The organism is Arthrobacter sp. RAF14 (assembly GCF_052114185.1).
Lineage (GTDB): Bacteria > Actinomycetota > Actinomycetes > Actinomycetales > Micrococcaceae > Arthrobacter_E.
Window position 1 is genome coordinate 57,377 of record NZ_JBFREG010000008.1, and the last position, 46,753, is coordinate 104,129.

Consider the following 46,753-nt stretch of genomic DNA (forward strand, 5'->3'; position numbering starts at 1 on the left):
GCCGCGTAGCTCAGCGTGAGCTTCATCCGGAGTCCCAGACCACGGCGGCGGGGCGCCTGAGGGCCGGTGCCCGTGGTCCAGGACCGCGGAGTCGCCGGGGTCATGACAGCGTCCCTTCGGCGCCCACGGCCCCAGGGCCAGCGCCCTCGGCGTCGGACTCGCCGAAGCGGTATCCCACGCCGACCAGGGTGTGGATCAGCCCCGGCTCGCCGAGTTTCTTGCGCAAGGAGGAGATCGTGATCCGCACGGTGTTCGTGAAGGGATCGGCGTTCTCATCCCACGCCTTCTCCAGGAGTTCCTCGGCGCTGATCACGCCGCCGTCGGCCTGCATCAGAAGTTCCAGGACCGCGAACTGTTTCCGGGTCAGGGCCACCGGCAACCCATCCCGGCTCACCTCGCGCCGGAAGGGGTCCAGGCGCACGCCGGCACTTTCCAGGACCGGAGGACGCACCGCGCCCGGCCGCCGGAGGAGCGCCCTGAGCCGCAGCGCGAGTTCCTTGAGCATGAAGGGTTTGGGCAGGTAATCGTCCACGCCCGCCTCGAACCCGCTGACCTTGTCATCCAGACGGTCGGCCGCCGTGACCATGATGAGCCGTGCGGGGAGGCCCTCCGCGACCATCCAGCGGGCGATCTCGTCACCGCTCGGGGCGGGCACATCCCGGTCCAGCACGACGGCGTCGTAATCGTTCACGGCCAGAAGGTCCATGGCCGTCCCGCCGTCGTACGCCACATCCACCGAGAAGGCCTCCCGGCGGAGCCCCTCGGCCATGGAATCGGCCAGGTACGGCTCGTCCTCGACGATCAGGATCCGCATGCTCAGAGTCTAGCCATCACGGGCTGCAGGCCACGGCGCACGCTCAACGCTTCATCCTCGGGTCCTCGGTGGGATCCTGGTACATCAGCGGGCAGCTCCCGCTCAGGGCGGAGGCGCGGTACTCGTAGTGCCAGCGCTCGTTCGAGTAGATCTGGCACAGGCCGAAGCGGGCCCCGTTCTGGGACAACCAGCTCATGGCGTCCTCCCCCGCGATGTCCACGGCGTCACCGTTCACATGCGGCGAGGTCTCCGGGGTCGCCACCCACCGGGCGGCCTCCTCCTGCGAGTGGTACTTCCGGGTGGCGTCGGCCAGCAGCTGAGACTGGAGTTTCCGGCTGCGCCAGCCGCTGCTCACGGCCACGCTCACCCCGTCCGAACCGGCCTGGAGCGCCGCCTCCCGCAGCGCGTTGCGCAGCTCCGGACGCAGCCGGGTGATCGCAGGCTCCTCGCTGTCCAGACTGAGCGGCCGGCCGAGCGGGATCGCCCCGTCCCCGGCGTCCGGCTGTCCACCGGAGCCGACCGCGACGGCGACGCCGGACCCGCCGCCGGGGCGCGGAAGGACGGGAGCGGCGGAGCAGGCCGCCAGCAGCGCGGCGCTGAAAATCGCCAGGGCGGTGGCCCGGCGTCGTCGAACAGTGAACATGTCTGCCTCCAGAAGTCAGTGGATGGATTCCACTCAACTCCTGAGGGCATATCGCCAGTGTTAAGCGCCGGAACGCCCGGCCGGCGGTCCGGGGCGGGTGCTCCGGCGCCGGCGCTCAGGAACGGGGGCTCAGCGGTAGTTCGCGGCGAACGGCCGGTCCGTGGGGACGATCTCCTTGCCCAGCGGCATCAGGGACACCGGGATGAGCTTCAGATTCGCGATGCCCAGCGGGATGCCGATGATGCTGACGAACATGGGGATGGCGGTCAGCACATGCCCGATCGCGAGCCACAGCCCTGCCACCAGGAACCAGATGACGTTGCCGATCAACGCGAAGCCGTTGCTCCCGCCGGGCTTCTCGACCACGGTCCGGCCGAAGGGCCAGAGCGCATACGCGCCCACCCGGAAGGAGGCGATGCCCCAGGGGATGGTCACGATCAGGAGGCAGCAGAGCACGCCCGCCGCGAAGTAGCCGATCGCCAGCCACAGCCCGCCGAAGACGAGCCAGATGATGTTAAGAAGAGCCTTCATGACTTCAGTCTGCCAACAATGACTGGCAGAATCCCCCAGGGTTCCCCCTGAATGAACCCCTGATCTTCCGGCGCTCACCGCACCCGCGTTCCGGAGACAGGGCGGGACAGGGGATTGCCCGCGCCTCGGATCGAGGCGCATAGTTCGAGGGAGGGCCCGCGTTCCGGCGCGGACCACGACCCAGGAGAAATGAGGTCTGGCATGGCAAAGACAGCGAACCCGTTCTCGGTCCTGAGGCGAAAGCCCATCGAGGACATGGATGAGGAGGTCGCCGAAGGAGGGCTCTTCCGCTCCCTCGGACTCTGGCAGCTCACCGCGATCGGCGTGGGCGGCATCATCGGCGTCGGCATCTTCTCGCTCGCGGGGCTCGTGGCCCACGGCGACGACTCGACGCCGGGGGTGGGGCCCGCCGTGCTCATCTCCTTCCTCATCGCGGGCCTGGCCTCCGCGGCCGCGGCCCTCTCCTACGCCGAATTCGCGGGCATGATCCCGAAAGCCGGCTCCGCGTACACCTACGGCTATGTGGCGCTCGGTGAGCTGATCGGCTGGTTCATCGGCTGGGACCTGCTGCTGGAGTACGTGGCGATCGTGGCCGTGGTGGCCATCGGCATCTCCGGCTATCTCAACTTCTTCCTGGCCGGGCTGGGCATGCAACTGCCCGTGGAACTGACCTCCACCTTCGATGAGGGCAAGGGTGGCTGGATCAACCTCCCCGCCATCCTGGTGTGTCTGCTGGTCACCTGGATTCTGAGCCGTGGCACCAAGACCTTCGGCCGCTTCGAGCTGATCGCCGTGGGCATCAAGGTGGTCCTGATCCTCTTCATCATCGGCCTCGGGGTGTTCTTCGTGAACACGAACAACTACAACCCGTTCATGCCCAGCGGCTTCGGCCCGGTCTTCACGGGCGCGGCCACGGTGTTCTTCGCGGTGTTCGGCTACGACGCCATGAGCACCGCGGCGGAGGAGGCCAAGGACGGCAAGAAGCACATGCCCAAGGCCATCATCCTCTCCCTGGTGATCGCCATGGTGCTGTACATCCTGGCCACCCTGGTCCTGACCGGCATGCAGAACTACAAGGACATCGACCCCAAGGCCGGCTTCGGTTCGGCCTTCAGCAATGTGGGGCTGCCGGTGATCGCCACGATCATCTCCGCCTTCGCCGTGCTGTCCATCCTGACCGTGATGCTGACCTTCCTCCTGGGCGTCACCCGCGTCTGGTTCTCCATGAGCCGCGACGGCCTGCTGCCCAAGTGGTTCTCCAAGGTCGACCACGGCGGCACCCCGCAGCGCGTCACCTGGATCGCCGGCATCGGCTCAGCGGTCCTGGCCGGTGTGCTCCCGATCCGGCAGGTCGCAGACCTCACCAACATCGGCATCCTGGCCGCGTTCGTGGTGGTGTGCATCTCCGTGATCTCGTTCCGGTACACCCGGCCCGAGGCGCCGCGTGAGTTCCGGCTGCCCTTCATGCCGGTGGTGCCGCTGATCGGCGTGGCGGCCTCGCTGTTCCTCATCTCGCAGCTGCACTGGGAGACCTGGCTGCGTTTCGGGATCTGGCTCATCATCGGCCTGGTCATCTACTTCGCCTACGGCCGGAAGAACTCGATCATGAATCCGAACAGCCCACGGCACCAGCTGAGCTGATCGAGCTCTCGGGCCTGCCTTGTGTGCTCAGTTGTCGCGGATGTTTCCGCGGAACACCCGCAACAACTGAGCACGCAACGTTGGGGGGGAGGTCAGCCTGCCAGTGCGGCGGCCACGAAGGCGCGGATCTTGTCGACGTCCTTGACACCACGGGAGCTCTCGACGCCGGAGGAGACGTCCACTCCCCAGGCCGCGGCGGTCTCCGCGGCGGCGGCGACGTTGCCGGCGTCGAGCCCTCCGGCCAGCAGCCTGCGGCGGCTGTCCAGGCCGCGTTCGCGCACGGAGGCGTAGTCCCACGATTCGCCGGAACCCGGGACGGAGGCGTCCACCAGGAGCAGCTCCTCGCCCCAGTCGGCGAAGACGCGGTCCGGGTCATCCATCCGCACGGCGCGGATCACGGAGAAGCCCTTCTCCTGCAGCTCGTCCACCTCCTGGGGAGTCCGTTCACCGTGCAGCTGGATCCAGCTGAGCCCGGCCTCCTCGGCCAAAGCGGCAGCCTGGCCGGCGTCCTCGTGGCGGAACACGCCCACGGCGGCGACTTCGGCGGGGACCTCGGCCAGCAGCGCCCGCACCTGCTCCGGGCTGACTTCGCGGGGGCTCGGGGTGAGCACGAAACCGACGGCCTGCGCACCGGCCTCGACGGCGGCGCGCACCGATTCGGGCGTGCTCAAGCCGCACACTTTCACGAACATCTACTGGTCCTCCCCGTGGATTGTCACCTCAGACGGTACCAAGAGCACGCTGCCGGGCCCTAAGATGTCACTTCTTCCCGGCTCACCCGACGGCCGCCTCTCCCGCGTCCTGACGGCGTACTAGGCTGGTCGGGACGAGAGGAACCCATGGAGATCATCCGCTTTTCGAACATCCGCCCCGAGCCCTGGCGCAATGGCGGCGGTGTCACCCGGGAGATCGCCCGTCACCCGCGCGAAGCTTCCCAGGACGGTTCCTGGGACTGGCGCGTCAGCATCGCCGAAGTGGGCAAGGCCGGGGACTTCTCCGCGTTCCCCGGCATGGAACGCGTCATCTCGGTGATCGACGGCGAACTGCTGGTGCTGACCGTCGACGGCGCGGAGCACGCCATGGAGAAGTACCGGCCTTTCCGCTTCTCCGGTGATGCCGCCTCCTCGTCCAAACTCCCCACCGGCGACATCCGGGACCTCAACGTGATCGCCCGGCGCGGCGCGTACAAGGGATACCTGTCCATCCTGGAGCTGTCCAAGAAACGCGCGCATCCGGTGTTCGAGGGCCAGCTCGCCATCCTCCTCGAGGGCAAGGCGTCCGTGACCGAGGGGGCCGGCGAGGACGCGGGCACCGGCTCCGGTGACCCCGTGGAACTGGGCCGGTACGACACCGTGGTCGGCTCGGACGCTTCGAGCCCCGAGCTGCTGGGCCGAGGATTCGTGGCGATCGTGTCCCTGGACCCCGCGGATCCCGCAGACGCCTGAGCCGTCCTTTCGTGACGGCGCCAGCAGGACGCCGCTCCGCAGGCAGTTCCGTAGAGTGGGCGCATGGACTCACTCATGCACTCGCTGCAGGACCTCACCATCCGGCGCATCTCTGTGGGCGGGATGGACAACAACGTGTACCTGCTGACCTCCCGATCCTCCGGCGCCCAGGTGCTGATCGACGCGGCGGATGATCTGCCGGCCATCCAGGCACTCCTCGCCGAGTCCGCCGCGGACACCGAAGGCACGCCCCAGCTGAAGCTGATCGCCACCACCCATCAGCACTGGGACCACGTGCGCGCGCTCCCCGGCCTGGTCGAGGCCACCGGCGCCCCTACAGCAGCAGGTGCCGACGACGCCGCGTCGCTGCCCGTTCCGGTGCAGGTGACGCTCGGGCACGGCGACGTGAGCGGCTTCGACGGCTTCGCCCTCACCGCGGTGCATCTGCGCGGCCACACACCCGGCTCGATCGCCTACGTGTATCAGGACCCCGCCGGCCCGGCACACATCTTCAGCGGGGATTCCCTCTTCCCCGGCGGCGTCGGGAACACGGACAAGGACCCGGCCCGCTTCACGTCGCTCCTGAACGACGTGACCGAGCGCCTCTTCGACGTCTACCCGGATGACACCGTGGTGCACCCGGGCCACGGCGCCCCCACGACGCTCGGGGCCGAACGCCCGCACCTGTCCGAGTGGGAGACCCGGGGCTGGTAGCGGGCGCTTAAACGCCCACCTTAAACACCATCGACTGTCCCCACAGGCGAGGGACCCGACCCGAGCTTGCGAGGGTTGAGAGCCTGTGGGGACAGTCGATGATTAAGGCGGGAAGGGCTCAGCGTCCCCGGCGGGCGTTCGACGCCGGAGCGGACGCGCGGCGCGGACCGCTGCGGGCCGGGCGACCGGCGGCCGAGCCGCCGCGGGCACCCGAGCGGGCACCGGCGTCGTACGCGCCACCGGAGGTTCCACCCGTGGTGGAGGACCAGACCGGGGCGCTGCCACCGCGCGGAGCGGCGGAACGGTCCCGGGCGGGACGGTCGCCACGGGCCGGGGTGCGATCCCCGCGGGCGCCGGAAGCGGTGCGCTCGCCACGCGGCGCGGCGCCGTCACGACGGCGGCCACGGCCGGCGTCGCCCGATGCGGACTTGCCCTGGGAAGCCTCGCCGCCCTGGCCGGAAGCCTTGGGGCCCTGACCCGCACCCTGACCACCGCGGCGGGCGCGCTTGCGCTGAGCGTTGGCGCCGGTGGACTTGCCGCCACCCTGCTGCGGGGCCTTGGCGGCCTGCACCGCGGCACGGGAAGCGGGGTCCACGGCCTCGGCCTGCTCGCCCACGAAGTCCAGGATCTCGCGGGAACCGGGCGCTGCGGGCGTGAACGGAGCCTTCACCCCGGCGGCGCGGAGGAGCTTCTGCACCTCGGAGCGCTCCTCCGGCAGGACCAGGGTCACCACGGTGCCCTCGGCGCCGGCGCGGGCGGTGCGGCCGGAACGGTGCAGGTACGCCTTGTGCTCCGCGGGCGGATCGACGTGGATCACGAGTTCGACCTCGTCGACGTGCACACCACGGGCGGCGACGTCGGTGGCCACCAGGACACGCACCTCGCCCGAGGAGAACTCGGCCAGGTTGCGGTCACGGGCGTTCTGGGACAGGTTGCCGTGCAGGTCGACGGCGGGGATGCCGTTGGCGGTCAGCACCTTGGCCAGCTTCTTGGCGGCGTGCTTGGTCCGGGTGAACAGCACGCGCTTGCCCGCGCCGGAGGCCAGGTCGTTGATGAGGAGCTTCTTGGCGTCCTTGTCCTTCGCCAGGAACACGTGGTGCTCCATGGTGGTCACGGCGGCCTGGGGCGCGTCCACGGAGTGCGTGACCGGCTTCTGCATGTAGCGGTTGACCAGCTTGTCCACACCGTTGTCCAGCGTGGCGGAGAACAGCAGACGCTGGCCGCCGGCCGGGGTGGTGTCCAGGATGCGGCGCACCACGGGGAGGAAGCCGAGGTCGGCCATGTGGTCGGCCTCGTCCAGGACGCTGATGGAGACCTCGTTCAGGGAGACGACGCCCTGCTTCATGAGGTCTTCCAGGCGGCCGGGGCAGGCGATGACGATGTCCACGCCGGCCGCGAGCGCCTTCTCCTGGCGGGCCTGGGACACGCCACCGTAGATCACGGTGGTGCGCAGGCCCAGGGCCTCGGCGAGGGGAGCGACCGTGCGGTCGATCTGCGTGGCCAGCTCACGCGTGGGGGCCAGCACCAGGCCGCGCGGCTTGCGGGTTCCGGACGCACGACGGCGGCCCGCGCCGTCGTTCTCCTCACCGGAAGCGGCGAGGCGGGTCACCAGCGGGATGGCGAAGGCCAGCGTCTTGCCGGAGCCGGTCTGGCCACGGCCCAGGACGTCCCGGCCGGCCAGCGTGTCCGGCAGGGTCTTGACCTGGATGGGGAAGGGTTCGGTGATGTCCAGGGAGGCCAGCGCGGAAGTGATCGCGGCTGGCACGCCAAGGGAAGAAAAAGAAGTCATAGGGAAGAAAGTCCTCAGGCAGCGTGGCTCTTGCGCTGAATCGCACAGGCCAGACGTACTAGTCTACCAGTGCCCGTGTGCGCGGTGCGATCAGCAGCATCGCCGCCCCGCAGACGGCCGCCACGGCGAACACCCCGGCATAGGCGTGGCCCGACCCGGCAAGCGCCGCGAACACCAAGCCGGAGACGGCCACGCAGAGGGCGTTCCCCAGCGAATCGGCCATCGCCAAGGCGGAGCTGTTGAACCCCTGTTCGCCCGGCCGTGAGAGCGCCAGCACCATGACACTCAGGCGCGGGAACATGAGTCCCATGCCTGCCCCGCCGAACAGCCACACCGCGATCAGCGCCCAGGCCAGGCCCTGGAAAAGGATCACCAGGAAGATCCCCACGACGACGGCGGCCACCATGGCCGAGCCGATCCGCACGGCGCGGTGGTGGGGCAGGCGGGTGGCGCCCAGCCGTCCCTGGATCCCGGAGCTGATGCCCCAGGAGACCGCGCTGCAGGTCAGGGCGAGGCCCGCGAAGGAGGGCTCGAAACGGTAGACCTCGTACAGGACCTTCGGCAGGTACACCTCGGTGCCGAAGAACGCGGCGGAGCCGATGGCGCGGGTCAGGACCACGCTCGGCAGCCCGCGCTGCGCGGACAGCGTCCCGCGCGGGATCAGCGGGCGGATCGCCAGGACGCAGATCGCGGCCATGGCCAGTGCGAGCACCCACCCTACGACCGGCACCTCGCTGCTGAAGTTCAGGCCCATCACGCTCAGCGCGGCCAGCACCGCCCACAGGAGCCGTCCCCAGGGGTAAGGACCCGCGCGGTTGGGCGCGGCGTGCTCCTGGTCCCTGCTGATCCGCCGGAGCGCCGGAACCAGTCCGAGGAGGGACGGGACCACCAGGATGAGCACCCCCAGGAAGACCCAGTGCCAGCTCGCCACCTGCGCCACCAGGCCGCCGATGTATGGGCCGAGGATGGAGGGCAGGATCCAGGCCGCGGCGAAGGCGGCGAACATGCGGGCATGCAGATCGGCGGGGTACGCCTTGCCCACCAGGACCGTGAGGGCCACACCATTGGCGCCGCCCGCGAAGCCCTGCACGATGCGGCCCAGGACCAGCAGCTCCATGGTGGGGGCCGTGCCCGCGATGACCAGACCGAGGGTGAAGAGGGCCACGGAGGCGTAGATGGCGCCGACCGGGCCGCGACGGTCGGACCAGCTGCCCGCGAGAACCATTCCGATCACGCTGGCGGCCATCGGCCCCGCGAACGCCAGGGCGTACAGCTGCTGTCCGCCGAGCTCCTGGGCCGCCACCGGCATGACCGTGGTGACCGCCATCGACTCGAAGGCGTTGAACACCACCAGGGCCAGCAGACCCAGGCTGGTCAGGGCGTACGGAGGGCTGAAAACACCGTGGTGGGAGGAGGGGGCGGCAGATGGCACAGCTCCTATTTGAGCGCCTGGCCGAGCCCCCTGCCAATGTCCCGTGAACGCCGTTCAGTCAACCGAACACGAGTGCACAGGCGGGGCGGGTTGAGGGCCGACGCCGGGGCGGTTTCCCGAGTGCCAGACCGCCTTTCCCCGCCCTTCCGGACATTCCCCCGCGCTGTGGCGGCGGGGACCGTCCACACTGGCGGGGAAACACGCGGCGGCAGCGGATGGCCGACGTCGGCGGCTCAGCTGAGTGCACGGCGGCGGGAGGCTCCAAGGGTTCCGGAACGGACCCGCCCCGCCTAGGCTGAGAGCACATCCGCGCATTTCAGACAGGAGGACACCCCATGGCCTGCCGCATCAGTGAACTCGTCTTCGGTTGCCGCGAACCCGAGGTCCTGGCCGACTTCTGGTGCCAGGTTCTGGACTTCGTGGTCCTGGGCCGCGAAGACGACGGCTCGGTGGAGATCGGCGCGCGGGACGGCTTCGGCGGGTCCCAGCCCACCCTGTTCTTCAGCTACCGCGAGCAGCCCGAGCCCGGGAAGTCCCGGCTCCACATCGACCTCAACGCCACGGACCAGGAACAGGAGGCCGAACTCGAACGGCTCCGCGCCCTTGGCGCACGGCCCGCGGACATCGGCCAGACGGGCGACGAGCCCTGGCACGTCCTCGCCGATCCGGAGGGCAACGAGTTCTGCCTGCTCAAGCCGCGCATCGCCCCGGTTCCGGTCACGGCGGGCTGAGACTCACCGCCCCTCCACCCGGACCCGCCCCGCGCACGCCACGGACACCAGCGCCACGCACGCCGTCAGCGCGAAGACCCCCAGGAACGCCCCACCCGCTCCGAGCAGATGGAACACCAGGCCCGTCGCGGCCAGGGACAGCGCGGCGCCCACGGAATCCGCGACGTTCGCCGCGGAACCGTTGAAACCCTGGTCGCCCGGGGCCGAATAGGCCAGCACCATGACGCTCAGCCGCGGGCTCATGAGGCCCATGCCGCCACCGGCCAGGATCCAGCCCACGATGACGACGGCCGGCGGCAGGTCGCCCAGCGTCGCGGTGAGCACGATCAGGATGGACAGCGCCAGAGACGCCGCACCCAGCCGCACCGCGCCCGCATTCGAGAGCCCGGTGGACAGCCGGCCCTGGATCGCGGAGCCCACCGACCACGCCACCGCCGAGAGCGTCAGGGCCAGCCCGGCGGTGGCCGGTTCGAAGTGGTGCCGGTCCATGAGCAGGTACGGGACGTACACCTCGGCGCCGAAGAACGCGGCGGCGATCAGGAACTTCACCAGGATCACCGACGGCAGCCCCCGCCGCCCGAGCAGGACACCTGCGGGCAGAAGCCTTCGCACCGCGAACAGGGCCAGGGCCGCCGCGAGCACCGCCACCGGCGCCGCCCACGGACCGGTCTCCACCGAGAGGTTCAGCCCCAGCACGGCCACGGCCACCACGGAGGCCATCGCCAGGCGCCGGCCCGTGGATCGCCGGGAACCGTGCTCGGCGCCACCCGCCGCGGTTCCCTCCGGCACCTGCCCGACGACGGCGTCCCCCGCCCCAGCGCCGGAGGCCGTGCCGGCGGGTGCCGGGCCGGCGTCGTCGTGCGCGGGCTGGGCGGCCAGTCGCCGCAGCGCGGGCAGCAGCAGAAGCAACGCCGGCACCACCAGGAACACCACGCCCAGGAACACCCAGTGCCAGCTGATGTACTGCGCCACGAGCCCCGCCCCGAACGGCCCGACCATGGACGGCACCACCCAGGCCGCCGAGAACGCGGCGAAGATCTTGGGGTGCAGCGCGGCGGGGTACGCGCGGGCCACCAGGACGTAGAGGACCACGTTGATGGCGCCGCCGCCGAGCCCCTGGATGAGGCGTCCGGCCAGGAAGACCGGCATGGATCCGGCCAGACCGGCCACCAGCAGACCGAGCGCGAAAACCGCCACGGACGCGAACAGCGGGAGGGCCGGGCCGCGCCGGTCGGTCCAGGCGCCCGCCAGCACCATCCCGATCACGCCGCTGGCGAGCGGTCCCGCGAAGGCGAGGGCGTAGAGGGCGCTGCCGTCCAGGTCACGGGCGACGAGCGGCATGATCGTGGTGACGGCCATGGCTTCGAACGCGGCGAGGAACACCAGGGCACAAGTGCCCAGGGTGGTCAGGAGATGGGCGGAGGAGAGCACGCCCGCGGTGCGGCGCGGCTCCGATTCCCGCTGAGCGCCGGGCGGCATCTGGTCCTCCCGGACGACGGAGGAGGTGCGAGTGGATTCCATGGTCCCGACGCTACGACCTCAACTATGGTTGAGGTCAAAGCCCTGAGCGAGGAGGATCCGCGTGCCCCAGATCCACGGCGGGAAACAGCACGAACTGAGCATCGGGGAACTGTCCGCCCGCAGCGGCGTGCCGGTCTCCGCGCTCCACTTCTACGAACGGCAAGGCCTGCTGCGCGCCGAACGGAACAGTCTCAACCAGCGGCGCTACTCCCGGGATGCGCTCCGCCGGGTCGCGTTCATCCGCACGGCGCAGCGGGTGGGGATGGCGCTCAAGGACATCGGCGCGGCACTGGACTCACTCCCGGAGCAGCGCACACCCACCAAGCGCGACTGGGCCCGGCTCTCCCGCCTCTGGCGCGAAGAGCTCGACGCCCGGATCGCCGCCCTCAAACACCTCCGGGACGACCTGGACTCCTGCATCGGCTGCGGCTGCCTCAGCCTGAAACGCTGCGCACTCCAGAACCCCGACGATGAGCTGGGCCGCAGCGGCAGCGGCCCGATTCTGTGGGAGTAACCCCCCTCATCGGCGGCTCCACAGGGGACGACCCATCGTTAGGATCAGAGCCATGATTCCTCCCTCCTCCGGGCCCGGCGAGGCTCCGTCTCACGCCCAGGCCGCCCCGCCCGCCAGGCCCTCCGTGGCGCGGCAGATCCTGTGGCTCATGCTGCTGGTCGTCGTCGGCGTGCCACTGTTCCTGGGGTCGTGGATCGGGCTCGTCCTCCTCGGCGGGAACCTCGACTGGGGGCTGAGCGCTAACCAAGTGTTCGCCTGGGAAGTCGCCGCCGTCGTCGCTATGGTGCTGTGGCCGCTGGCGATCCGCGGTTCACAGCGGCAGTTCTGGCACCAGCGCGGCCGGCGACCCGGTCAGGTCGCCGCCTGGGGCTCCGAGCCCACGCCGCCGGTTCCGAGAATCGCCCTGAGCTGGGGCGAGCGGTTCGGGCGGGCCGCGGTGGTGCTGCTCGGCGGCGCCGGGATCCTCGCCATCTGCGGACCTCAGGAGGTCTCACTCCTGGCCCTGCGCGCGCTGGGAGTGGTGAGCATCGGGCCGGCGTCGCTGTGGAGCGCGCTCCAGCTGGTCACTTTCCTGTTGCTGATGGCGCTGCTGCTCCCCGTCATGGCGCTCACCGAACGCTCGCTCCGCCGGCACCCGCGGGGCAGCGAGGAGCGGTTCCACCTCGAGGTCCAGCAGCACTGGTACCTGGCAGCGGTCACGGCATGGGTCATCTGCGTCGCGATGGGGCTGATGTTCGCCTGGCTGGTCCTCGCCTACCTCTGACGCCGGGCGCTACTCCACGAGCCGACGGCGGCCCGCCAGGTAACCGAACACCGCGCCCAGCACGGAGATGCCCAGGAACACCCAGCCGGCCAGGGTGAAGGCGCCCGTGGCCTGGTGCACCTGGGCCACCATGAGCGTCCCCACGGAACCCACCCCGTAGCCGACGCCCTGCATCATGCCCGACAGGCGGGCCGCGGTGTGCTGATCCTCGGTCCGCAGCATGATCAAGGTGAGCGCCACGGCCGTGAGCGCACCCTGCCCCAGACCGAGCAGGGAGATCCACACCCAGATGCCTTCGAGAGGTCCCAGGATGCTGAGGGCGAATCCGGAACCGGTCATGAGCGCCAGCACCACGTTGATCCCCCGCTGATCCCAGAACCGTGCCGCGAGCGCCGGAGCCACCAGGGAGCCGAGCATCTGCAGCAGGATCGACACGGAGACCATGACACCGGCCGTTCCGCCGTCGATCCCGCGGTCCCGGAGCACGGGTGCCAGCCATGCGAAAACACTGAACGAACTCATGGCCTGGAGCGCCATGAACACCGTGACCTGCCAGGCGACCGGCGAGCGCCAGACGTTCGCGCCGTCGCGATCGACGGCTTCCCGGTGGTGCGGCGCCGTGAGCGCGAGCGGGGCGAACAGCAGCGCGACGACGGCGGCCGGCACCGCCCAGGCGAGCAGCGCCGTCGTCCACTGGCCGCTGAGTTCGAAGATCGGATAAGTGAACCCGGCGCCGAGTGCCGCGGAGGCACAGATCGCCGTGGTGTAGAGGCCGCCCATGAGGCCGAGCCGGTGCTGGAAGTCGCGCTTGACCACGGTGGGCAGGATGACGTTGCACAGTGAGATGGCCGCCCCGCAGAGCGCGGTTCCGAGCAGCAGCATCGGCAGATGGCCGAGTGACCCGAGAGCCGCGGGACGGACCAGCAGGCCGCCCGTGAGGACGACCATGGCGCCCAGGAGCACCCGTTCCGCGCCGAAGCGCCGGGCCAGGACCGGGGCGAGCGGAGCGAAGACACCGAGCAAGGTGGCAGGAACGGTGGTGAGCGCGGTGACGGCCCATTCCGGAACGGCTCCCGCGGCGCGGATGTCCACGAGCACGGCCGCGAAGCTGGAGAACACGGTGCGCAGATTCAGGCCGATCAGCACGAGACAGACACCCAGGAAGACGAGTCGGGTGCGGCTGGGTCCTGGGGTCATGGTCTGCGTGTGCACGTTATCCATTGTGGTCCCCTCTGCCGAAACAGTGGATTTCCGCCGAAACAGCGTGTTTAAGACACGGTTTCGACGGGAACTCACTGTTTCGGCGGGGGTGACGGGAGCAGCGCGGGCCGGACCAAGCCGGACCAACCGAGCCAGCGAAGATTCTTGATGTGCACATCTTGCACACCTAGTGCACATATCGCTACTGTGATGTAGGCCTCATCAGAGACCGCGCAATGAAGCGAGGAGTCATCATGAACATCCCAGTGCCGGAGCATGTCTCCGCCACCCGCCGGCCGGACCCCAGGTCCCTCCCGGAACGGACCCTGAGGAAGGTCCGGTGGCGCATCGTCCCGCTGATCGTCCTGCTCTACCTGATCGCCTTCCTGGACCGGAACAACGTCGGATTCGCCAAAGCACCACTGACCCACGACCTCGGCATCGACGACGCCGCCTACGGCCTGGGCGCCGGCATCTTCTTCATCGGCTACGTCCTGATGGAAATCCCCAGCAACGCGGGCATGTACCGCTTCGGAGCCCGGCGCTGGATCGCGAGGATCCTGATCAGCTGGGGCGTCCTGGCCACCGCCATGGCCTTCGTCTGGAACGAGCCGTCCTTCTACACGGCACGGTTCCTGCTCGGCGCCGCGGAGGCGGGGTTCTTCCCCGCGGTGCTCTTCTACTTCACCCTGTGGTTCCCCACCGCTCAGCGGGCGGCCGTGCTGGGCCTCTTCATCCTGGCGCAGCCCGTGGCCAACGCACTCGGCGCACCGCTGTCCGCGTCACTCCTGAACCTGGACGGCGTTCTGGGACTGACCGGCTGGCAGTGGATGTTCATCATCGAAGGCATCCCGGCCGTGGTGCTGGGCGTCTTCGTGCCGCGCCTCCTGACGGATCGCCCTTCCGAGGCACGCTGGCTCGCCCCGGATGAGAAAGCCTGGCTCACCTCGACCATGGAGGCCGAGTACGCCGCGAAAGCACTCCCGGGCAAGCACTCGTTCCTTCAGGGGCTCCGCGAGCCGCGGGCGTGGGTCTACGGCCTGCTGAACTTCGGCATGGTCTGCGGCATCTACGGCCTCGGCCTGTGGCTGCCGACCATCGTCAAGGGCCTGGGCGTCAAGGACAACACCTCGCTCGGCCTCCTGGTCATGATCCCGTACGCCGTCGCCATCCCCTTCGTGTACTGGTGGGCGAAGCGCGCGGACCGCACCGGGCGCCGCGCTCTGCACGCATCCCTCAGCATGGTGCTCGCCGCCGTCGGGCTCCTCGGCGCAGCGTATCTCCTGCCCGTGAACGCCGCCTGGGCCATGGCGGCGCTCTCGGTCGCGGCCATCGGGATCTTCTCGGCGGGCGCACCGTTCCTGTCCATCCCGTCCGCCGCCTTCGCCGGCGCGACGGCGGCCGCCGCCCTCGGTCTCATGAACTCCCTGGGGAACGTCGGCGGATTCGTGGCCCCGTATCTCGTCGGCCTCATCAAACAGACCACCGGGAGCGATCAGCTCGCTCTCACGTTCCTGGCCGGGTGCCTGACCCTGACCGCCGTGCTCGTGTACGCCTACGCGAACCGGCGCCCGGAGGGCAACTCCCGCATCCCGCAGACCACCCCGTAATCATTTCAGGAGGACACCATGAACACGCAGCATCTCGCAGGGACCACCGCCCTCGTCACCGGTGGCAGCATCGGCATCGGACGGGGGATCGCCCTGTCGCTGGCCCGCGCCGGCGCCCGGGTCGCCCTCACCTACCGCAGCCACGCGCCGGAAGACGAGCTCCTGCACGAGCTCCGCGCGCTCTCCGCCGCGGAACCCCTGGCGCTCCAGGTCGACGCCACCGACGAGGCGCAGGTCCGGGACCTGGCGGGCGCGGTCAGCCGGGAATTCGGACGCCTGGACATCCTGGTCAACAACGCGGGCGGGCTGGTGCAGCGCGCCACCCTCCGGGAACTCGATCTGGAACTGTGGCACCGCATCCTCAGCGTCAACCTGGACACCACCTTCCTCATCACCCACCACCTCAAGCCGCTGCTGCCCCAGGGCCGCGGACGCATCATCAACATCGCCTCCCTGGCCGGGCACAACGGCGGGCACCCCGGCGCCCTCGCGTACGCCACCTCCAAGGCCGCGATCTTCGGGTTCACCCGTTCTCTGGCCCGCGAAGCCGCGCCCGAGGGCATCACGGTGAACGCCTTGGCTCCGGGTTTCATCGAGGCCACACCGTTCCATGACACCTTCACCACCTCGGAGTCGAAGAACGCCACCATCGCCACCATCCCGGCGGGCCGGGCAGGGGTCCCTGACGATGTGGCGGACGCCGTGGTCTGGCTCGCCGGAGAGGGGTCCGCCTTCGTCACGGGAACCGTGATCGACATCAACGGAGGTCAGTACGTCCGATGATCCGCGGAGCTCTCAAACACCCGGTCGTCCTGGCGGCGCTGGCGAGCGCCGGACACAAGTCGACGGTGCTCATCGCGGACCTGAACTACGCGGCATCCACAGCAGTGGCACCCGGCACTCCGACGGCGCACCTGGCCCTGACCGCGGGCACCCCCACGGTGCCGGAGGTGCTGAAGGTGGTCCGGAGCGTCATCCCGATCGAGCACGCCACGCAGATCCGGCCATCCGAGGATGCGCTCCCGAGCATGGTGCAGGACGAGGTCCGGGATCTGCTCGGCACACCTCCGGAACTCGTGAGCCGGGAGGACTTCTACCGGCTCGCCCGTTCCGAGGATCTGGCGCTCGCGATCATCACCGGTGACACCCGCCGCTTCGGCAACGTGCTGCTCAGGATCGGCGCACTGACCGAGCCGCCCTTCTGAGCGACCTGAACGACGACGGCGGCGCTCCGCACGGCGGCGCCCCCACCACCGTGCGGGGCGCCGCCGTCGTCGTCACTCGGTCACCCTCTCGCTCTGTCACTGAGGACACACGCTCAGGACGCCGTCGGGCTCCAGCCGAGCGACTCGGACACCGCCCGGGCGGTGTCGAGCAGCTCCGGGAGCAGTTCCCTCAGCCGGGTGAGGTCCATCTGGGACTTGATCGCGGTGATCGAGATGGCGCCTGCCGCGGTCCCCGCGTGGTTCCACACCGGGGCGGCGATGCAGTTGGAGATCTCCTCGTACTCGCCGTCGTCGTAGGCCCAGCCCGTGTCACGCACCTCATCCAGGCGGCGCAGGAACTCCTCGCGGGAGGTGATCGAGGAGGAGGTGAAGGGACGGAACGTGATCCCGTCGACGATCCGGTCGCGCTGCTCCGGGTCCATGAAGGCCAGCAGCGCCTTGCTCACCCCGGCGGTCTGCACCACCACCTGCCCGCCGATCCGGGTGTCGAGGTGGATGGAGTCGGCCGGTTCAATCTTGTCGACGTAGACCACCGCATCCCCGTCCGGAACGGCGAACTGCACGGTCTGGCCCACGCGTTCGCTCAGCTCCACGATGAACGGATGCACCATGGTCCGCAGGTCGAACTGGCGGAGCGCCGAATCGGCCAGAGCGGCCAGGCGGAAGCCCACCCCGTAGAGGCCTCGTTCGTCGCGGCGGATCAGCCCGCCTCCGGCCAGGGTCTGCACGAGACGCAGCGCCGTGGTGCGGTGCACCCCGATCATGTCCGCGATCTCCAGCAGGGTCCGGGGCCGGACGCTGCAGAATTCCAGGATGTCGATCGCTCGCTGGACCGTCTGGCTCATGAGGCCTCCCTTCAACTGTGCAATAGTTGCACACGCGCGCCCCGCACCCACAACGGATGAATTCCTGTCGCCCCTCCCCGGTACTCTGGAAAGCGATGAACGGCATGGATTCCCCAGACCCCGCAGACGCCCCTGAGACCGCCCCCGCCTCAGCGCCGCGCGCCCCGCACCGCCCCGTCACCGAAGGCAGCCAGGCCTCCTTCGGGACGTACCGGCGCAATCCCGTGAGCTTCGTGCGCCGCGGCACCCGGCTTCAGGGCCGTCGCCAGGACGCCTGGGATGAGTACTCGGACCGCTTCGTGGTGGATGTGCCCCGCCATGTCGCGGACACCTCGGTGCACCCCGACTACCGGTTCGATGCCGAAGCCGCCTTCGGCCGCAAGGCCCCGCTCGTGGTGGAGGTCGGCTCCGGCCTGGGCGAAGCCGTCACCCACGCCGCCGCGGAACACCCCGAGTGGGACTTCCTGGCCGTCGAGGTCTACACCCCGGGCCTGGCCAACACCCTCGTGAAAATCGCGCAGGGTGGCCTGACCAACGTCCGCGTCGTCCAGGCGAACGCCCCGGAAGTGCTGACGACCATGCTGCCGGCCGGCTCGGTGCATCAGGTGTGGGTGTTCTTCCCGGACCCCTGGCACAAGGCGAAGCACCACAAACGCCGTCTCCTCCAGCCCGCGTTCGCGGAGCAGGTCGCGCAGGCGCTCGAGCCGGGAGGGCTGTGGCGGATCGCCACCGACTGGTCCAATTACGCGGTGCACGCGCGCGACGTCGTGAACGCATCCCCGGACTTCGAGAATGTGCACGACGGCGAGCGCGCCGGTGCGGACAGCCCCCTGACGCAGGTGTGGGCCAGCGGCGTGGAGACCGTGGTGGGCGGCGCGCCCGTGCGCGAAGGCCGGGCCCCCGTCAGCACGGGCCACACCGGCCCGAATGAGGGCGTCGATGAGCTGGGCGGCTGGGCCCCGCGCTTTGAGGGCCGCATCGTGACGAGTTTCGAGCGCAAGGCCCTGGAGGCCGGGCGCATGGTGTTCGATCTGACGTATCGGAGGAAGCCGTGACGGAGACGCTCGATCCCGCCGGAGCCGTCGGATCAACAGCCCAGGGCGCCCCGGCGAGCGATGCCGTGCTGTGCGAGGACGGTCTGCTGCGTCCCGCCTGGGCCGCCGTCGACGGCATGATGCGCGAGTACTACGACACCGAATGGGGCATGCCCGTCCGGGAGGAGCAAGGGCTCTTCGAGCGCATCTCGCTGGAGGGCTTCCAGGCCGGTCTCTCCTGGGCCACGATCCTGAGGAAGCGGCCGGCGTTCCGGGCGGCGTTCGCCGATTTCGCGCCGGACACCGTCGCCGCCTTCACGGAGGACGACGTCGAGCGGCTCATGGCGGACGCCGGCATCGTGCGGAACCGGGCGAAGATCCTGGCCACCATCGCCAACGCCCGCGCCACCGTGGCGCTCCGGGACGAGGGCGGCCTGGTGGACTTCGTCTGGTCGTTCAAGCCTGCCGAGACCCCGGCCCCGCGCACCTTCGCGGAGGTCCCGACCGTCTCCGAGGAGTCCAAGGCCCTGTCCAAGGCCCTGAAGAAAAAGGGCTTCAACTTCGTGGGGCCCACCACCATGTACGCGCTCATGGAAGCCATCGGCATCGTGGACACGCACCTGGTGGACAGCCACCGCCGCGGGACCTCCGGGGTGTGGCCGACCGTTTAGCGACGAGCACAAGGAGTGACAGCATGTCCGCAGCACTGACCCGCGTGGTGGTCTCCGTCCGCGCGCTGGAACCGGCCCTGGCGTTCTACCGTGACCTCCTCGGCCTGCCCGCCGAACTCACTCCGGGCTTCGCGATGCTCGCGGCGGGCAACGGGGTCCAGGTGTTCCTCCACGAGCGGGAGAGCCAGACGAGCGACCTCTCCGTGGCCGCCACCTTCACCGTCCCGGGCTTGGATGCGCTGTGCGAGAAGTGGGCGGCACAAGGCGGCGCTGTGGTGGATGCCCCGGAAACCCGGCCATGGGGCGACCGCATGGCCGTGGTGCGCGACGCCGACGCCCACCTGGTCTGTCTGGTCGAGGAACGCTGAAGGGCCGGCGTTCCGGCCAGGTCCACCGACAGCTGTGGCCCGGGCATCGCCCGGGCCACAACCTGCTCAACCGCCGCACCGTGGGATCACCACGGTCGCGAAGCGCGGATCACCTGGATCCAGGAATCACGCGCTCTGCGGGTTGACCTTGGCAAGCTTCCGGCGGACCTTCTTCGTGGTGTTCCCGGTCAGAAGGCGCTCCACCTGGTGACGGAGATCCTCGTAGTCCCCGTCCCGCTTCTTCGCCTTCTCCACGCCGATGCGGTAAGCCGCTGCGGCGACCAGTGCCAGGATCAGAATGTTCTTTCCCATGACGACCTCACTTCCTCCAGATGCTTGAACTTTCCGTGGGACCGGATCACGTCCGGCCCCGTGCGCCGAGCGGGTTCCCGCTCAGCCCCCGCCGCGTCAGGAGCGGCGCTTGGTGACGAATCCCCAGATCAGCAGCACGATCAGCGAACCGCCGATCGCCAGCAGCCACGAACCGAGCGACCAGAAGCTGTTGATGCCGGTGTTGAACAGTGCCGATCCGAGCCAGCCGCCCAGTGCGGCGCCGACCACACCGAGGATCAGGGTGGTGAACCACCCACCGCCCTGCTCACCCGGCATGATCGCCTTCGCAATGGCTCCGGCGATCAGGCCGAGAACGATCCATCCGATGAAACCCATGTGTCTACTCCTCTTTCGTGCTTTCAGGTGTGCGTGTGAGTTCCGGCCGTGATCAGCCGGCGTGGGGCGCCGAGGCGCCCGCAAGATTCAGGTGCCCCGGGTCCTGCTTGACCGGAGCGGAGACGTCGAACCGCACGTGCCGTCGAGCGAAGCTCACGCCCAGCACCGTCTCCATATCGGGGATGAGCCGCTGCTCCACGAGTTCCATCGCTTCCACGGCATCGGCGTCCGAACGCAGCGTGTACTTGGCGTAGAGCACGGGCTCCTTGGCGCTGCCACTGATGCGGACCCCGGCCGCGCTCACGGTCGGGTGGGACGTGGCGGCGTTCTCCGCTGCGCGGGCGATCACCCCGGTGTCGATCTGGGTCATCGCTCCTCCTGAGCGGTCACTGTGGAATCTGAAGACGTGCGTGGCGGGCTTGGTGGGCAGCGCCGTAAGGATCACCCAGAGCGCCAGCACCACCAGCACCACGCCGGCGGCCACCACTGCGATACCCGCCTGCTCGCCCTGCCACGGGATCAGCCCGACGGGCTTCTCCGGGACCGCGACACCCCAGGACGGAAGGAGGTCCCGGCCGAGCAGCATCAGCGCCGCCACGGCGCCGAGGATCACGGCCGCGATGACCAGCAGCACCCGCTGCCGGGGTCCGTGGGTCTTCCACATCAGCCTTCTCCCTTCCTGAGCACCTGCACCTGGACCTGCGGCACACGCCGCAGCGGCAGGCTTCCGAGCACGGTCTCCGCGCGACGCCGGACGTCGTCACGGATGGGCGCGGTGGTCCGGACCGGGGTGCGCACGACAACGCGCACACCCTTCTCGCCGGATGTCACCGAAGCGGAGGAGACACCGTCCGCGCGCTCGGCGGCGGCTCGCACCAGGGCGGTGAGCCCCGAGGCGGCGAGCACCTCTTCACGGCCGCGGCCGGCGTCGTCGCCCTCAAGGAGCAAGGTCGCCCTGCTTCCCGGAAGGACCGCCGCCAGCAGCAGCAGCAGCGCGAGCACGGCGAGCCCGATGCCGAAGCCCACCCAGAGCTGGTCCTTCCAGCCCGCCGCGGCGAGCTGGGCGAGCCAGCCGTTGACCGGATCCGGCCACGAACCGCTGGACAGCCGCGCCGCCCCGGCCCACAGGCTGAGGCAGCCGACGGCGAGCGCCAGCAGCGCGGCGAGCAGGACTGCCACTGTGCGCGCCGGGCGCACATGCCAGAAACGCTTCACAGGAGCCTCCTTCGCTCGTTCGTGTCTTCCGCGTTCAACCAGGAGACCGTGATGTCCACCTGGGTCCGGGTGACGCCGGCATCGCGCCGGAGCCTTTCGTCGACCCGTTGCCGGACGGCGTCACAGGTCGTTTCGACGGGGCTCGGGTAGCGCAGTCCGAGGTCCAGGCGCACCACCGCGGTGCTGCCGAGGATTTCGACGTCGGCACGCGGCCTGCGGTCGAAGTCCCGGCGCTGTGCCACGCCGAGGACTCCCCCGGCGGGCGCTCCCACGCCGTCGATCTCCCGGGCCGCCTGTGCCGCGATCTTGGCCAGCACGGCGGCCGGGATGTGCGTGTTGCCCCGGCCATCCGGCCGGGAGTCCGCTGTCGCGATCTCATGAGTGGTCATGAGCTCACCTGCGGCGTTGCTTGAGGAACCCGCTCACATCGGTGCGGTTCTGCAGCACCCATCCGACGGCGCCGCCCACCAGCGTGAAAAAGGCGACGACGATCAACTGGGTGAACGAGCCGAACGCGATGACCAGGCCGATCACGATGCCGGCGGCCAGGCCCCAACGTGTTGCATTCATGTCTGCTCCTTGGATGGCAGCTTGGTGTGGCAGCTTGCGGGCCACCGGGCGGGACGGCCGTCGTGGCCGCCCCTGCCCACGGTGGTCACTTCAGGTCGTCGCGGCCGGAATCGGCCGAGGTGTCGTCGTCATCCTCAGGCAGGTGCACATCGGAGACGTCCACGTTGACCTCGATGACCTCGAGACCCGTGGCGCGCTCCACCGCGGAGATGATGTTGGCGCGGATGTCCTGGGACACCTCCACGATCGAGAAGCCGTACTCGACCACGATGGTCACATCGATGGCGGCCTGCTGCTCGCCCTTCTCCACGTTCACACCGCCGGCCGTGTTGGCCGACGCGCCCGGGATGCGCTCCGCGATGGAGTTGAACGTCCGGCGGGCCGCATTGCCCATGGCGTACACGCCGGGGACCTCACGGGCTGCGATCGAGGCGATCTTCTGGACCACGCGGTCCTCGATGGTGGTCTTGCCGTGGTCGGTGTGCAGCGGGCCCGTGGGGCGGGTTTCCTGCTGTTCGTGCTGCTGCGCTGCTTCGCGCTTCGCCTGGCGTTCCGCTTCCTCACCGGTGGGCTTCACGACGGGGCTGACATTCTGCGACATGGTCACTCCTTGCTTCTCAGTCTTGCTGTCGAAAACGCTGGACACAGAAGAAGACGGAGCGGGCACCGGAATCCTCACGCGGTTTCTCCGTGATCTGCATCACATGGCATGAGGGGTTCTGGGACCCCGCTCCCGCTTACTCTCATCCTGCCTTAGGCTGGCCACATGTCACAGGGGGTTCCCGACTCACTCATTCCGTGGGTGGGCCGCGCCCAAGAGGGTGATCCGGCGGCCTTCGAACACCTAGTCACCCGCCTGACCGCCCCCCTGCGCGGCTTCGCCCGGGGCATGCTCGGACAGTGGGCCGAAGCCGAGGACGCGGTTCAGGAGGCGTGGCTGCGCATCTGGCGACGACTGCCCCATCTGAAGGACCGTTCCGCGTTCACGGGCTGGGCGTATTCGATCACCCGAAATGTCTGCCTCGACCGGATCCGCTCCCGGGATAGGCTCAGAGCCGACTCCCTGGACGCTCAGATGATCGAACTCGCCGCACCGGCGGACGCCCAGCCGGAGGAACGGACCGAACGCCGCCTGGAGCTGGAGCGGGCCTGGAAGCGGGTGGCCGCCTTGCCCCTGGCCCAGCGGGAGGCGTTCCTTCTGGTGGTCGTCCACGGGCTGAGCTACCGGGACGCCGCACTCGCCATGGGAAGCACCGAGACCACCCTGCGCGGCCGGCTGGCCCGAGCCCGTGCGGCCTTGACCAACGATCCTGGAGAGGAGGCGACGCCATGAGCACCCTGCCCTGCGGAAGGACACGCGATGACGTCCTGCAGAATCTCGACGGCCCGCCCGACGCTCACGAGATCCAGTGCCCCTGGTGCCACGACGAACGGGCACGCCTGAAGGACCTCGACTCCGGTCTGGCCACCATCCTGCGGACCGGCGACGAGGACGGCGGGAACGACGACGGCGCGATCGCCGCCGTGATGCGGGCCGTCCGGGAGAATCTGCGGCCTCTGCGCAGCACGAGCGCAGTGTCGGCCCTCGGTGGCGAAGCAGTCAAGGTGACCTCACTGGACCTCGCGGACGCGGTCCGGGGCGCCTTCGGGGAATCCCCGCGCATCCAGGTGAACTACGTGGACGTCCGACCGTCGGACGGCGCCTCCCCGCATGTGCGCTGGCGCGCGGAATGTGCCGTGAGCGTGGCCCCGGACAGTGACCTCACGGAGGTCGAGTCCACCGTGGTCGCCAAGGTGTCCAAAGGCGTGCGCACGGTTGTGGTGGCTGAGCATCTGGTGGTGGACGTGACCCTGGAGGACGTGCACGGCGAGACCCTCCGGCATGCGGTGCGGGACTCGTGATGACGGACAGGCACGACGAAGGACGGCTCAGCGAAGACGACGCCCTGCGCCTGGTCGCGGCCCCCGGGTATGAGTCCCGCGTTCGGGGTGCCGTATGGCTCGCCGTCCACTGCGCCGAGGGCCAGGCAGAACGCTTGGTCGCTCTGATGGTGGACGATCCTGACACCGCGGTGAGCGCAGCCGTCGCGAGGGCGCTCCTGGAACGCGGGGACGATCTCGGCGTCGGGCTTTTCATCCGCGCGCACGTCGGCTCCGCGGCAGACTATCTCGGAGCGGGTGACGACTTGTACGAAACCTGGTGGTCCTACCTCGATCGGACGGACCGGCCCCTTGAACAGGTGCTCGCCCCCGTCCGCACCGCATGGAACGCCGCTGGAACCAGCGAAGACCGGACCGCTCTCACGGAACTGCTCACCGCTGCCGATGCGACAGAATGAAGCCATGCACAGCATCCCGGACGAGATTGAAACCCCTGCCATCCTGATCGAACGGGACATTCTGCACCGCAACATCGAGCGTATGGCCTCGCGGGTGCGGGAACGGGGCCTGGCGCTCCGGCCTCACGTGAAGACTCACAAAATCCCCCAGATCGCGGCGCTTCAGCTCGAAGCGGGCGCGGTGGGCCTGACGGTCGCGACGATCGGCGAGGCGGAGGTCTTCGCCGACCACGGAGCCACCGACCTGTTCATCGCCTACCCCCTGTGGCTCAGTGCGGCGAAGGCGGAGCGTCTCACGGCTCTTTCGAAGAGGGCCCGGATCGCCTTCGGCACAGATTCCCTCGAGGCGATCCGGGAGGCCGGCCGGCTGTTCGGTCCGGCATCCGCGGACTTCGGCGTGCTGGTCGAGATCGACAGCGGGCATCACCGCAGCGGCGTGCGGCCCGAGGACGCGGCCGCGATCGCCGACGCCGCCCGCGACGCCGGCTTCCGCGTCGCCGGCGTCTTCACGTTCCCGGGTCACAGCTACGCCCCGGGCATGCCCGGCACCGCGGTGGACCAGGAGGGAGCGGCCCTGCACCAGGCCGCCGTCGCGCTCCGGGAGGCCGGGCACGACGTCGCGGTCCTCAGCGGAGGCTCGACGCCGACCGCGCTGCTCACCGGGGACTCCGTCGCCACGGAGCTGCGGCCGGGTGTCTACGTGTTCGGGGACGCTCAACAGCTCGAGCTCGGGCGGTGCGCCCCGGAAGACGTGTCCCTCAGCGTGGCAGCGACCGTGGTCAGCCGCCACGAAGGGTCTGATGGGATTCCGCGCCGGATCGTGCTCGACGCCGGCAGCAAGATGCTCGGCGGCGACCGACCCGCCTGGGTGAGCGGCTTCGCCCGGGTCCAGGAGGAGCCCGACGCGCGGGTCAGCGCCCTCTCTGAGCATCACGCGACGGTCCTGTGGCCCGAGGACGCACCGCTGCCCGCGCTGGGCAGCAGGCTGCGCCTCATTCCCAATCACGTGTGCGTCGCGGTGAACCTCGTGGACGAGGTCAGCGTGGTGTCCGACGGCGCCGTCGTGGAGCGCTGGGAGATCGCGGCACGAGGCCGCAACGCCTGAGCGGCGGCTGAGGCGGGCCGACCACCGGGCGGGCCGCCCCGCCCGGTGGTCGGCTCAGGCGTGCTCGGCCTCGTAACGGACCTTGAGGGCGCCGCGCTTGATCTTCAGTTCGAGCACCCGGACGTCCTTCAGCTGGGACAGCTCCGAGACATGCGTGCCGCCACACGGCTCCGCGTTCACACCCTCGATCGTGACCGTGCGGTGCCCGGTCTCGTCGGTGGTCGCGGTGACCGCGCCGCCGCGGGCGAGCACGGCGTCGAACGCCTCCTGCAGTTCGGCACGCACCGCGTCCCGCAGTTCCGGCGTCGCGAGTTCCGCTTCGAAGCCTTCCGGCGAGAAGTCCAGGCGTGCCTGGCCCGGGTAGTGGCTGTGCCCGGTGCTCTGCCAGCCGCGCGCCTCGCCCAGGTGGCCCAGGACGTGCCCGGCCGTGTGGAGCGCGGCATGGCGCTTACGCAGGGTCTCGTCGATGGCGCAGACGACGGCGGAGCCCACGGCGGGCGCCTCGGCCTCCGTGGCGAGGACCACCAGGCCGTCCTCGGTGCGGGACGGGATCACCGGCGCACCGTTCACCGTACCCTCATCGGACGGCTGGCCGCCGCCCTTCGGGTGGAAGATGTTGGGGCTCACGGCGACCCACGGCCCGGCGTCGTCCTGGCCTGCGTCGATGACGGTGGCCTCCGTGCCGAAGAGGTAGGTGTCCCGGTAATACGCCTGGTCCTGCGAAGAAGTCATGGATTCACCCTATCTGTCACAGATCGGCACCGGCCGGTGTCTTCATGACGAAGGATCGGAACACACCTCAGGAGGAGTCATGACCACCCGAATCCCCGCCACCGAGATCACCGGCCTCTACGGGGCCCTGGTCAAGAAGTTCAGCACTAAGATGTTCGGCCGCGTGCCGGAATCCCTGGGCGTGATGTGGCACAGCCCGGCCGCCCTCAAGGCGTCCATGGGCTTCGGCCAGAAGCTGCAGAAGTGGAACCACTGCGACGAGTCCCTGAAGTCCTACGCCCACATGGCCGTGGCCTCGTTCATCGGCTGCACCTGGTGCCTGGACTACAACTACTTCATGGCCTACAACCAGGGTCTGGACCTGGAGAAGGCGCGGCAGATCCCGTGCTGGCGCGAATCGGACGTGTTCACGCCGCTGGAACGCGACGTCCTGGAGTACGCCGAGGCCATGAGCAGCACCCCCGTCACGGTGACCGACGAGCTCTCGGCCCGGCTACTGACGGCACTCGGCGCCCCGGCCCTCGTGGAGCTGACCAATGTGATCGGCTTCGCCAATCTGACCACGCGCGGCAACGTGGCGCTCGGCATCGAATCGGAGGGATTCGCCGAGTCCTGCGAGCTGAAACCCCTCGCGGCACGCAGCGGCCACGGGGTAGCCTGAGCGCCATGAACCCCGGCGTCGCAGACAACGCAGACCCGTTCGTCACCCACCGCAGCCTGCTGTTCACGGTCGCCTACGAGATGCTCGGTTCCGCCGCGGACGCCGAGGATCTGGTGCAGGAGGCCTGGCTGCGGTGGGCCGGACTGGACCCGGACTCCCGCGCCGAGGTGCGCGATCCGCGGGCCTATCTGGTCCGGACGGTCACGCGCCTGGCGCTCAATCAGCTCCGCACCCTGGCGCGGCGACGGGAGGACTACGTCGGGGAGTGGCTGCCGGAGCCGCTGCTCACCGTGCCGGATGTGGCCGACGACGTCGAGCTCGCCGAGAGCGTCTCGATCGCCATGCTGACGGTGCTGGAGTCGCTGGCGCCGGTGGAGCGGGCGGTGTTCGTGCTGCGCGAGGTGTTCGACACCCCGTACGAGGAGATCGCTCAGGCGGTGGACAAGTCGCCGGCCGCCGTGCGGCAGATCGTCAGCCGGGCCCGCTCCCACGTGGCGGCGCGGCGTCCGCGCGTGCACGTCGACCACGGCGAGCAGCGACAGGTCGTGGAACGGTTCCTGGCGGCGGTGAGCACCGGCGATGTGCAGGGCCTCATGGACGTGCTGGCGCCCGACGTCGTGCTGATCGCCGACGGCGGCGGCCTGGCTCAGGCGGTGAGGGTCCCGGTGCTGGGCCTCAAGAAGGTCATCAACCTGCTCAAGTCCTTCCCGCAGGCCGCGGTCAATCCGCGCAGCACGGTGCTGTGGCTCAACGGCCTGCCCGGCCTGCGGATCGACGACGAAGTGGCCGGCCCCACCCTCATCAGCGTCCTCGTGGAAGAAGGCCGGATCTCCCGCATCTTCGCGATGCGGAACCCGCAGAAGCTCGGCGCCGTGGAAGAGGAGAACCGGCTGACGCGGTGAAGGGCCGGGATGGGGGATTTCCTAGTTCTCCCCCATGGCGGCGTTGAAGCGGTCGAGCATCTCGGCGAAGGCTTCCAGGTCTTCATTGGACCAGTCGACGAGGCGTTCCATCATGACCTCGTTCAGCACGCGGGCCGAGGTCTCCAGGGCCGCCTCGCCCTCGGGAGTGAGCTTCAGTGCCTGGCTGCGCGCGGTGGATTCCGGGTCCACCGCGGCCATGAGGCCCATCCGGGTGAGGGCCGCGAGCTGACGCGAGACCGTGGACCGGTTGAGTTCGAAATGCGCGGCCATGTCCACGGCGCGGCAGCCCGGATGGGAGCGGATGTATTCGAGCATCGAGTGGTCCACCGGGGAGAGCGGCTGATTGGAGCGCCGCAGACGGGCGCTTCCCCGCCTGCTGACCGTGGTCAGGCCCGTCTGAATGCGGGCCACGGCGGCGTTGTGCTCGGCATGCTCCTGATCCGGTGTCACCATCCCTCCAGCCTAGTGCCGTGCCTGTCATCGCCGGGCCGCGTCGCATGATCGGGACGCCTCGGACCCCTCCAGAGGACGGTGAGTGACACCATCGGTCAGTGTTGCATAATGCAACTATAGGATCTAAAGTAGTTAGCGAGCCTAATTTTCCCTCCGCGGTAATCCCCCCTTTTTTCTCTGACAGGAATCCATGTCCACGCATCGCCTCCCCCTCGTGAAAACGCTGCCGTCGGCACGCCCGCGCCTCTGGCCCGATGGCAAGACCTGGGGCCACATCGCCCTGCACCTGCTCATCCCCCTCGTCATGGGCGCGGGCATGGCGTTCGCCTACCTCGGCGCCTTCCACTCCCCGGATCCTCATCACTTCCCGGTGGCCGTGGTGGGGCAGAGCCCCGAGACGAAGGTCTTCGCCCAGTCACTGAACGACGGTTCGGACGGAAAGCTCCAGGTCACCACCGTGGCCACCGCCGAGCAGGCGCGCCAGCAGATCACGGACCAGAAGATCTCCGCGGCCTACGTCCCGAGCAGGGACCACGCCACGATCCTGGTCTCCGGCGCCGCCTCCGAGGCCGCCTCGGGAGCCGCTCAGAAGGTCTTCCTGCCGCTCGCCTACCGGCAGCACCTCCCGGTCGCCCTTGAAGATGTCCGCCCGGGTGGACCCAACGACGCCGCCGGTCAGTCCGTGTTCTTCATGCTGGTGGCGCTGAGCGTGGGTTCCTACGCGAGTGTGGTGGCCATCGCCGCCGCGACGGCGAAGCTCCGGGTGGGCATCCGCCTGCTGGTGAGCGCCGGCACGGCCCTGGTGGTGGCCGGAATCGCCACTCTCGTGGCCGGCCCGGTGTACCAGGTGCTCAACGGCTACGAGTGGAACATCTGGCTGCTCGGAGCCCTGTATTCCTTCGGCATCATCAGCATCGGGCTGGGCCTCCACCCGATCCTCGGCAAGTGGACCACCCCCGCTCTGACGCTCTTGTTCGTGATGCTCAACTTCACCAGCAGCGGCGGCGTGTACCCGGCGTCACTGTCCCCCACGTTCTTCGCCGGGCTGAACACCTTCTGGAACGGCGCGGCCTGGCTCAACGCGGTCCGCGACCTGACGTACTTCCCGGGCGCCGACTTCGGCATGGACGGTCTCAAGCTGGCCCTCTGGGCCCTGGGCGGAATGGCCCTGGTGCTGCTCAGCCACCTGGCCACCGTCAGGAAGCGCCAGCTGGCCGACGACACCCTTCCCGTGTCCCGCGAGGAAGAGGAATCCTCGGTGGTCGCCGCGGGCTGACTCAGACGTCCGGGACCCGGATGATCTTCTGCTGGACCGCCGTCGTGATGGCGGCGGTCCGGTTGTCCACGCCGAGCTTCGCGTAGATGTGCACCAGATGCGTCTTCACGGTCGCCTCCGAGATGAACAGCGCCCTGGCCAGCGCCCGGTTGGACAGGCCCGTCGCGAGCATTTCCAGAATCTCCACCTCACGGGCCGACAGCTGCGGGACCGGGTTCCTCAGACGTCCCACCAAGCGGGCCGCCACCTCCGGGGCGAGCGCGGTCTCCCCCGCGGCGGCAGCCCGGACAGCGGCCCGGATCCGTGCGGACTCGGCGTCCTTGAGCATGTACCCGCTGGCACCGGCCTCGAGGGCGCTGAGGATGTCCGAATCGCTGTCATAGGTGGTCAGGACCAGCACCGGGACCGGTCGGACACCGCTCTCGCCCTGCCGGATCCTCCGGGTGGCCGTGACGCCGTCCATGCCGTCGCCCATCTGAAGATCCATCAGGACCAGGTCCACATCCTCCCCCAGCGTCTGCCGGCGCCGCAGTTCGTCCAGGGCCGCCGCGCCATCGGAGGCTTCGGCCACCACCCGGATCCGCTGGGCATCGTCCGCGGCGGGCGGGACGGCAGGGCCCGAGGGGTCCTCCAGCATGGCCTTGAGCCCGGCACGGACCACCGGATGGTCGTCGACCAGAAGCACCTCGATCATGACGATCCTTCCCTTCCGGAAACGTCGTTCCCGGGGTCCTCCCCGGAATTCTTCGCGACCCTCTGCGCCGCGCTGTCCGTCGGCGCCGCCGGAACCCGGATCGCCACCACGGTCCCCTCGCCGGGAGCCGACTCCAGCACCACGCTGCCGCCCAGCGATTCAATGCGGGTCCTCAGCAGACCGAGCCCCACGCCATCACCCACGGCCGGGGCATCGGGACGGAAGCCGACGCCGTCGTCGAACACGTCCAGCGTGAGTTCCCGTTCCAGGAAGCCGAGGGTGAGCACGGCGTGCTCCGCCCCCGCATGCCGGAGGACATTGGCCAGCGACGCCTGAGACGCGCGGAGCAAGGCCTGGGACAGCTCCACCGGCGTCTCCCGAGGCTCGCCACTGACCCGGAACCGCACGGACAACGGGCTCTCCGCGGCGCGGGCCTGCCGCTCGGTGTCCGAGCAGAGCGCCTCCAGGAGCTCCGGAAGGGCCGCACCCGAGGAGGCGCCGGGCGACCGGACGAACTCCCGCGCCTGTTCGAGCGCCGAGGACGCCGTCTCCTCGACCACCCGGAGCCGTTCCCGTGCCGTGTTCAGGTCCTCCGCGTCCAGGGAGCGGCCCGCAGCACGGCTCATCAGGACGATCGAGGACAGTCCCTGCGCCAGGGTGTCGTGGATCTCCCGGGCCAGGCGCGCCCGTTCGGACAGCACCCCGGCTTCCCACTGCGTGGCGGCCAGTTCCGAACGGGCTGCCCGCAGCGCGCCGGCGACGCGCCGCTGCTCCTCGGCCTCGCGGTACAGGGCTTGATAACTGAGGGCCGTCACCACGGCGAACGCAGCCCCGAAACACGGACCGATCACCAGCGCGGCGTTCGGCGAGCCGGGAGCGGAGTGCAGGAGCAGCGCCAGGACCAGCGCCGCCGTCGTGCACAAGACCCCCAGCAGCCCCGCGCCCCTCGGCAGCAGATGCAGCTCCAGGAAGAACAGCGGGAAGGCCAGCCACGCGAAATCCGGCGACAGCACCAGCAGCACCAGCCACAGCACGACGACGACGGCCAGCCACCACCGTGCGTAGGGCGCCGGATCGAGCCGGCCGGCTCCGAGCGCGTGACGTTTCTCGGCAGCGGTGCCACCCAGATACACCGCCGCGAGCAACGCCGCGACCGGGTAGACCGCCACCGGGGACCAGTCTGGCGCTGGACCGGCGGTGCCGAGCGCCAGGGAGTACCGGACCACGCCGAGCAGCAGGAGCGCGGCGAAACCGAGGTGCAGGCTGACCCTCAGGACCCGCAGGATGAGCTGGGTCCCCTGGGCCGGATTCCGGACAGCGTCCAGGGGGCTCTCACCCGCGCCGCGAGCGGCGACCGGGCGGCCGTGGAGTCCGGGTCCGTTTCCCATGCCACCACCCTAGCGGCGGGCTCCGACAGGAATCCCTCCGGACACCGGTCCGCCCCATCAACCATTCGGTTGATTCGGCGCTCAACCACAGCGAGCGCCCGGTTCAACCACCCCGCCGATGTGCGCGCGCACGCTCCGCGGGAGGCTGGAGATACGCCAGAAACCCCGGCATCCCAGGAGACCCCACCATGTTCCTCGCCCTCCGCGACCTCCGCTTCAGCAAGGGCCGTTTCGCCCTCATGGGCGGAGTGGTCGCGCTCATCACCGTCCTGCTCGTCATGCTCTCCGGCCTCACCGCCGGCCTGGCGCACCAGTCCACCTCGGCGATCGGAGCCCTGCCCGCCGGTCGCGTGGTCTTCGGGGCGCCCCAGGGCACCGCGGCGAAAGCGAGCTACGCGGATTCCGAGGTCACCCCGGAGCAGGCCACGGCCTGGTCGCGGGACGCGGGCGTCACGGCCGTCCCGCTCGGCATCTCGCAGGGCAAACTGCGCACCGGCACGGCGGCGTCCACTCCCGACGGCGGTCGCACCACCAACGCGGAGTTCTTCGGATCGGACGGCGTGAACGGCACGGCGCTGGCGCCCGTGACGCCCGGCAAGGGCGAGATCGTGCTCAGCGAGTCCCTCGCTTCGGCACTGAACCTGAGCGACGGCGGCGTCCTGAACAGCAACGGCACGGACCTCAGAGTAAAGACCGTCGTCCCGGACCAGTGGTACTCGCACCTCGCCGTGGCGTGGGTGGGCCTGGGCGACTGGCAGCAGATGAACCGGGGCCGCGAGGCGACCGTCCTGGTGGCGCCCGGGGCGGACGCCTCGGCAGCGAATCGCGCGGACAGCCGGAACGGCACCGTCAGCGCGGAGCGCACCGCGAGCTTCCAGGCGCTCGACTCCTTCAAGAGCGAGAACGGCTCGCTGCTCCTCATCCAGGGGTTCCTCTACGGCATCTCGGCCCTGGTGGTCGGCGCGTTCCTGAGCATCTGGACCGTGCAGCGCACCCGGGACATCGCCGTGCTCAAGGCCCTGGGCGCGACGCAGGGCTACGTCTTCAAGGACGCCTTGGCGCAGGCCCTGATCGTGCTGCTGAGCGGCACCGTCCTCGGCGCCGTGATCGGCGGGCTGGGCGGCTGGTTCGCCGGGCAGGCCGCGCCGTTCGTGCTGGGTCCGCTGACGATCGCCGGTCCCGTGGTCGGCATCGTCCTGCTGGGCCTCGCGGGATCCGCCCTGGCCGTCCGCAAGGTCACCCGCGTGGACCCGCTGCTCGCGCTCGGCGGCAGCTGAGCCGTCCCGCCCACACCCCGTCGTCATCACCAGGAGAACCTCATGAACACGCCAGCACTGCAGCTCGAATCCGTCACCGTCGACTACCCGGACGGCGCCGGGACCATCACCGCCCTGGACCAGGCGTCGCTCACCGTGCACCAGGGGGAATTCCTCGCACTGACCGGCCCGTCGGGCTCCGGGAAGTCCACCCTCCTGGCCGTGGCCGCCACGCTCGTGAAGCCGACGGCCGGGCGGATCCTGGTGGATGACCGCGAAGTCCAGGCGCTGGGCCGGAAGGAGCAGGCGGCCCTGCGGCGCGAGAAGCTGGGCATCATCTTCCAGCAGCCGAATCTGCTGCCGTCGCTGACCGCCGTCGAGCAGCTGCTCGTGACGCAGCATGTGCGCGGCTTCGGCGGAAAGGCGGCCCGCGCGACGGCGGAGGCCCGGGCACGTCGGTTGCTCGCCGCCGTCGGGCTGGAAGGGCAGGAGGAAAAGCGTCCGCATCAGCTGTCCGGCGGGCAGCGGCAGCGGGTGAACATCGCCCGGGCGCTCATGGGCGAGCCGAGCGTGCTTCTGGTGGACGAGCCGACGGCGGCGCTGGACGAGGAGCGCAGCCGCGCCGTGGTCGAGCTGCTGGCCCGGATCACGCACGAGTTCGGCACCGCGACGGTCATGGTCACGCACGATCTGGAATTCGTCGAGCTCTGCGACCGCGAGGCCCACATGCGCGACGGGAAGCTGAGCGAAGCCGCTTTCGCGTGACGCTTGGCCGCTGACCTTCCTTCGACTTCGGGGGTTCGTTCCGGCCTCGGTGGCTGCAGGCCCCGTTCTCGGAACGAACCCCCGAACTCGGCAGGAAAGGGCCTCAGCCCGCGACGACCTCCGCCGTGGCCTCCGCGATCGCCTGCTCCTCGTTCGTGGGGATCACGAGCACCGGGATCCGCGACGCCTCGGTCGAGATGACCCGCGGCTCCTTGGAACGCACGGCGTTGAGTTCCGGGTCGAGCTCGATCCCCAGCGCTCCGAGCTGCTCGCAGACCAGCGCCCGGAACGGCGAGGAGTTCTCCCCGATCCCGGCCGTGAACACGATCGCCTGCGCCCCGCCCACCGCCACGTGGTACGCGCCCACGTATTTCGCCAGACGGTAGGCGGCCACCTCGAGCGCCCGCCGAGCGCGCAGGGGGTCGATGCCGGAGGAGGTCCCGTCGTCATCGCCCACGGCTTCGGAGGCATCCACGAGCGTCCGCATGTCATTGGAGCCGCCCAGGCCCAGGAGCCCGGACTCGCGGTTCAGCAGATCGTCCAGCGCGTCCGCGTCCAGGCCCTGGCGTCCGAGGAACACGAGGATGGACGGGTCGATGTCGCCGGAACGGGTGCCCATCACGAGGCCCTCCAGCGGTGTGAAGCCCATGGACGTGTCCACCGAGGCCCCGCCCTTGACGGCCGTGGCGGAGGCGCCGTTGCCGAGGTGCAGGATGACGCCGTTGAACTCATCCGGCGCCTCGCCCAGCAGCGCGGCGGCGCGGGCTGCGACGTACTGGTGGCTCGTGCCGTGGAAGCCGTAGCGGCGGATGCCGTGGCGCGTGTAGAGCCAGTCCGGGACGGCGTAGCGCCAGGCCTTCTCCGGCAGCGTGCGGTGGTAGGCGGTGTCGAACACGGCCACCTGCGGCAGCTGCGGCCACTTCTCCGTGATGGCGCGGATGCCGAGCACGGCGGCGGGGTTGTGCAGCGGGGCCAGCGGATTGAGCCGCTCGATGGCCCGCGTGACCTCGTTATTGATCAGGACCGGCTCGGCGAACCGCTCGCCGCCGTGCACCACGCGGTGCCCGACGGCGTCCACCTGCCGGTCGCCCAGGACCTCGTGCAGGCGCGCCGCCACGATCTCGAGGGCCGCTCCGTGGTCCGGGACCGCGGCCGGGGTGTCGCCGTCGGGCTGGCCGATCCGCTCCACGAGGCCCTCCAGCAGCACCTCCCCCGCGTCGACGTCGCGTACCTGGTATTTCAGGGAGGAGGAGCCGGAGTTGATGACGAGGATGAGCATTCAGTTCTCCTGGGATGCGGCGGGCGACGGCGTGGCGACGCTCTGGGCCTGGACGGCGGTGATGGCCACGGTGTTGACGATGTCCTCCACCGTGCAGCCCCGCGAGAGGTCGTTGACGGGCTTGTTCAGGCCCTGCAGCACCGGCCCGACGGCGACCGCGCCGGAGGACTGCTGCACGGCCTTGTACGTGTTGTTGCCGGTGTTGAGGTCCGGGAAGATGAACACGGTCGCCTGGCCGGCCACATCCGATCCCGGCAGCTTGGCCGCGGCGATCGCAGCGTCCACGGCGGCGTCGTACTGGATGGGGCCCTCGACGGCGAGGTCAGGCTTGCGCTCCCGCACCAGCTCCGTCGCGGCCCGCACCTTGTCCACGGTCGCGCCGGTGCCGGAGCCGCCGGTGGAGTAACTGAGCATCGCCACGCGCGGGTCCACCCCGAACTGCCGGGCCGTCTCGGCAGAGGCCAGCGCGATGTCCGCGAGCTGTTCGGCCGTGGGCTCCGGGTTCACGGCGCAGTCGCCGTAGGCGAGGACGCGGTCCTGCATGAGCATGAGGAACACCGAGGACACGATCGCCACGCCCGGCCGGGTCTTCACGAACTCGAGCGCCGGGCGGATGGTGTGCGCGGTGGTGTGCGCGGCGCCGGAGACCATGCCGTCCACGATGCCCAGCTGCACCATCATGGTGCCGAAGTAGCTGACGTCCAGCATGGTCTCGAGGGCCTTGGCGAGGTCCACGCCCTTGTGAGCGCGGAGCCGGGCGTACTCCTCGGCGAACCGCCGGCGCAGCTCACTCGTGGCCGGGTCCACGAGCGTGATGCCGTCCAGGGAGACGCCGTGCGCCGCGGCCAGCTCACGGACCGCGGCCTCGTTGCCGAGGATGGTCAGCTCGCAGACGTCGCGGCGGCGCAGGATCTCAGCGGCCCGCAGGATCCGCAGGTCCGTGCCCTCCGGCAGCACCACGTGGCGGCGGTCCGCCTGGGCGCGGCCGATCAGTTGGTGGAGGAAGCGCAGCGGGGTCATCGACGCCGGGCGGCTCAGGTTGAAACGCTCGAAGATCTCATCCTCGTCCACCTGGCGGGACCACTCGCCGAGGGCCGAGGCCACCTTGCGGCTGTTGCCCGTCGAGATCTCGCTGCGCACCGCCGAGACGGCTGTGGCCGTGTGATAAGTGTCCTCGGGGTGCGCGAAGAACGGGAACGGAGCACCGGCCAGCAGGGGAAGAATGTGCGGATCCGGCATGAGGCCGCCGCTGAGCACCACCCCCGACGGCACCGGGAAGTCGGGCGACTGGGTGGAGGCGAGCACACCGGCCAGGATGTCCGCGCGGTCGCCGGGGGCGATCACCAGATCCCCCGGTTCCAGGGCGCCGATGAAGTTGCCGAGGCTCATGGCGGCGACCTTCACACCGGCCACCTCACGTTCCATGTCCGCGGTGCCCGCGAGCAGCTGGAGCCCCAGGGCCGCGGAGATCTCGCCGGTGGTGGGCCGGGCCATCTCCGGGCGCTCCTCCAGGACGTAGACGGGGCGCTTCGCGTCGCCCGGGCGGATGGCGGCCCGCACCTCGTCCACCCGTTCCGGATCGGCCCGGTTGACCATGACCATGAGAAGGTCCGCGTGCACGGCGGAGAGCTCGGCCCGGACCACGTCCACCGCGTCCGCGATCTCCTCCGGGTTGAGGTCCTTGCCGCTGACCACGGCCACCACGGGACAGCCGAGGTCCTTGGCCAGCTGGGCATTGAGATCGAACTCGACGGCGGAATCGGCGCCGGAGAGGTCGGAGCCTTCCACGATCACCACGTCGCACAGGGCGGAGACCTCGCTGAACGCCTCCACGCAGAGGGTGCTGATCTCCTCGCGGCGTCCTTCGGCCACCAGGCGCCGGGCCTCCTTGAGCGTGAGCCCGGCCCGGCAGACGGCCGGGTCCAGGCCGTAGCGTTTCCGGATCAGCTCCACCATGGGGTCGTGGTCCGGGGTGTCGCCGGGGACCACGGGCCGGAAGTATCCGATCCGTCCCGCCCGGCGGTAAAGGGCCTCGGCCAGGCCGAGGGCCACCACGGATTTGCCCGATCCCGTGGAGGTGGCGGTGACGTAGATTCCTGTGAACATGGCGCTCCTGAGGTTGTTCCACCCCCATCCTGTCACCGCGTCTCCCGGCCGCCCATAGCGTGCGTCACTATGTCGCGAGGTTCACACCCGGCCCCCGCCGCCGTAGGCTGGAAGCGGCCGCCGGACCCCGGTCCCGCGCCCCATTCAACCCACGCATCTCCTGGAGGCCTCAGCATGTTGTTCAGCAAGAAGGGCGACGACGCCGCACTCGCCAAGCTCCGCGAAGCCCCTGCGCCGTACGCGGAGATCGGCGAGCGCCTGCACGCCATCATCCGTGAGAACGCCCCCGCCCTGGAGCCGGTGGTCCGCTGGGGCCTCCCGTTCTACGTCCGGAACGGCGAGGACCTCTGCTACATCAAGACCGGCAAGGACTACATCGCCTTCGGCTTCGGCGAATCCGTGAACCCGGCCTACCAGGAGGGCGCCTCGATGCACCCGATCGTCTGGAACATCACATCCCTGACCCCGGAAACGGAAGCCACCCTCGCGGACCTGATCCGCAAGGCAGCCGCCTGACCCCGGGCACCACACTCAACGCGCGACGACGAGGGGAACCCGCCGCCGTCGTCGCGCGTCAACCGAACGGGACACTGAAGGACATGCGGGAGTCGGCGTCAAGGGGCCCCGCGGCCCGGCCATAGCGGAAGCCGCACACCACGCCGCGGGGATAGCCGACAGAGCATGTCCTTCAGTGTCCCGGCGAAAAGCTCACGCGTCGGCGCCGGCGGGCTCCAGCTCGTCGTCGTCGATCTCTTCGATCTCGACCGCGGCCACGACCTCCAGCGACTCGGGCCGGAGCATGAGGGCCTCGTCGTCCAGCTCGACCATGATGTACTCCTCGCCGTCGGCCAGGAAGTGCCAGGCCACCACGGTCTCGGCCTCGTAGACGAAGTTGGGGTCACCCAGGGTGATCTTCTCCAGCTCCACCTCGGCGAGATCGCACAGCTCGCGGATGATGATCTCGAAGTCCGGCATGTCCTCCAGGGAGGCGGCCTCGGCCTGGGCGCGGCGTTCCTCGAGGTCGTCCACGGTCTTGAGGCGCTCGTCGATCACGGCGTCCAGTCCGTCCTCGTCCACCACCAGCAGGCCCTCCAGTCCGCGCAGCCACGCGGCGTTGAGTTCCATGAGGTCCTCGGTCTCCAGAAGGGTTTCGAACTCGTTGTCGAGCTCCTCCTGCGCCAGGACGGCGTCGCTGACCTCGGTCTGCTCGTCTTCGGCGTCGCCGTCGAGGTAGGCGTCCACCTCGTCTTCGCTGAGAGCCTCGAAGGCCGCGGCGGTGCGGTCGAAGAGGGCCAGGTGGGCCGTGGCGCCCATGGCTTCCAGACCGCCACGGACGTATGCGTCAATCTCCTCACGGTCGGTGGCCGTGAACACGTACTGCGCGAACCCGCCGCCCAGTGCCTGGGTCAGGTAGAAGTCCACGTAGTAGCTGCGGAGGGCGTCCTCGGCGATCTCCGCCTGGCCCAGGAGTTCCTGGTACATGGCGTTGACCACGGTGACGTTGCCGTCCACCACTTCATCGGGGCCGGCTTCAAGGCTTTCCTTGAAAAGGACGACGGGGAGCTGCTTGTCGGTCATGCTGATCCTCACTCGAGAAGTCCACGGGACACTTCGACCGTACGCGCCGTCCCTGGGAGTGACCGGAGGTCCCGGGTCACGGGCGGGTGAACCTTGGGTGAACGGAGCCCCGGTTCGGTCTTCTTCAGTCTTCCTTCACGTCGATCCCGGCCTGGAGCGCCATCTGCACGGCCAGCTCCCGCACCTGGGTCTCGGTGAGGGTGGCGCCGCGGAGCCCGGTGACCGAGGTGAACACCCGGGCGTCGAGGCCGCGGAGGTCGACGTCGGTGGCCTCCAGGTCGCGGCTGTCCACGTCCTCGGCGTGGGAGCCGTGGAACGCGACGCGCTTGAGCTTCGCCAGCGGCACGTCGAGCGTGCGGAGGCGGCAGCCGGACACCAGGACGTCGTTGGCCTCGGCCCCGTTCAGGCCCAGGTAATCGATGCGGACGTCCCGCAGTTCCAGGCTGTCGATCTCCGTGCCTGAAAGGTCCAGGGTCCCGATGCGGCCGCCGGTGATCCGCACGCGGCGCAGCCGGGCGTTCCGGGCCACCAGTTCCGTGACCTGGAGATCCTCGACGTCCAGATCCGTCAGCGTGGCGCCGGTCAGGTCCAGGCGATCCAGCCGAGCGTCCCGGAGCACGCACTCGCTCAGGTGGGCGTGGGCCGCGTCGACGTCCCCGGACAGCCCGAGGACGGCACTCTCGGACACCTCGTCGTAGCGCCGGAGCCCGTCCACCTCGCCCAGATGCGCGGGCAGGTCCGGTGCCGACGCCCGGGGTGCGGCGGGGCGGTTCTTCCTCGTGGATGCCATGCCGCTCAGCCTATCGGCCGGGTCTGACAGCGTCCCCGGATTCCGCCCCGCGCGGATCCGGCCACCGGGGCGGGACGGGTGTGTCCCCCCGGGTGCCGGAACCACCTGTGTGCCACCTCGCAGACCGCTCCGGTGCCGCTCGCACTAGACTGTTGTGGATGGCCACCTCGCAGGCCCAGGAACGCTTGGGCACCCTCGCCGCGCGCTTTGACGAAGGCAGCGTGGAACGCGGCTACGAGTATGCCCGCCAGGAACGCGTGTTCAACGTCGTCTTCGGACGCACCACAGGGCTGCTCACGGGCCGGGTCGAAGGCACCCGCTCGTACCGCGCCGTCGCCAAACTCCAGCCGAAGGACGACTCCTGGGTCTGCCTCACGGCCCTCTGTGACTGCCCGGTGCGGCAGGACTGCAAGCACGTGGTCGCCCTCCTCTTCGCCGCGAAGGAACGCGGGCTGCTGGACTCCGACGACGCCGTCGCCCGCCGCCGCCGCGGACCGGCGCCGCTGCCGGGGGCGTCCTCCGCCTCCAACGGCGCCGCGGCCGCCGCACCGGCGGCGAAGGTGGCCACGGCGGCCTGGGAGAAGGCCCTGGCGCCCCTGCTTCCGGAGGCCACCGGCACGGCGTCGTCCGTGACGCCGCAGCTGGCCCTGCTCTTCGAGGTGACGGACCCCAAACCCGCAGTGTCCCGCGGCGGCCGGGTCTACAGCCAGGCCGAGCCCTCCGGCCTGCGCGTCCGCCCCATGTCCATGGGTGCCCGCGGCAAGTGGATCAAGAGCGAGGTCGCCTGGACCAACATCAACTACCTCAGCTATTACCGGAAGTTCAGCCGCGAACAGACGGACGCGCTGGCGGAATTCCTGGAGCTCTCCCGCATGCCGGGCCAGTATCAGGGCCCGGCGGGTCAGTGGCTGGAGCTCTCCCAGTACAACGGCAAGCACCTGGCCTCGGCACTCGCCGATCTGTCCGGCAAGGGGATCCTCTTCATCCAGGACACGGACCCCCGCTCCCCCGGTGTCCGGCTGGAACGGGAAGCGGCCGTCCTCGAGATCTCGGTGGACCGCCGCGAGGATGGGGGTCTGGACGTGGCCCCGCGCCTGGAGGCCCACGGTCGCGACCTCGATCTGAAGCGGCTCCACTTCACGGGCGACCCGGCTGCGCTCGCCTTCCACGGCGGGGCATCGGTGCCCGGCGGGATGGTGGACGGGACGCTCGTCCTCACCCCGCTGGCCCCCGCCACCCCGGAGATGGTGGCCTTCGCACGGTCCGCGGAACCGGTGCACATCCCCGCCGCGGACGAGGACCGTTTCCTCAGCGAGTTCTACCCACGCCTGCGTCAGGGCGCGCCCGTGGTGGCGGCCTCGGAGAGCGTGCGCCTGCCGACCATCGGCAAACCGGTGCTGTCCCTCCTGGCGGACTACCGCAAGGATCACCGTCTGGATCTGCACTGGGAGTGGCATTACACGAGCAATGGCAAGCAGGTCTCCCAGCCGCTCGCCTTCGACCCGGCCGACGCCGGCTACCGGGACGAGGCTCAGGAGAAGCGCATCCTGCACTCCCTGGGCAAGCCCTGGGAAGTGGTGGCCGCCCTGGCCACCGAGCCGTCGATCGGACCGGACGGGCTCTGGACCCTGCCCGCCCTGGCGCCCACTGCCACCCTCCACGGCATGGACACGGTCGCGTTCACCGAGGAGGTGCTGCCGCAGCTCCGCACCATCCCGGACGTGGAGGTGGACGTGAACGGCGTGGTGCCCGATTTCCAGGAGGCCGTGGAGGCCCCCGTGGTCCACGTCTCCACGCTGGAGAAGGACGACCGCGACTGGTTCGGCCTGGAGATCGTGGTGACCCTCGAAGGTGAACAGGTGGCGTTCGGGCAGATCTTCTCCGCCCTCGCGTCCGGACAGACCCGGATGGTCCTGCCGAGCGGCAAGCACTTCCCCCTCGACAGCCCGGAGCTCCAGCAGCTCCGCGAACTGATCGACGAGGCCCGTGCGCTCTCCGACCGTCCCGGCGAGGAACTGCAGATCAGCCGCTTCCAGGTGGGCCTGTGGGAGCAGTTCGCGGCGATCGGCGTTGTGGAGGAGCAGGCGAAGGAGTGGCGCCGCAGCGTCACCGGTCTGCTGAACGTGGACGACTCGATGCGGGACCTCGCCGCTCCGGCCGGCCTGCACGCCGAGCTGCGCCCGTACCAGCTGGAGGGTTTCCGCTGGCTGCGCTTCCTCTACGACCACCGGCTGGGCGGCGTCCTGGCCGATGACATGGGTCTGGGCAAGACCCTCCAGACGCTGGCGCTGCTGTGCTCGCTCCGCGAGGACCCGCCGGCGACCGACGACGGCGGCACGCGGCAGCGCGCCCCGTTCCTGGTGGTGGCGCCCAGCAGCGTCGTGTCCAACTGGGCGATGGAGGCGGCACGTTTCGCGCCCGGGCTGAAGACCGTGGCCGTGGCGGAGACCTTCAAGCGCAGCGGCCTGAACCCGGCGGAGGAGTTCGCCGGGGCGGACCTCGTGGTGACGTCATACGCCCTGTTCCGCCTGGAACTGGAGCAGTATCAGAAGCTCAGCTGGGACGCCCTGGTCCTGGACGAGGCCCAGTTCGTGAAGAACCACCAGTCCAAGGCGTACCAGGCGGCGCGGAAGCTCGACGCCCCGTTCAAGCTGGCCATCACCGGCACGCCGCTGGAGAACAACCTCATGGAGCTGTGGGCGCTGCTGTCCATCGTGGCGCCGGGGCTGTTCCCGAGCCCCGGGAAGTTCGCCGAGTACTACCGCAGGCCCATCGAACTCCACGGCCATCCCAAGCTGCTGGCCAAGCTCCGGCAGCGGATCCGGCCGCTCATGCTGCGCCGCACCAAGGAGCAGGTGGTCAAGGAGCTGCCGCCCAAGCTGGAGCAGGTCCTGACGGTGGAGCTGAACCCGCGTCATGCCAAGGCCTACCAGACTCATCTGCAACGTGAGCGCCAGAAGATCCTGGGTCTCCTGGAGGACGCGAACAAGCACCGCTTCACCATCTTCCAGTCGCTGACCCTGCTCCGGCAGATGGCCCTGGACCCGTCCTTGGTGGACCCCGAACTGAGCGGCGTCCGGTCGAGCAAGCTGGATGTGCTCTTCGAACAGCTGGAGGACGTGCTGGCCGAAGGGCACCGCGCCCTGATCTTCAGTCAGTTCACCGGGTTCCTGGGCAAGGTGCGGGAACGGCTCGACGCGGCGGGCGTGCAGTACGCCTACCTGGATGGGGCCACCCGGCAGCGCGCCGACGTGATCAGGTCCTTCAAGGAGGGCGACGCGCCGCTGTTCCTCATCAGCCTCAAGGCCGGTGGTTTCGGCATCAACCTGACCGAGGCGGACTACGTGTTCCTCCTGGACCCGTGGTGGAACCCGGCCAGCGAGGCACAGGCCGTGGACCGGGCGCACCGGATCGGACAGGACAAGCAGGTGATGGTGTACCGGCTGGTGGCGAAGGACACCATCGAGGAGAAGGTCATGGCGCTCAAGGCGAAGAAGTCCAAGCTCTTCGACTCGGTGGCCGGAGACGAGGCCCTCGCCTCCACCCATCTGACGGCGGATGACCTGGCCGGGCTGTTCCGGGAGTGATTTCCGATGCGGGGTCAGTTGATGCCGCGTCGAAGGGCGTTGTCAGGCATTAAGTGACCCCGCATCGGCAGAATGAGGGCCCTACCGGCCCCCGACGCGCGGGCGTAGCCTGAAAGGGCAGTGTCCACGTCTGCCGAGGAGGAACCATGACGGACTTCCGCAGTTACACCGCCGAGGAACGGGCCAGCTTCGTCGCCCCCGCCTGTGAGATGTGCGGGCAGCACCGCCACGTGCGCTGGGTCCCTGTCGAGGACCCCGGCGACGCGGCCCGCTGGACCCCGCGCGATTCCGGGTGCAGCAACGAAGCGTGCACCGGATTCCGGGTGTAGGGCGCCGTTCGAGGACACCCGCACGCCCGCCCGGACGCACGAAAATGCGCCCTGATTCACTTTCCGCGGGTCAATATCCCCGCAGAAAGTGAATCAGGGCGCGGAAATCCGTTAACGCCTGACCGGGCCGGTACGACGCTTCAGCCCCGCAGAGCCACGAGCCCGGCCGCGGCGTCCGCCACCGGCGTCGTGCCGTCGGTGAGCTCCACGATCTCCCGGCTCAGACCCGGCTGGTGGAGCACCTCGGCCAGGAATGCCGCCACGTTGCCCCGGCGCACGTCCCCGTACTCGATGGCGGGCCCGGCCGTGACGAGGCCGTCACCGGGCTCATCCTTCAGCGTTCCCGGCCGGACGATCACCCAGTCGAGATCCGTCCCCGCGAGGTGGACGTCCGCGGTCTTCTTGACCCGCATGTAGTGCTCGAACCCCGCGTTCGGGGACTCGCCACCCCGCCCGGCGTCGGGGAAGACGGACACCAGCACGAATCGCTTGACCCCGGCCTGTGCCGCGGCGTCGGCGGCCTTCACCAGGCCGTCGCCGTCGATCGCGGTGGTCAGGTCCCGTCCCGTGCCGTGGGCCCCGGCGGAGAATACGACGGCGTCGTGCCCGGCCAGCCTGGCGGCCAGGGTCTCCGTGGAGTCGCTGATGAGGTCGCCGAGCACGGACTCCGCCCCGGTGCGCGTCACGGTCTCGGACTGCTCGGGGCTCCGGTGCATGCCGGTGACCTGGTCCCCGCGCTCCACGAGAAGCCCGGAGAGGATGCTGCCGATGCCGCCGGCGGCGCCGATCTGGAATACCTTCATGAGTTCTTCCTCCCGGGAACGCTCAGCCGATGGTGGACACGTCGATGACGAAGCGGTACCGGACGTCGGAGGCGAGCACCCGCTCGTAAGCCTCGTTGACCTGGTCCGCGTTGATGACCTCGATCTGCGCGCCGATGCCGTGCTCGGCGCAGAAGTCGAGCATCTCCTGGGTCTCCGGGATGCCGCCGATGTTGGAGCCGGCCAGTGCCTTGGCCCCGCCGATCAGGCTGAAGATGTTCAGTTCCAGCGGTTCGCCCGGGGCGCCCACGCAGACCATGGCGCCGTGCGGCTTCACCAGTCGGAGGTAGTCGTCCAGCGGGATCTTCGCACTGACGGTGTTGAGGATGAGGTCGAAGCTGCCCTTGAGATCCTGGAAGGTGGTCTCGTCACTCGTGGCGTAGTAGTGGTCTGCGCCCAGCTTGAGCCCGTCCTCCTGCTTCTTCAGCGACTGGGACAGCACCGTCACCTCGGCGCCCAGGGCGTGCGCCAGCTGGACGGCCATGTGGCCGAGTCCGCCGAGGCCGATCACGGCGACCTTCTTGCCCGGCCCGGCGCCCCAGCGGCGCAGCGGCGAATAGGTGGTGATGCCCGCGCAGAGGAGCGGGGCGGCGACGTCGAGCTCCAGGGAATCCGGGATGAGGAGCGTGAACGCGTCGTTCACCACCACCTGGCTGGAGTAGCCGCCCTGGGTGATGGTGCCATCGAAGTCCTTGGAGGCGTAGGTGCCGACATTGCCGTTCAGGCAGTCCTGCTCCTGACCGGCCAGGCACTGCTCACACTCGCGGCAGGAGTTCACCAGACAGCCCACGCCCACGCGGTCGCCCACCTTGCGGGTGGTGACCTCGGAGCCGACGGCGGCCACGATGCCGGCGATCTCATGGCCGGGGGTCAGGGGGTACGGCACCGGGCCCCAGTCACCGCGGACGGTATGGATGTCCGAATGGCAGATGCCCGCGAATTTGATGTCGATCAGCACGTCATGCGGGCCGAGTTCGCGGCGTTCCACGGTGGTGCGGATGAGCGGTTCGGTGGCGGACGGTGCGGCGAGGGCGGCAACGGTAGTCATGAGGACTCCTTCACGGTGGGGAATGGCAGGTCCAAGGGGTTGAACCGGCAGGGGCGGAAGGGAATTCCCTCGGCCGGCCGATTCACCCGCATTTCCCACTTTCGCACAGGCTGCTCCTCTGAGGGAGAGCCTGTGAGAGCCCCTCAGGAATTCCCGGGCGGAAGCCCACCGGCGGAGTCCAGTCCGGTCGGAGGCTCGACCAGCAGGGAGAGCGGGAACCCGGCGAGCAGCGCGACCATCTCGTAGTAGTCGCGGGCGAAGACGTAGCCCGGCAGGTCGAACTCGCCGGCCCGGAAGTCCAGGTAGGCGGCATGGGAGGGGAAGTACTGCTCGGGCAGGCGATCCTGCAGGAAAGTCTTGGCGATCGCGAGTTCCCGCGCGGCCTGGAGGAAGATCAGCTCTCGGGCGGTCTCCGCGGGGTCCGCCGCGCTCCACCACCGCTGACGCCGCAGCGTCTCCTCGACTGCGAGCTGCACGTCCTCGGTGAACCGTTCCGCCGCGTCGCGGGGAGTCGGATGTGCGGCCACGGCTTCCAGCAGTGCTTCGACACACACCGGGCATCCTTTCGGACCCGGTGCGCTGTGCCGTGGCCGCATCACGCAGTTGATGATCACTCGCACGGCGGTCTCCTCACCGGTGGGGAGGGAAGCATGCCGCCCGGGACATGGCGAACAGGCATGACGACGGTCCTTTCTGCGGTTCAGGGGCGGGCCCCTGTGCAGCAGGGGTCGTTCAGGAGTGGGAGGAGCCGTTCCGGGAACGGCGCGCCTGGGCGGCGCGGCGTGGGTCCTTGAGCACGGCCTGCGCCGCGGCGCCCAGGGCCCTGACCAGCACGGGGGCGGGCTTACCGGCCAAGCGCACCACGGCCAGCGGGGTGGAGACCGTCGGTTCGATCAGCGGCAGCACATGGATGGAGGGATCGTCGCGGCGGGCCGCGATCGCGGTCTCCGGCACGACGGCGGCCCACAGCCCGGAGGTGACCAGGCTGAGCAGCGCTTCGTTGGAGTCGGCTTCCATACGGGCCTTGATCTGCAGCCCGGCGGCCCGCCAGACCTCATCGGCGATCTGCCGGGCCCGCATCTCGGTGGCGAGCAGGCCCAGAGGAACCTCGGAGAGCATCCGGCCGGTCACCGCCTCCAGATCCTCGGGGAACATGCCCGGGGCGGCCGCCACCACATTGGTGACTTCCCCCAACGGAACCGTCACCAGATCCGGGCCATCCGCCGCGGACGGGTGGATGATCCCGGCGTCGAGCTCGAAGGCCCTCAGCCGCGCCACCACGTCCTCGCTGTTCAGGCCGGACTGCACGGTGGCCCGCACCAGCGGGTGGGCATCGGCCAGGGCCGACACCACCCCTGTGGCCAGGGCGATGCCTGCCGGGATGGTGCCGATCCGTGCCACGCCGGTCAGCTGACCACGGGCCGCGGCGATCTCGGCGGACAGCGCCTCCTGGTCCGAGACCACCCGGCGGGCCCAGGTCAGCGCCATCTCGCCTTCAGGGGTGAGCCCCTCAAAGGCGTGTCCGCGGCGCACCAGCGGCACCCCGAGTTCCACTTCCAGCTTCCGCACCGCTTCGGAGAGCGTGGACGGCGAGACGAAACACGCCGCGGCCGCCCGGCCGAAGTGCTCTTCGCGCGCGAGAGCGACGAAGTACTGGAGTTGAGTCAGAAGCATGGC

At 69.7% G+C, this 46,753-nt stretch carries 53 protein-coding genes (1 of these 53 only partly in view); 24 read left to right on the top strand and 29 right to left on the bottom strand.

The features are described from left to right. The 4 genes from AB4Y75_RS15115 to AB4Y75_RS15130 all read right to left on the bottom strand — a co-directional run. Positions 1-104 carry the 5' end (the start) of a sensor histidine kinase gene (locus tag AB4Y75_RS15115; protein WP_441436704.1) on the bottom strand. The gene continues 1,033 nt to the left of window position 1, outside the view, so the window shows 104 of its 1,137 coding nt (coding positions 1-104); the start codon lies at positions 102-104; its stop codon lies beyond the left edge, outside the window. Beyond that, positions 101-814, bottom strand: a complete 714-nt coding sequence (locus AB4Y75_RS15120; RefSeq protein ID WP_441436705.1) for a response regulator transcription factor — start codon at positions 812-814, stop codon at positions 101-103. Before AB4Y75_RS15120 ends, AB4Y75_RS15115 begins: the two co-directional genes overlap by 4 nt. A gap of 43 nt (positions 815-857) precedes the next feature. Further along, entirely contained in the window at positions 858-1,457 is a 600-nt protein-coding gene (locus AB4Y75_RS15125) for a M15 family metallopeptidase (RefSeq protein WP_441436706.1), read from the bottom strand. Between the two features lie 129 nt (positions 1,458-1,586). Continuing rightward, positions 1,587-1,988 (bottom strand): YccF domain-containing protein, encoded by a 402-nt coding sequence (locus AB4Y75_RS15130; protein WP_441436707.1) that lies wholly within the window; start codon positions 1,986-1,988, stop codon positions 1,587-1,589. A 201-nt stretch (positions 1,989-2,189) separates the two neighbouring features. On the opposite strand from AB4Y75_RS15130, the gene AB4Y75_RS15135 reads away from it, so the two are divergent. After that, positions 2,190-3,629 carry an amino acid permease gene (locus AB4Y75_RS15135; protein ID WP_441436708.1) on the top strand — a complete coding sequence of 480 codons (1,440 nt, stop codon included), beginning with the start codon at positions 2,190-2,192 and terminating at the stop codon, positions 3,627-3,629. 92 nt (positions 3,630-3,721) lie between these two features. Here AB4Y75_RS15135 and AB4Y75_RS15140 read toward each other — a convergent pair whose 3' ends face one another. After that, positions 3,722-4,321, bottom strand: coding sequence for a phosphoribosylanthranilate isomerase (locus AB4Y75_RS15140; RefSeq protein ID WP_441436709.1), 600 nt, complete (start codon positions 4,319-4,321; stop codon positions 3,722-3,724). 147 nt (positions 4,322-4,468) lie between these two features. On the opposite strand from AB4Y75_RS15140, the gene AB4Y75_RS15145 reads away from it, so the two are divergent. Together AB4Y75_RS15145 and AB4Y75_RS15150 are read left to right on the top strand one after the other, a co-directional pair. Then, a complete protein-coding gene (locus AB4Y75_RS15145; RefSeq protein ID WP_441436710.1) occupies positions 4,469-5,074 on the top strand; it encodes a HutD/Ves family protein in 606 nt (201 codons plus the stop codon). A gap of 63 nt (positions 5,075-5,137) precedes the next feature. Further along, entirely contained in the window at positions 5,138-5,788 is a 651-nt protein-coding gene (locus tag AB4Y75_RS15150) for an MBL fold metallo-hydrolase (protein ID WP_441436711.1), read from the top strand. 118 nt (positions 5,789-5,906) lie between these two features. On the opposite strand, the gene AB4Y75_RS15155 is transcribed toward AB4Y75_RS15150, so the two are convergent. Both AB4Y75_RS15155 and AB4Y75_RS15160 read right to left on the bottom strand, forming a co-directional pair. Continuing rightward, a complete protein-coding gene (locus AB4Y75_RS15155; protein WP_441436712.1) occupies positions 5,907-7,577 on the bottom strand; it encodes a DEAD/DEAH box helicase in 1,671 nt (556 codons plus the stop codon). A gap of 58 nt (positions 7,578-7,635) precedes the next feature. Next, the gene (locus AB4Y75_RS15160; RefSeq protein WP_441436713.1) at positions 7,636-9,009 is read right to left on the bottom strand and encodes an MFS transporter; all 1,374 of its coding nucleotides are present in this window, start codon (positions 9,007-9,009) and stop codon (positions 7,636-7,638) included. A 335-nt stretch (positions 9,010-9,344) separates the two neighbouring features. On the opposite strand from AB4Y75_RS15160, the gene AB4Y75_RS15165 reads away from it, so the two are divergent. After that, positions 9,345-9,740 (top strand): VOC family protein, encoded by a 396-nt coding sequence (locus tag AB4Y75_RS15165; RefSeq protein ID WP_441436714.1) that lies wholly within the window; start codon positions 9,345-9,347, stop codon positions 9,738-9,740. A 3-nt stretch (positions 9,741-9,743) separates the two neighbouring features. Here AB4Y75_RS15165 and AB4Y75_RS15170 read toward each other — a convergent pair whose 3' ends face one another. Continuing rightward, positions 9,744-11,219 (bottom strand): MFS transporter, encoded by a 1,476-nt coding sequence (locus tag AB4Y75_RS15170; protein ID WP_441436755.1) that lies wholly within the window; start codon positions 11,217-11,219, stop codon positions 9,744-9,746. A 103-nt stretch (positions 11,220-11,322) separates the two neighbouring features. On the opposite strand from AB4Y75_RS15170, the gene soxR reads away from it, so the two are divergent. Beyond that, positions 11,323-11,775: a redox-sensitive transcriptional activator SoxR gene (gene soxR, locus AB4Y75_RS15175; RefSeq protein WP_441436715.1), complete on the top strand. Its 453-nt coding sequence runs from the start codon at positions 11,323-11,325 to the stop codon at positions 11,773-11,775. A 52-nt stretch (positions 11,776-11,827) separates the two neighbouring features. Next, positions 11,828-12,538 (top strand): hypothetical protein, encoded by a 711-nt coding sequence (locus tag AB4Y75_RS15180; protein WP_441436716.1) that lies wholly within the window; start codon positions 11,828-11,830, stop codon positions 12,536-12,538. 9 nt (positions 12,539-12,547) lie between these two features. Here the strand turns inward: AB4Y75_RS15180 and AB4Y75_RS15185 are convergent, their stop codons facing one another. Further along, the gene (locus AB4Y75_RS15185; RefSeq protein WP_441436717.1) at positions 12,548-13,759 is read right to left on the bottom strand and encodes an MFS transporter; all 1,212 of its coding nucleotides are present in this window, start codon (positions 13,757-13,759) and stop codon (positions 12,548-12,550) included. 233 nt (positions 13,760-13,992) lie between these two features. Here AB4Y75_RS15185 and AB4Y75_RS15190 point away from each other — a divergent pair, with 233 nt between their 5' ends. The 3 genes from AB4Y75_RS15190 to AB4Y75_RS15200 are packed head-to-tail and all read left to right on the top strand — an operon-like array spanning position 13,993 to position 16,553. Next, a complete protein-coding gene (locus AB4Y75_RS15190) occupies positions 13,993-15,348 on the top strand; it encodes an MFS transporter (protein ID WP_441436718.1) in 1,356 nt (451 codons plus the stop codon). An 18-nt stretch (positions 15,349-15,366) separates the two neighbouring features. Next, on the top strand, positions 15,367-16,131 hold the full coding sequence (locus tag AB4Y75_RS15195) for an SDR family NAD(P)-dependent oxidoreductase (protein WP_441436719.1): 765 nt from the start codon (positions 15,367-15,369) through the stop codon (positions 16,129-16,131). Further along, positions 16,128-16,553, top strand: a complete 426-nt coding sequence (locus AB4Y75_RS15200) for an RbsD/FucU domain-containing protein (RefSeq protein WP_441436720.1) — start codon at positions 16,128-16,130, stop codon at positions 16,551-16,553. Before AB4Y75_RS15195 ends, AB4Y75_RS15200 begins: the two co-directional genes overlap by 4 nt. A 113-nt stretch (positions 16,554-16,666) precedes the next feature. Here the strand turns inward: AB4Y75_RS15200 and AB4Y75_RS15205 are convergent, their stop codons facing one another. Further along, positions 16,667-17,419 (bottom strand): IclR family transcriptional regulator, encoded by a 753-nt coding sequence (locus tag AB4Y75_RS15205; RefSeq protein ID WP_441436721.1) that lies wholly within the window; start codon positions 17,417-17,419, stop codon positions 16,667-16,669. Between the two features lie 104 nt (positions 17,420-17,523). Between AB4Y75_RS15205 and trmB the strand changes: the two genes are divergently transcribed. The 3 genes from trmB to AB4Y75_RS15220 all read left to right on the top strand — a co-directional run bounded on the left by trmB (position 17,524) and on the right by AB4Y75_RS15220 (position 19,492). Beyond that, positions 17,524-18,474 carry a tRNA (guanosine(46)-N7)-methyltransferase TrmB gene (gene trmB, locus AB4Y75_RS15210; protein ID WP_441436722.1) on the top strand — a complete coding sequence of 317 codons (951 nt, stop codon included), beginning with the start codon at positions 17,524-17,526 and terminating at the stop codon, positions 18,472-18,474. Positions 18,475-18,539: 65 nt separating this feature from the next. Further along, the gene (locus AB4Y75_RS15215) at positions 18,540-19,124 is read left to right on the top strand and encodes a DNA-3-methyladenine glycosylase I (RefSeq protein ID WP_441436756.1); all 585 of its coding nucleotides are present in this window, start codon (positions 18,540-18,542) and stop codon (positions 19,122-19,124) included. A gap of 23 nt (positions 19,125-19,147) precedes the next feature. Continuing rightward, positions 19,148-19,492, top strand: coding sequence for a VOC family protein (locus tag AB4Y75_RS15220; RefSeq protein ID WP_441436723.1), 345 nt, complete (start codon positions 19,148-19,150; stop codon positions 19,490-19,492). Positions 19,493-19,618: 126 nt separating this feature from the next. On the opposite strand, the gene AB4Y75_RS15225 is transcribed toward AB4Y75_RS15220, so the two are convergent. The 7 genes from AB4Y75_RS15225 to AB4Y75_RS15255 form a co-directional block, all read right to left on the bottom strand. Next, complete coding sequence (locus AB4Y75_RS15225; RefSeq protein ID WP_441436724.1) at positions 19,619-19,804, bottom strand: hypothetical protein; 186 nt, start codon at positions 19,802-19,804, stop codon at positions 19,619-19,621. 96 nt (positions 19,805-19,900) lie between these two features. Next, a complete protein-coding gene (locus tag AB4Y75_RS15230; protein WP_441436725.1) occupies positions 19,901-20,161 on the bottom strand; it encodes a GlsB/YeaQ/YmgE family stress response membrane protein in 261 nt (86 codons plus the stop codon). Positions 20,162-20,213: 52 nt separating this feature from the next. Then, on the bottom strand, positions 20,214-20,825 hold the full coding sequence (locus tag AB4Y75_RS15235; RefSeq protein WP_441436726.1) for a hypothetical protein: 612 nt from the start codon (positions 20,823-20,825) through the stop codon (positions 20,214-20,216). Further along, entirely contained in the window at positions 20,825-21,376 is a 552-nt protein-coding gene (locus tag AB4Y75_RS15240; RefSeq protein ID WP_441436727.1) for a DUF6286 domain-containing protein, read from the bottom strand. The genes AB4Y75_RS15235 and AB4Y75_RS15240 overlap by 1 nt, the downstream gene beginning before the upstream one ends. Beyond that, positions 21,373-21,765 carry an Asp23/Gls24 family envelope stress response protein gene (locus AB4Y75_RS15245; protein WP_441436728.1) on the bottom strand — a complete coding sequence of 131 codons (393 nt, stop codon included), beginning with the start codon at positions 21,763-21,765 and terminating at the stop codon, positions 21,373-21,375. The genes AB4Y75_RS15240 and AB4Y75_RS15245 overlap by 4 nt, the downstream gene beginning before the upstream one ends. 4 nt (positions 21,766-21,769) lie before the next feature. After that, positions 21,770-21,946 (bottom strand): hypothetical protein, encoded by a 177-nt coding sequence (locus AB4Y75_RS15250; RefSeq protein ID WP_441436729.1) that lies wholly within the window; start codon positions 21,944-21,946, stop codon positions 21,770-21,772. Positions 21,947-22,031: 85 nt separating this feature from the next. Beyond that, complete coding sequence (locus AB4Y75_RS15255) at positions 22,032-22,547, bottom strand: Asp23/Gls24 family envelope stress response protein (protein WP_441436730.1); 516 nt, start codon at positions 22,545-22,547, stop codon at positions 22,032-22,034. A gap of 165 nt (positions 22,548-22,712) precedes the next feature. Here AB4Y75_RS15255 and AB4Y75_RS15260 point away from each other — a divergent pair, with 165 nt between their 5' ends. Genes AB4Y75_RS15260 through AB4Y75_RS15275 form a run of 4 tightly spaced genes read left to right on the top strand, consistent with a single transcriptional unit; the run spans position 22,713 to position 25,390 of the window. Continuing rightward, positions 22,713-23,279 carry an RNA polymerase sigma factor gene (locus AB4Y75_RS15260; RefSeq protein WP_441436731.1) on the top strand — a complete coding sequence of 189 codons (567 nt, stop codon included), beginning with the start codon at positions 22,713-22,715 and terminating at the stop codon, positions 23,277-23,279. Further along, entirely contained in the window at positions 23,276-23,848 is a 573-nt protein-coding gene (locus tag AB4Y75_RS15265) for a hypothetical protein (RefSeq protein ID WP_441436732.1), read from the top strand. The genes AB4Y75_RS15260 and AB4Y75_RS15265 overlap by 4 nt, the downstream gene beginning before the upstream one ends. Then, positions 23,848-24,285, top strand: coding sequence for a hypothetical protein (locus tag AB4Y75_RS15270; RefSeq protein WP_441436733.1), 438 nt, complete (start codon positions 23,848-23,850; stop codon positions 24,283-24,285). The genes AB4Y75_RS15265 and AB4Y75_RS15270 overlap by 1 nt, the downstream gene beginning before the upstream one ends. A gap of 4 nt (positions 24,286-24,289) precedes the next feature. Continuing rightward, positions 24,290-25,390, top strand: a complete 1,101-nt coding sequence (locus AB4Y75_RS15275) for a D-TA family PLP-dependent enzyme (protein WP_441436734.1) — start codon at positions 24,290-24,292, stop codon at positions 25,388-25,390. Positions 25,391-25,444: 54 nt separating this feature from the next. Here AB4Y75_RS15275 and AB4Y75_RS15280 read toward each other — a convergent pair whose 3' ends face one another. Then, entirely contained in the window at positions 25,445-26,122 is a 678-nt protein-coding gene (locus AB4Y75_RS15280) for a hypothetical protein (RefSeq protein ID WP_441436735.1), read from the bottom strand. A 79-nt stretch (positions 26,123-26,201) separates the two neighbouring features. Here AB4Y75_RS15280 and AB4Y75_RS15285 point away from each other — a divergent pair, with 79 nt between their 5' ends. Both AB4Y75_RS15285 and AB4Y75_RS15290 read left to right on the top strand, forming a co-directional pair. After that, on the top strand, positions 26,202-26,783 hold the full coding sequence (locus AB4Y75_RS15285; protein WP_441436736.1) for a carboxymuconolactone decarboxylase family protein: 582 nt from the start codon (positions 26,202-26,204) through the stop codon (positions 26,781-26,783). Between the two features lie 5 nt (positions 26,784-26,788). After that, positions 26,789-27,685, top strand: coding sequence for an RNA polymerase sigma-70 factor (locus AB4Y75_RS15290; protein ID WP_441436737.1), 897 nt, complete (start codon positions 26,789-26,791; stop codon positions 27,683-27,685). Between the two features lie 21 nt (positions 27,686-27,706). Here the strand turns inward: AB4Y75_RS15290 and AB4Y75_RS15295 are convergent, their stop codons facing one another. Next, entirely contained in the window at positions 27,707-28,159 is a 453-nt protein-coding gene (locus AB4Y75_RS15295) for a MarR family winged helix-turn-helix transcriptional regulator (protein WP_441436738.1), read from the bottom strand. Between the two features lie 190 nt (positions 28,160-28,349). Between AB4Y75_RS15295 and AB4Y75_RS15300 the strand changes: the two genes are divergently transcribed. Continuing rightward, on the top strand, positions 28,350-29,435 hold the full coding sequence (locus tag AB4Y75_RS15300; protein WP_441436739.1) for an ABC transporter permease: 1,086 nt from the start codon (positions 28,350-28,352) through the stop codon (positions 29,433-29,435). Position 29,436: 1 nt separating this feature from the next. Here AB4Y75_RS15300 and AB4Y75_RS15305 read toward each other — a convergent pair whose 3' ends face one another. Both AB4Y75_RS15305 and AB4Y75_RS15310 read right to left on the bottom strand, forming a co-directional pair. Further along, complete coding sequence (locus AB4Y75_RS15305; protein ID WP_441436740.1) at positions 29,437-30,129, bottom strand: response regulator; 693 nt, start codon at positions 30,127-30,129, stop codon at positions 29,437-29,439. Next, positions 30,126-31,517, bottom strand: a complete 1,392-nt coding sequence (locus AB4Y75_RS15310) for a sensor histidine kinase (protein WP_441436741.1) — start codon at positions 31,515-31,517, stop codon at positions 30,126-30,128. The genes AB4Y75_RS15305 and AB4Y75_RS15310 overlap by 4 nt, the downstream gene beginning before the upstream one ends. A gap of 188 nt (positions 31,518-31,705) precedes the next feature. Between AB4Y75_RS15310 and AB4Y75_RS15315 the strand changes: the two genes are divergently transcribed. Both AB4Y75_RS15315 and AB4Y75_RS15320 read left to right on the top strand, forming a co-directional pair. Then, the gene (locus AB4Y75_RS15315; protein WP_441436742.1) at positions 31,706-32,794 is read left to right on the top strand and encodes an ABC transporter permease; all 1,089 of its coding nucleotides are present in this window, start codon (positions 31,706-31,708) and stop codon (positions 32,792-32,794) included. Positions 32,795-32,836: 42 nt separating this feature from the next. Further along, a complete protein-coding gene (locus AB4Y75_RS15320; protein WP_441436743.1) occupies positions 32,837-33,538 on the top strand; it encodes an ABC transporter ATP-binding protein in 702 nt (233 codons plus the stop codon). A gap of 103 nt (positions 33,539-33,641) precedes the next feature. Here the strand turns inward: AB4Y75_RS15320 and AB4Y75_RS15325 are convergent, their stop codons facing one another. Together AB4Y75_RS15325 and pta are read right to left on the bottom strand one after the other, a co-directional pair. Continuing rightward, on the bottom strand, positions 33,642-34,817 hold the full coding sequence (locus tag AB4Y75_RS15325) for an acetate/propionate family kinase (protein ID WP_370960237.1): 1,176 nt from the start codon (positions 34,815-34,817) through the stop codon (positions 33,642-33,644). After that, positions 34,818-36,923 carry a phosphate acetyltransferase gene (pta, locus tag AB4Y75_RS15330; RefSeq protein ID WP_441436744.1) on the bottom strand — a complete coding sequence of 702 codons (2,106 nt, stop codon included), beginning with the start codon at positions 36,921-36,923 and terminating at the stop codon, positions 34,818-34,820. It abuts the gene before it with no gap. A 174-nt stretch (positions 36,924-37,097) separates the two neighbouring features. On the opposite strand from pta, the gene AB4Y75_RS15335 reads away from it, so the two are divergent. Next, on the top strand, positions 37,098-37,439 hold the full coding sequence (locus AB4Y75_RS15335) for a DUF1801 domain-containing protein (protein ID WP_441436745.1): 342 nt from the start codon (positions 37,098-37,100) through the stop codon (positions 37,437-37,439). A 192-nt stretch (positions 37,440-37,631) separates the two neighbouring features. On the opposite strand, the gene AB4Y75_RS15340 is transcribed toward AB4Y75_RS15335, so the two are convergent. Then, positions 37,632-38,501: a DMP19 family protein gene (locus AB4Y75_RS15340; RefSeq protein ID WP_441436746.1), complete on the bottom strand. Its 870-nt coding sequence runs from the start codon at positions 38,499-38,501 to the stop codon at positions 37,632-37,634. Between the two features lie 124 nt (positions 38,502-38,625). Then, positions 38,626-39,291 carry a pentapeptide repeat-containing protein gene (locus AB4Y75_RS15345; RefSeq protein WP_441436747.1) on the bottom strand — a complete coding sequence of 222 codons (666 nt, stop codon included), beginning with the start codon at positions 39,289-39,291 and terminating at the stop codon, positions 38,626-38,628. A gap of 158 nt (positions 39,292-39,449) precedes the next feature. Between AB4Y75_RS15345 and AB4Y75_RS15350 the strand changes: the two genes are divergently transcribed. Continuing rightward, positions 39,450-42,878 carry a DEAD/DEAH box helicase gene (locus tag AB4Y75_RS15350; protein ID WP_441436748.1) on the top strand — a complete coding sequence of 1,143 codons (3,429 nt, stop codon included), beginning with the start codon at positions 39,450-39,452 and terminating at the stop codon, positions 42,876-42,878. 146 nt (positions 42,879-43,024) lie between these two features. Then, the gene (locus AB4Y75_RS15355; protein ID WP_441436749.1) at positions 43,025-43,207 is read left to right on the top strand and encodes a hypothetical protein; all 183 of its coding nucleotides are present in this window, start codon (positions 43,025-43,027) and stop codon (positions 43,205-43,207) included. 140 nt (positions 43,208-43,347) lie between these two features. On the opposite strand, the gene AB4Y75_RS15360 is transcribed toward AB4Y75_RS15355, so the two are convergent. The 4 genes from AB4Y75_RS15360 to AB4Y75_RS15375 form a co-directional block, all read right to left on the bottom strand. Beyond that, positions 43,348-44,010 (bottom strand): NAD(P)H-binding protein, encoded by a 663-nt coding sequence (locus tag AB4Y75_RS15360; protein ID WP_441436750.1) that lies wholly within the window; start codon positions 44,008-44,010, stop codon positions 43,348-43,350. A 22-nt stretch (positions 44,011-44,032) separates the two neighbouring features. Next, entirely contained in the window at positions 44,033-45,076 is a 1,044-nt protein-coding gene (locus tag AB4Y75_RS15365; RefSeq protein ID WP_441436751.1) for an NAD(P)-dependent alcohol dehydrogenase, read from the bottom strand. A 143-nt stretch (positions 45,077-45,219) separates the two neighbouring features. Next, a complete protein-coding gene (locus AB4Y75_RS15370) occupies positions 45,220-45,630 on the bottom strand; it encodes a hypothetical protein (RefSeq protein ID WP_441436752.1) in 411 nt (136 codons plus the stop codon). A gap of 178 nt (positions 45,631-45,808) precedes the next feature. Then, positions 45,809-46,753, bottom strand: a 945-nt coding sequence (locus AB4Y75_RS15375; RefSeq protein ID WP_441436753.1) for a LysR family transcriptional regulator, incomplete at its 5' end; no start/stop codon positions are given.

Excerpts from the sequence above, each read along its gene's own strand:
- AB4Y75_RS15120 (WP_441436705.1), bottom strand. The coding sequence starts at position 814 with ATGCGGATCCTGATCGTCGAGGACGAGCCGTACCTGGCCGATTCCATG.
- AB4Y75_RS15125 (WP_441436706.1), bottom strand. The coding sequence starts at position 1,457 with ATGTTCACTGTTCGACGACGCCGGGCCACCGCCCTGGCGATTTTCAGC.
- AB4Y75_RS15130 (WP_441436707.1), bottom strand. The coding sequence starts at position 1,988 with ATGAAGGCTCTTCTTAACATCATCTGGCTCGTCTTCGGCGGGCTGTGG.
- AB4Y75_RS15135 (WP_441436708.1), top strand. The coding sequence starts at position 2,190 with ATGGCAAAGACAGCGAACCCGTTCTCGGTCCTGAGGCGAAAGCCCATC.
- AB4Y75_RS15140 (WP_441436709.1), bottom strand. The coding sequence starts at position 4,321 with ATGTTCGTGAAAGTGTGCGGCTTGAGCACGCCCGAATCGGTGCGCGCC.
- AB4Y75_RS15145 (WP_441436710.1), top strand. The coding sequence starts at position 4,469 with ATGGAGATCATCCGCTTTTCGAACATCCGCCCCGAGCCCTGGCGCAAT.
- AB4Y75_RS15150 (WP_441436711.1), top strand. The coding sequence starts at position 5,138 with ATGGACTCACTCATGCACTCGCTGCAGGACCTCACCATCCGGCGCATC.
- AB4Y75_RS15155 (WP_441436712.1), bottom strand. The coding sequence starts at position 7,577 with ATGACTTCTTTTTCTTCCCTTGGCGTGCCAGCCGCGATCACTTCCGCG.
- AB4Y75_RS15165 (WP_441436714.1), top strand. The coding sequence starts at position 9,345 with ATGGCCTGCCGCATCAGTGAACTCGTCTTCGGTTGCCGCGAACCCGAG.
- AB4Y75_RS15170 (WP_441436755.1), bottom strand. The coding sequence starts at position 11,219 with ATGCCGCCCGGCGCTCAGCGGGAATCGGAGCCGCGCCGCACCGCGGGC.
- AB4Y75_RS15180 (WP_441436716.1), top strand. The coding sequence starts at position 11,828 with ATGATTCCTCCCTCCTCCGGGCCCGGCGAGGCTCCGTCTCACGCCCAG.
- AB4Y75_RS15185 (WP_441436717.1), bottom strand. The coding sequence starts at position 13,759 with ATGGATAACGTGCACACGCAGACCATGACCCCAGGACCCAGCCGCACC.
- AB4Y75_RS15190 (WP_441436718.1), top strand. The coding sequence starts at position 13,993 with ATGAACATCCCAGTGCCGGAGCATGTCTCCGCCACCCGCCGGCCGGAC.
- AB4Y75_RS15195 (WP_441436719.1), top strand. The coding sequence starts at position 15,367 with ATGAACACGCAGCATCTCGCAGGGACCACCGCCCTCGTCACCGGTGGC.
- AB4Y75_RS15200 (WP_441436720.1), top strand. The coding sequence starts at position 16,128 with ATGATCCGCGGAGCTCTCAAACACCCGGTCGTCCTGGCGGCGCTGGCG.
- AB4Y75_RS15205 (WP_441436721.1), bottom strand. The coding sequence starts at position 17,419 with ATGAGCCAGACGGTCCAGCGAGCGATCGACATCCTGGAATTCTGCAGC.
- trmB (WP_441436722.1), top strand. The coding sequence starts at position 17,524 with ATGGATTCCCCAGACCCCGCAGACGCCCCTGAGACCGCCCCCGCCTCA.
- AB4Y75_RS15220 (WP_441436723.1), top strand. The coding sequence starts at position 19,148 with ATGTCCGCAGCACTGACCCGCGTGGTGGTCTCCGTCCGCGCGCTGGAA.
- AB4Y75_RS15225 (WP_441436724.1), bottom strand. The coding sequence starts at position 19,804 with ATGGGAAAGAACATTCTGATCCTGGCACTGGTCGCCGCAGCGGCTTAC.
- AB4Y75_RS15230 (WP_441436725.1), bottom strand. The coding sequence starts at position 20,161 with ATGGGTTTCATCGGATGGATCGTTCTCGGCCTGATCGCCGGAGCCATT.
- AB4Y75_RS15235 (WP_441436726.1), bottom strand. The coding sequence starts at position 20,825 with ATGTGGAAGACCCACGGACCCCGGCAGCGGGTGCTGCTGGTCATCGCG.
- AB4Y75_RS15245 (WP_441436728.1), bottom strand. The coding sequence starts at position 21,765 with ATGACCACTCATGAGATCGCGACAGCGGACTCCCGGCCGGATGGCCGG.
- AB4Y75_RS15250 (WP_441436729.1), bottom strand. The coding sequence starts at position 21,946 with ATGAATGCAACACGTTGGGGCCTGGCCGCCGGCATCGTGATCGGCCTG.
- AB4Y75_RS15255 (WP_441436730.1), bottom strand. The coding sequence starts at position 22,547 with ATGTCGCAGAATGTCAGCCCCGTCGTGAAGCCCACCGGTGAGGAAGCG.
- AB4Y75_RS15260 (WP_441436731.1), top strand. The coding sequence starts at position 22,713 with ATGTCACAGGGGGTTCCCGACTCACTCATTCCGTGGGTGGGCCGCGCC.
- AB4Y75_RS15265 (WP_441436732.1), top strand. The coding sequence starts at position 23,276 with ATGAGCACCCTGCCCTGCGGAAGGACACGCGATGACGTCCTGCAGAAT.
- AB4Y75_RS15270 (WP_441436733.1), top strand. The coding sequence starts at position 23,848 with ATGACGGACAGGCACGACGAAGGACGGCTCAGCGAAGACGACGCCCTG.
- AB4Y75_RS15275 (WP_441436734.1), top strand. The coding sequence starts at position 24,290 with ATGCACAGCATCCCGGACGAGATTGAAACCCCTGCCATCCTGATCGAA.
- AB4Y75_RS15280 (WP_441436735.1), bottom strand. The coding sequence starts at position 26,122 with ATGACTTCTTCGCAGGACCAGGCGTATTACCGGGACACCTACCTCTTC.
- AB4Y75_RS15285 (WP_441436736.1), top strand. The coding sequence starts at position 26,202 with ATGACCACCCGAATCCCCGCCACCGAGATCACCGGCCTCTACGGGGCC.
- AB4Y75_RS15290 (WP_441436737.1), top strand. The coding sequence starts at position 26,789 with ATGAACCCCGGCGTCGCAGACAACGCAGACCCGTTCGTCACCCACCGC.
- AB4Y75_RS15295 (WP_441436738.1), bottom strand. The coding sequence starts at position 28,159 with ATGGTGACACCGGATCAGGAGCATGCCGAGCACAACGCCGCCGTGGCC.
- AB4Y75_RS15300 (WP_441436739.1), top strand. The coding sequence starts at position 28,350 with ATGTCCACGCATCGCCTCCCCCTCGTGAAAACGCTGCCGTCGGCACGC.
- AB4Y75_RS15305 (WP_441436740.1), bottom strand. The coding sequence starts at position 30,129 with ATGATCGAGGTGCTTCTGGTCGACGACCATCCGGTGGTCCGTGCCGGG.
- AB4Y75_RS15310 (WP_441436741.1), bottom strand. The coding sequence starts at position 31,517 with ATGGGAAACGGACCCGGACTCCACGGCCGCCCGGTCGCCGCTCGCGGC.
- AB4Y75_RS15315 (WP_441436742.1), top strand. The coding sequence starts at position 31,706 with ATGTTCCTCGCCCTCCGCGACCTCCGCTTCAGCAAGGGCCGTTTCGCC.
- AB4Y75_RS15320 (WP_441436743.1), top strand. The coding sequence starts at position 32,837 with ATGAACACGCCAGCACTGCAGCTCGAATCCGTCACCGTCGACTACCCG.
- AB4Y75_RS15325 (WP_370960237.1), bottom strand. The coding sequence starts at position 34,817 with ATGCTCATCCTCGTCATCAACTCCGGCTCCTCCTCCCTGAAATACCAG.
- pta (WP_441436744.1), bottom strand. The coding sequence starts at position 36,923 with ATGTTCACAGGAATCTACGTCACCGCCACCTCCACGGGATCGGGCAAA.
- AB4Y75_RS15335 (WP_441436745.1), top strand. The coding sequence starts at position 37,098 with ATGTTGTTCAGCAAGAAGGGCGACGACGCCGCACTCGCCAAGCTCCGC.
- AB4Y75_RS15340 (WP_441436746.1), bottom strand. The coding sequence starts at position 38,501 with ATGACCGACAAGCAGCTCCCCGTCGTCCTTTTCAAGGAAAGCCTTGAA.
- AB4Y75_RS15345 (WP_441436747.1), bottom strand. The coding sequence starts at position 39,291 with ATGGCATCCACGAGGAAGAACCGCCCCGCCGCACCCCGGGCGTCGGCA.
- AB4Y75_RS15350 (WP_441436748.1), top strand. The coding sequence starts at position 39,450 with ATGGCCACCTCGCAGGCCCAGGAACGCTTGGGCACCCTCGCCGCGCGC.
- AB4Y75_RS15355 (WP_441436749.1), top strand. The coding sequence starts at position 43,025 with ATGACGGACTTCCGCAGTTACACCGCCGAGGAACGGGCCAGCTTCGTC.
- AB4Y75_RS15360 (WP_441436750.1), bottom strand. The coding sequence starts at position 44,010 with ATGAAGGTATTCCAGATCGGCGCCGCCGGCGGCATCGGCAGCATCCTC.
- AB4Y75_RS15365 (WP_441436751.1), bottom strand. The coding sequence starts at position 45,076 with ATGACTACCGTTGCCGCCCTCGCCGCACCGTCCGCCACCGAACCGCTC.